The organism is Aminobacter sp. Y103A (genome assembly GCF_030294925.1).
GTDB lineage: Bacteria > Pseudomonadota > Alphaproteobacteria > Rhizobiales > Rhizobiaceae > Aminobacter > Aminobacter ciceronei.
Genome location: NZ_AP017986.1, coordinates 2,018,299 through 2,073,850 on the forward strand (window position 1 = coordinate 2,018,299; position 55,552 = coordinate 2,073,850).

The following is a 55,552-nucleotide window of genomic DNA, read 5'->3' on the forward strand; positions in this document are numbered from 1 at the left end:
GCACGCGAAGCCCACCGCGCGCATCGAAACTAGACGATGACGGCGCAACGTCAATGCGCATCGTCATCCCGCCACCCCCGCTGCCATCAGGCCCGCTGCCGTCGGGCCTTGGCACCAGGACAGGAAAAAGCCGGTCTTGCGACCGGCTTGAAGCAGAGGGACGGGTGGAGGGGATGGGGGGATGGGGCAACCCGTCCTGAGCCCAACAACGCGGTCGCTAACATTTGGTTCCACGTCAATCATGCTTTTTGTGATTCTTTTTCGATCGGGCCGGGCAGGGGGCAGTTCTCGCCGGCTGACGGTATCCTTCTGCGCAGCCGGAAGTGCGCTGCCGGCGAGCGGCGACGATGGGGCCTGATGTGTTCGAGCATCTGGTTTCGGGCGCAACCAGGACAAGCTGCTCACCTTTACCGGATCGCTTGCAGTATTCGGCATGACGTATTGACCGCGACCCTCGCCAAGGCGATGTTCATATTAGACCGTGCTCGTAAGTCCGTGTTTAGTCGCGCCGCTCCTGCCAACTTAGAAAGGCGACGGAGGCCCTGATGCCCAATACTCTAGACAGACAGTATGTTGAGGATCACCTAGGCGCTCACAATTACGAGTCCTTCGGGCGCAGCATTGTTGCGGCTGTTCTCGAAGAGGCGCTGGAGCAAAGAAGCCGGGACGGCGGAGGAGACCTGAAGTTCAAGGTCGAGACCAAGCTCGAAGCGACATCCTCCGGCTGCACCTGGCTCATCATGATCGTCAATGGCCGGCGGATCAGGATCCATCAGCCACCCATTACCAGCTTCTAGTCGTTCTGGCCCGGAAGCGGGCTGTATCAGGCGACGGCAGGCACCAAGCGGCGCGTCCTGTCGCGAACCGCCATATCGATGCGGTCGTCGCGCCGGTCCAGGCAGAGAAGCAGCCGAGAGACGGAGAACGTGCCCGTGCCGGAGGTCGCGACCGCCGAGGGTCGGGCAGGCGGCTGTGTTCGTGCGAGCAAACAGGGCTCTTTCTTCCACCCGCTCCGCATTCCTCCGCACGCCTCACATTCCTCACCTTCACGGCAGGATCTCGAATTGCCACTGGCTGTCTACCTCGTTTCACGGCGGAATTTTCCGCCAGTCTCGAACCGTTCAGCCAAGCGGGCGTCGCGCCAGGCGTGCCAGAACACCGCGCCAAGCACGACGGCGCCGCCGAAAAGGCTCGCAGTCGGCGGCAGCTCGGCCAGGAACAGCCAGGCGAAGAAGATGCCGAACGGTACCTCGGTCGTGCCGAGCAGGCCCGCCTCCGCTGCCGGAATGCGGCGCGCGCCTTCGGTCCACAGGATGACGGCAAGGGCGAAGGTGAAGCCGAAGAAAACGAGCGGCGCGATGCTCGACCGTGGCACGGTGAGCGGATCGCTCAGAAGCCATGCCGGGATCACGCCGAGAAAGGCGGAAACGGCCCCCGCCCAGACGACGGAGGCGTTGCGGAACCGCCTGACGAGGGCGGCGTAGAAGGCAAACAGGCAGGTCATCATCAGCGCCAGCGCATCGCCGAAGGCATGGCCGCCGCCGAGGCCGGACCAGAACATGATGGCGACGCCGGCGAGGCACACCGTCGCTGCCACTGCCGTCTGGCGCCGGAACACCTCGCCGGCGATCACCCAGGCGAAGAGGGCGACGACGAACGGAACGGTGGCGTAGATGACCACGACATTGGCGACATAGGTGTTCTTGAAGGCGGCGATGAAGGCGACGCTGGAGATCGTGCCCAGCACGGCCAGCAGCCAGCCCTGCCAGCCGAGATGCAGGCTTTCGCCCGTGCCGTTTCGCCGTCGCCACAGCACATAGGCCGATATCAGCATGCCGCCGATCAGCCCGCGCCAGGAGGTGATGGTCAGGGGATCGGCGTCGACCGACTTTGTCAGGATGCCGGCAAGGCCGAAAACGGCCGCCGATGCTGCCACAAGCAGCATGCCGAGCCGGTGCTGCGCGGCGGTTTCGCTTGCTGTCGTCATCCTCTTTTCCCGGTCAGGGGCCCAGTCTGTCGGGTCCAGCCTATCCCAGGGCACTGCCAGCCTGCTGTCAGCAGGCCGGCATGCTAGGGTGGCTGCCAGGATGGTACGCCACGTCGACCGGGAGGAAAATGATGGATGCTGCTGGGTTGAAGGCGCTGCAGGCGCCGATGAAGGACGCCTATCGCGCGGATGCCGGGCGCGCGCTGATCACGCTTCGGGCGCGCGGCGCCGTCGACGAGCAGTCGATTTCCTGCAAGGTCGACACCGGCAAGGCAATCGTCACCGCCGGGCTGCACCCGGCGACGGGCGGCAGCGGAATGGAGCTGTGCTCGGGCGACATGCTGCTCGAGGCACTGGTCGCCTGCGCCGGCGTGACCCTGAAGGCGGTGGCGACCGCACTCGAGTTCCGCCTCGGCCAGGCAGTGGTCTCGGCAGAGGGCGACCTCGATTTTCGCGGCACGCTGGGCGTCGCCAGGGATGCGCCGGTCGGCTTTCGCGCCATCCGGCTTGCCTTCAAGCTCGACACCGACGAGCCGCAGGAGCGCATCGATGCTCTGATCAGGCTGACCGAACGTTATTGCGTGGTGTTCCAGACATTGAACGTCCGGCCGGAACTGAGCGTTTCGGCCGAACGCTAAGGTTCGGGACGTACAGTTGCGCCGACCCCTTGCGGCGAACGTTGACGCCCGGCGCGCCTCAGATGTGCAAAGGCTCACCGGGTGGCGGTGAGCCTTCACAGATCAGCTGTTCCAGGCGCCGCGGCCTGACGCTTGCCATCAGTTGGCGGCGAAGCAGAAGAACATGCCGTCGCCGCCGGTTCCCTTCAGCGCCTCCTGGCTGCAGCCGCCGCGCGAGGCATGCGACGAGTTCCACGACTTGGCGGCGGCGGAATCGTCGAGGCCCATGCGGTCGTGATGGCCCATCATCGCAGCACCCTCGGTGCCGTCGAGGGTCCAGTCGCCGCAGGTCTGGTCGGCGATGCGGGTGCCGTCGGGTTTGGAACCGGTCAATATGTCGTGCTTGTTGGGCTGGTCGCCGCGGCCATTGATGGTGTTGCCCTTCTCGTCGAGGGCGGTTTCCTTGTTGATGTTGTTGGCGTCGCTGTGCAGCGACGCCACGTCGTCGGCGATCTTCTGGCCCTTGGCGTTGACCCATGGTCCCTGGCCGATGCGGTCCCTGGCGTCGACGTCCTTGGTCGAGAGATAGGCGTGCCAGGTCTTGCCGGTCGAGCCCGCGGCCTCGGCCAGGCTTTGGCAATGGGCGTCGGCGCCAGCGAGGCCGCCGAGATTGGCGCCCTTGCCGATGCCGCTGCTGGTGACGAAGAAGCTCATCGTGGCGTCCTGCGCGCTGGCCGCCGACAGGCCTGATAAAAGCAGCGCAGACATCAGAAGAATGCGTTTCATCGCGTGGTCCTCCCTCATTTTCTTGATTTGAGGGCCGCAAAACTAGGACTGGCCGAATTCACCGGCCAATCACGCTTGCGTGTCGCTACATCGGCCAGACCAGCATCAGCATCGGCACGGCGACGACGATGACCAGCAGCGACAGCGGCAGGCCGAGGCGCGGATAATCGGAGAATTTGTAGCCGCCGGGGCCCATGACAAGGGTGTTGCACTGGTGGCCGATGGGGGTGAGGAAATCACAGCCGGCGCCGATCGCCACCGCCATCAGGAAGGCTTCGGGGCGGAAGCCGAGCGTGGTGGCAAATCCGGCGGCAATCGGTGCCACGACGAGCACGGTGGCGGCATTGTTGAGGAACGGCGTGACCGCCATCGCCACGACCATGATCAATGTCAGCGCCCCGGCGGGCGGCAGCGTCGAGGCGAATTCGGCGAGCCAGGCCGAGATGATGTCGGTGGCGCCGGTCCGGCGCAGCGAGTCGCTGACCGGGATGAGGGCGGCGAGCATCACCAGGATCGGGCCATCGATGGCGCCATAGACTTCGCGCAGCGGGATGACGCGAAACAGCACCATGGCGACAGCGGCGGTGAAGAAGGCGAGCGGCACCGGCAAAAGGCCAAGGGCGGTGGCGCCCATCGCAGCAACCAGAATGGCGAGGGGCACGACGCCGCGCCTGACGCTGCCGAGCAGGATCGGGCGCTCGGCCAAGGGCAGGCAGCCGAGCTCGCGCAATATGTCGGGCATCGTCTGCGGGTTGCCCTGCAGCACGACGACGTCGCCGAGGCGCAGGATGACGGCGCCGAGCCGCTCCTGGATGCGTTCGCCCTTGCGGCTGACCGCCAGCAGGTTGACGTTGAAACGGTCGTAGAGCGCCAGGCGTTGTGCCGAGCCGCCGATCAGGGTCGAGTGTTCGCCGATGATCGCCTCGACGGCGGTGGCCGCATGCTTGCCGCCGGCGGAATCACGGCTGCCGGTGACGCTGAGCTTGGACTGGGTGACGATGCGGTCGAGCGCTTCAGGGGCGCCCTCGATCAACAGGATGTCGCCCTCGCGCAGCACGACGTCGGGGAACGGCGTCACATGCAGGGCGCGCGAGCGCAGGATAGAGGTTACCACCGCGCGGCTGCCGCCGAGCTTCAACAGGTCGGCCAGCGACTTGCCGACGACGGTGGAGTCGGCGACCAGGCGGGCCTCGGTGACGTAGTTGTTGACGTCGAGCGCCTCGTGGATCGAGGCCGAGGCGCGGGTGCGGATCGGCAGGAGCCAGTAGAACAGCACCAGGAAGACGAGGCCGGCGACGGCAAGTGCTGCGCCGACAGGGGTGAAGTCGAACATCGAGAAGGCGTCGCCGGTCATGTCCTGGCGCACGCGCGACACGACGATGTTGGGCGAGGTGCCGACCAGCGTCATCAGCCCGCCGAGCAGCGAACCGAAGGCCATCGGCATCAGGAAAACCGAGGGCGAGGTGTTGGAGCGGCGGGCGAACTGGAAGGCGATGGGGATCATGATCGCCAGCGCGCCGATGTTCTTCACAAAGGCGGACAGGATGGTGACGATGATCACCAAAAGCGCCAATTGCGCCCTGACGCTCGAGACGTCGGGGGCGAAGCGCTGGATGGCATATTCCATGATGCCCGAGCGCGCGACGCCGGCGCTGACCAGAAGTGCCGAGCCGACGATGATGACGATGTCGTCGCTGAAGCCGCTGAACGCGTCGGCCTGCGGCACGATGCCGATCGCAACCGCTGCGATAAGTGCGCCGCAGGCGACGAGATCGTAACGGAACCGGCCCCAGACGAATGCCGCCATCATCAGCGCTATGACGGCGAAGGACATCAACTGGTCGGTGGTCATGCGGCCGATGTCCCCCACATCAGTATAGAGCGCCCGGGCGCCTGGGCATAGAGCGCCCGGGCGGGCACTTGCAAGACTTTCGTTCCACGCATCGCTGCGATGCGCTCAAGCAGTGGTCAACGCGACGGCGGCAACATCGTTGCCGGCATCGCCGCTAGCCGCAGCGACGCGTCGCGCGGAAAGATCAGGCCGGCTTCTGGTGCGAAACCCAGCGCTGCTCGCGGATCTGGTAGATCTGGCCGGTGCGGGTCAGCGCTGGGTCGACCATGCCAAGGATGTGGCGCGCCGTCTCAGACGGATGGGTGACGGTCGCCGGATCCTCGCCGGGCACGGCCAACGCCCGCATCGCGGTGCGGCTGGTGCCGGGGTCGAAGATGTTGACGCGCAAGGCGGTGTTTTTGGTCTCGTCGGCCCAGGAGCGGGCGAGCGCCTCGACGGCGGCCTTGGAGGCGGCATAAGGCGCCCAGAAGGCGCGTGCCGAATGGGCGGAGCCGGAGCTGACGATGACGGCGCGGCCGGCATCCGACTTGCGCAGCAGCGGGTCGACAGAGCGGATCAGGCGCCAGGTGCCGGTGACGTTGACGGCCATGACCTTGTCGAAGACCTTGGCTTCGACATGGCCGATGGGGGCGATGACGCCGAGCACGGCGGCATTGGCGACCAGAATGTCGAGCTTGCCCCAGCGGTCGTTGATCGAGCTGCCGAGACGGTCAATGCCGGCCATGTCGGTGAGGTCGAGCGGCACCAGCGTCGCCTGGCCGCCTGATGCCTTGATCTCGTCGTCGAGCTCTTCCAGCCCGCCGACCGTACGCGCCACGGCAATCACATGCGCACCCGCCGCGGCAAGCTGCTTGGCCGTGTTGTAGCCGATGCCGCGCGATGCGCCGGTGACGAGCGCGATGCGGCCGGAGAGGTCGGGAGTGGTTGTCATCATGGCATCCAGTTCGATCTTGTCGGTCCGCAGCCTGATAGGACGATTTTGTCCCGAACAAAACCCCACGCGTCCGGAATGGATGCCGCAGGCGCCGGCGGCGGGCCTTATTTCTCGCCGCCGCCCTATTTCCTGCCGACGATGTCGGGAATGCCGGCCGGTATCCGTCCTAGGGATGAAACCCTAGAGGAGGACATGATGGGCAGAAGCGTTGCAATCCTCGTGGCCAGACTGATCTTCGCCGGCGCCTTCGGCATGGCGGCCTTGTTCAAATTCGCCGGAATGACTGAAACCGCCGCCTATATCTCGGCTGCCGGCTTTCCTTTTGCCTTGCCATTGGCATGGCTGGCGGCCTTTTTCGAACTCGGGCTTGTGCTGGCCTTCCTCACCGGCGCGTTCTTTTCGGAGGCGGCCCTGCTGGCCGGCGCCTATGTCGTTTTCCTGGCCTTCGCCTTCCACGGTCCGTCGCACTGGCAGGGAAACCCAGCCGAATTCGGCTTCTTCGTCGATCACTTCACCTTCCTGGCCGGACTGCTTTACGCAGCCGTCCACGGCCCGGGCGAGCGGCTGTCGCTGCGGCAAGGCTTGATCTGGAAGGACAAGGCTGCTTCCGCGCATTGACGCGGAAGCATGCTGAAGGTGCCGCTGCTACAGCCCGCCGGTGGCCAGAAGCGACAGCGAGCGCACATTGTCGGCGCCTTCGAGGTCGAGCAGGCGGGTCGGGTACTGGCCGGAGAAGCAGGCATCGCAATATTGCGGCTGCTCGTCATTGCGGCTCGCCTCGCCGACGGCGCGGTAGAGACCGTTCATCGACAGGAAGCCGAGCGAGTCGACGCGGATGAACTCGGCCATTTCCTCGATCGTCATGCGCGAGGCGAGAAGCTTGGACTTTTCCGGCGTGTCGACGCCGTAGAAGCAGGAGGCGCGGGTCGGCGGCGAGGCGATGCGCATATGCACCTCCTTGGCGCCGGCATCGCGGACCATCTGCACGATCTTCTGGCTGGTGGTGCCGCGGACGATGGAATCGTCGACCAGCACGATGCGCTTGCCTTCGATCATGCGGCGGTTGGCATTGTGCTTCAGCTTGACGCCCATGTGGCGGATGGAATCGCCCGGCGAGATGAAGGTGCGGCCGACATAGTGGTTGCGGATGATGCCGAGCTCGAAGGGGAGGCCGGCGGCTTGCGAGAAGCCGATGGCTGCCGGGGTGCCCGAATCCGGCACCGGCACGACGATGTCGGCGTCGACGGGGCTTTCGAGCGCCAGTTCGGCGCCGATGCGCTTGCGCACGTCATAGACGTTGCGGCCCTCGACCGAAGAATCGGGACGGGCGAAATAGACATATTCGAAGATGCAGAAGCGCGGCTTCTGCGGCTCGAACGGGAAGATGCTCTCGATGCCCTTGGAGGTGACGATGACCATCTCGCCGGGCTTGAGGTCGCGCACGAAGCGCGCGCCGATGATGTCGAGCGCGCAGGTCTCGGAGGCGAGGATCCAGGCGCCGTCGAGATCGCCGAGCACCAGCGGGCGGATGCCGAGCGGATCGCGGCAGCCGATCATCTTCTTCGACGACAGCGCGACCAGCGAAAACGCACCCTCGACCTGGCGCACCGCATCGATGAAGCGCGCATTGAGGTCGCGTTCCTTCGAGGTGGCGACGAGATGCAGGATGGTCTCGGTGTCGGAGGTCGACGAGAAGATCGAGCCCTGCTTCTGCAGCGCGCGCTGCACCGTCATCGCATTGGTCAGGTTGCCGTTATGCGCGACAGCGAAGCCGCCATCGGCGAGTTCGGCGAAGAAAGGCTGGATGTTGCGGACGCCGGCGCCGCCCGTCGTGGCGTAGCGGGTGTGGCCGATGGCGCGGTTGCCCTTGAGGCTGTCGATGACACGCTGCTTGGTGAAGGTGTCGCCGATCAGGCCGACATGGCGCTCGACGTGGAACTGGCTGCCGTCATAACTGACGATGCCGGCGGCCTCCTGGCCGCGATGCTGGAGCGCATGCAGCCCCAGCGTGACGATTGCCGCGGCGTCCTGTCGGCCAAAAATGCCGAACACACCGCATTCGTCGTGGAAATGATCATCGGCTTCCGCGGAAAGCACGTCAGCTGCGTCTGCCATCGGGGGCGGCCTCTTCTAGCAAAAACGCTATATAGTGCGATGAGGCGGCAAGGGCAACGCGCCATCCCGCCTCAGGCGCAATCAGTTGTTGGTCGGTGCCGGCTCGGCCGGCGCCTCGCCTTCGGCAGGCGCCTCGGCAGGCGGCGTGGTGGCGCCGGCTTCCGGTTCGCCGGTCTGCGAATTGAGCTTCTTGAGGATCGAATTCTCGGGATCCTCGGGCAGAAGGTTCTCGATCGAGGTGCCGATGCTCTCGAGCAGCGGCCGCGACTTCGCCTCCGCGACCCAGGCCGGAGCGTTGGGGCCGACCAGCCAGTTGAAGAACAAAAGGCCGACGGCAACGACCAGGATGCCGCGGGCGGCACCGTAGAGGAAGCCGAGCGTGCGATCGAGCGCGCCGATGCGGCTGTCGATGATGAAATCGGCGATCTTCATGGTGATGATGGTGACGACGATCAGCGCGATGATAAAGACGATGCCGGCGGCAGCCGCCATGGCGATCTTTTCGTTGTCGATATAGGGCTGAACGTAAGGCACGACAGGCTTGTAGAAGAAGAAGGCGGCAGCGGCGGCAGCGGCCCATGAGGCGACCGACAGCACCTCGCGGGAAAAACCGCGCACCATGGCGAGCATCGCCGAGACCAGGGTGAAGCCGACAAGAATTCCGTCAAGCAGCGTAATCGGCATCGTGTCCACTCACTCCATGGCGACGGTTTCAGTCCGTCTCTTCCGCGCGGCTTCGCCTTGAGCCGGCTATCCGCGCCACCAGATCCGCCAGTGCGGTCGGCTGGAACGAACCGGCTCCGATTCCACCTGCGAGCTCCCCACTGCCGGAGGGCAGCACGGCCCTTCCGAAGCCCAGCTTTTCGGCCTCTTTAAGGCGTTGCTGCGCATGCGCAACCGGCCTCACGGCGCCAGAAAGGCTGATTTCGCCGAAATAGACGCAATCAGCAGGCAGGGCAATACCGGTGAGCGATGAAACCAGTGCGGAAGCCACGGCCAGATCGGCCGCCGGCTCCGAGATGCGGTAGCCGCCGGCAACGTTGAGATAGACGTCGTGCTGACCGAAACGCACGCCGCAATGCGCCTCGAGCACGGCGAGGATCATCGACAGCCGCGACGAATCCCAGCCGACGACGGCACGGCGCGGCGTGCCCAGGCTGGAGGCGGCGACAAGCGCCTGGATCTCGACCAGCACCGGTCGCGTGCCTTCGATGGCGGCAAAGACCGCGGCTCCCGGCGCCTTGGAATGGCGTTCGCCGAGGAACAGCTCGGACGGGTTGGCGACCTCGCGCAGGCCCTTGTCGGACATTTCGAAGACGCCGATCTCGTCGGTCGGGCCGAAGCGGTTCTTGACCGTGCGCAGGATGCGGAAATGGTGGCCGCCTTCGCCCTCGAAATAGAGCACGCCGTCGACCATGTGCTCGACGACGCGGGGACCGGCGATCTGGCCTTCCTTGGTGACATGGCCGACGAGCACCACCGCCGCACCCGTCGACTTGGCGTAGCGGATCATCGCCTGGGACGCCGCCCGCACCTGGGTGACGGTACCAGGCGCCGAATCGGCGAGGTCGGTCCACAAGGTCTGGATCGAATCGATGATGACCAGGTCCGGCCGCTTGCCGTCGGCGATGGTGGCGAGGATGTCTTCGACATTGGTCTCGGCGGCGAGTTCGACCGGTGTCGAGGCGACGCCGAGGCGCTGGGCGCGCAGCCTGATCTGGGCAACCGCTTCTTCGCCCGAGACATAGACGACGCGGTGGCCGCGCGCGGCGAGCGCCGCCGCCGCCTGGGTCAACAGCGTCGACTTGCCGATGCCGGGATCGCCGCCGATCAAAAGCGCCGAGCCGCGCACGAAGCCGCCGCCGGTGGCGCGGTCGAGTTCGCCGATGCCCGAGACGATGCGCGGCGCATCCTCGATGTCGCCGTCGAGCGAGGTCAGCGTGACGGCGCGGCCTTTTCGCGCGCTCTTCAGCGAGCCCGGACCGCTGCCGATGCCGCCCGCCGTGCCTTCCTCGACCAGCGTGTTCCACTCGCCGCAGGAATCGCACTTGCCGGCCCAGCGCTGATGCGCGGCACCGCAGTTCTGGCAGATGAATTGAACGCGGGCTTTAGCCATGGGAATGCTGCAATGCTGATTGGGAGAGGTCGGGCTTCTTCTCACCCCCCTCTGATCAACATGGGGCCAGAGGGGGGTGCGAAGGGACGCGATGGCTGGCAAAGCCTACTCTTCCCCGAACCTGTCGGGCAGATGATGCTCGGGCGCGAGGTCGAAGAAGCGGGTGAATTCGCCCTGGAAGCCGAGGCTGACGGTGCCGGTGGGGCCGTGACGCTGCTTGGCGACGATGACTTCGGCCTTGCCGCGCACGTCGTTCATGTTGGCTTCCCACTGCAGGTATTCGTCGGTGCCGGGCTTCGGCTCCTTGTTCTTGAGGTAATATTCCTCGCGGTAGACGAAGATCACCACGTCGGCGTCCTGCTCGATCGAGCCCGATTCACGCAGGTCGGAGAGCTGTGGGCGCTTGTCGTCGCGGCTTTCGACCTGACGCGACAGCTGCGACAGCGCGATGATCGGAACGTTGAGCTCCTTGGCCAGCGCCTTGAGGCCGGTGGTGATCTCGGTGATTTCCTGGACGCGGTTCTGCGACGCCTTGGCCGACGAGCCCTGCATCAGCTGGATATAGTCGATGATGATCAGGTCGAGGCCGCGCTGGCGCTTGAGGCGGCGGGCGCGTGCCGCGAGCTGGGCGATGGAGATACCGCCGGTCGAGTCGATGAACAGCGGGATCTTCTGCAGCGTCTGGGTGCAGCTGACCAGCTTTTCGAAGTCGGCCTCGGTGAGATCGCCGCGGCGGATCTTGGAGGAGGGCACCTCGGCCTGCTCTGAAATAATACGGGTGGCGAGCTGCTCGGACGACATTTCGAGCGAGAAGAAGCCGACGACGCCGCCGTTTTCGGCCTTGAACGAGCCGTCCGCCTGCTGTGCCGGCACATAGGCATGGGCGACGTTGAAGGCGATGTTGGTGACCAGCGAGGTCTTGCCCATGCCCGGGCGGCCGGCGAGCACGATCAAGTCGGAGGATTGCAGGCCGCCCATGCGGGCGTCGAGGTCGTGCAGGCCCGAGGCGACGCCGGAAAGATGGCCGTCGCGCATATAGGCCGCACTGGCCATGTCGATGGCCGTCTTGACCGCATCGGAGAAGCTTTCGAAGCCGCCGTCATAGCGGCCGGTTTCGGCGAGCTCGAACAGGCGCCGTTCGGCGTCCTCGATCTGCTCGGCCGGCGACATGTCGACAGGCGCGTCATAGGCGATGTTGACCATGTCCTCGCCGACGGTGATCAGCGCCCGGCGGGTGGCCAGGTCATAGACGGCGCGGCCATAGTCGGAGGCGTTGATGACGGTCACCGCGTTGGCGGCAAGGGCGACGAGATACTGCATGACCGTCATGTCGCCGACCTTCTCGTCGGCCGGCAGGAAGGTCTTCAGCGTCACCGGGTTCGCCATCTTGCCCATGCGGATGAGCTCGGCGGACACCTCGAAGATCTTGCGGTGCAGCGGCTCGTAGAAATGGGTCGCCTTGAGGAAGTCGGAGACGCGGTAGAAGGCGTCGTTGTTGACCAGTATCGCGCCGAGCAAGGCCTGTTCAGCCTCGATGTTGTTGGGGGCTTCCCGATAGAGCGGGGTCGCCTCCGCCACTTCGAATTTGCGCGCTGCCTCTGCCAATGTCGTCCCCGTCGCTGAACCAGATACTCCCGTAGCAGAGTCCGATATCGAAGTGCTGGCTCAATCTGCTTTAGCTGGGTTTCAAGGCCAGTTTGCCCAAGAATTCACAGGCCGGGCGAAACCATCCACAGGACATGAATCCTACCGCCGGAATCAATTTGACTGTTGCCGAATCCCGGCTCGCGTATTTCTCCAAAACCATCGAATCCTTAGGGCCGAACTGCACGCGGCACGGCATTGAACCACGGGAAAGATGCCTCCTGCGAGTCAGACTCCCCACGGCACAGCCGCCGGCAGCGGAAACCGGTCCGCGAATCGGCGCAATCGTAGCCGGAAATCGGAAGGAACAAAACAGGAATATTCCTCAAGCAGTTTTGTTTACCAAGAAGCTGCTCAGCATAATTCCAGGGTCGTTCGTATACATCGGCTGTTGATTTTATTCAGACATGCGCTGATCCTTGCCATCCCGAGGGCTTGTTCATCGCGATGCGGCACATGGCGAAGCATATGTCCGAGGGCTGTCAGGGGCCAATTCTGCGCTGCTGCGGGCGCGGGCCTCGTCTGCTTGAGGAGGCAACATGCACGTTCTTCGCCCGGCACCGGCCCGACTGGTCTGGCTGGCTTCCACCGCCATGGTTGTGTTGGCCTCGACCGAGGCCGGTTTCGCCGCCTGCGACCTGACGCCGACGGCCGGCAACAGCGTCTATGTCTGCGACAGCGGCGCCAGCGCCGGGCTCACTGACACGGACGGCACCAATGCGCTGACGATGCCTGCTGGCGGCACCGGCACGATCAACGGCGACGTCGTCTTCGGCAATTTCCGCGATGTCGTCACCATCCATTCAGGGGTGATCAATGGCGCGGTCAACCAGAGCGGCGGTATCGACGACTTCGTCATGTCAGGCGGCGTGGTCGGATCGCTCAACCAGGGCAGTGCCCTCGATACGGCGACGATCAGCGGCGGCCACATCATCGGTGAATTCTTCGCCGGCGACTTCGTGACCATGACCGGCGGGCGCATCGGCAACGTCAATCTCGAGCAGGCCAACAACGAGATGCGGATGTCGGGCGGCAGCGTCGACACCTCGATTGTCGCGGTGCAAGGCAACGACCTGCTTGAGATCTCCGGAACCGCCGCTGTCGGCACGTTCATCAATCTCGGCAACGGCAACAACATTTTCCGCTGGCTCGGCGGCGGCAGCATCGGCGGCAATGTCACGATGGGCACCGGGCAGGACACGGCCTTGCTGCGCGGCCTGACGGAGGCCAGTTTTGCCGCCGGCCAGCTCATCGACGGCGGAACCAGCGCCAGTATCGACACGCTGACCTTCGAGGGCACCGGTTCGACCTCGGTCGCCCGCTACGTCAGCTGGGAAACCGTCAATCTGACGCAAGGCTCCCAATTCACGCTCGACGGCGATCTGGTGCTGGGCGATGGCCAGTCCAACACCGGCAGCCTGAGCATCGACGCGTCGAGCACGCTGCGCGCCGGGGCCGGCGTCAATGCCGCCGCTCGCGCCTTCACCGGAGGCAATGCGGTGATGCTGACCAATGCCGGCACCGTCGACCTGACCAATGGTGCGGCAAGTGCCACGGACAGCTTCACCGTCGTCGGCAACTACATCGGCGCCGGCGGTTACATCAGGCTCGACACGGTTGTTTCAGGTGACGGCGCGCCGTCCGACCGGCTGGTGATCGAGGGCGGCAACGCCAGCGGCTCGACCGGCATCATCATCGTCAATCTCGGCGGCACCGGCGAGCAGACCGATGCCGACGGCATCCTGGTCGTCGAAACGACCTCGGGCGGCACCACCGATGCCGGCGCCTTCACGCTGGCGAGCCCGGTGGCTTATGGCGCCTACGAATATCTGCTGTTCCGGGGCGATGCCGCGGGGCTGGGCGAGAACTGGTATCTGCGCTCCGAACTGGTCAACCCGGTCGACCCGAGCGAGCCCGGCATCCCGCTGATCCGGCCCGAGACGGCTGATTATTCCGTGATGCCGCCAATGGCCCGCGACGTCGCGCTGGCGACGCTCGGCACCTTCCACGAGCGCCGCGGCGAGCAGGGTTTCCTTGCCGGCGGCGATGATCTTTCGGTCGGATGGGGACGGGTGTTCGGCTCAAGCTCCAGCCAGGACTGGGCCGGCACGGTGTCGCCGTCGGCCGACAGCACGACGCTCGGCATCCAGGCCGGCCTCGATCTCTGGCGCGGCGAGACCGAAGCGGGCGCGCGTCACGCCGCCGGCCTGTTCCTCGGTTATGCCAGCCTCAACGCCGATATCCGCGGTGCGGTGCAGGGCCAGGCCGATCTGGCCGCCGGCAAGCTCGACCTCGATGCCTACAGCGTCGGCGGCTACTTTACCCATGTCGGTGCGGGCGGCTGGTATGTCGATGCCGTGCTGATGGGAAGCTGGCTCGGCGGCGATGCAGGCTCCGACCGCGCCATCGCCATCGATGCCGACGGCCGCGTGGTGACCGCCTCGCTGGAGGCGGGGGCGCCGATCGCTTTGACCGCAAGCTGGATGCTCGAGCCGCAGGCCCAGATCTTCTGGCAGGATGTGTCCCTGGATGACGCCGACGACACCTTGTCGGGCGTGCGCTTCGACGAGGGGCGCGGCGTCACCGGCCGCATCGGCGCGCGCCTCGAGGGCACGTTCGACACCGCCTCGGGCCAGCTCAAGCCCTATCTCAAGGCCAATCTCTGGCACGGCTTCGACGGCGAGGACGTCACCTATTTCGACAGCGACGCGATCCGGGTTGAAACCGGCGGCACCCGGCTCGAGCTCGGCGCCGGCATCAGCCATGCCTTCACCGACAAGGTCAGCGCCTTTGCGGTCGCCGATTACAGCTTCAATCTGGGCGGCGAGCGCAGCCGCAGCTTCGAAGGCAATATCGGCCTGCAGGTCAAATGGTGACGAGGCCGCGCGCGGTTTGGCCGGAGGTCAGCTAGGCCCCGCGCGGCGCAAGCAGGATGACCGAGGCGCCGAGGATGCAGATGGCGGCGCCGATCATGTCCCAGCGGTCGGGGCGGATGCCTTCGGCGAGCCAAAGCCAGGCCAGCGACGCTGCGATGTAGATGCCGCCATAAGCGGCGTAAGTGCGGCCGGCGGCGTCGGCATCGACCAGGGCCAGCAGCCAGCCGAAGGCGATGAGCGCGGCGACGCCGGGGATCAGCCACAGCGCCGACTTGTCGAGCCGCCACCAGGCCCAGAAGGAAAAGCAGGGGCTGCCAGGACGTAGATGGCATAGGTCATCGAGGAAACCCTGGGGGCATGAAAAAAGCCCGGCTCATGGCGAGACGGGCTTTTTCCTATGGCAGACGCATGAGGCGCAAGGGCCAGGCGTGGTTGCCATGCTATTCCTTGTCGGCAACCTTCCTGCGGCGGCCGATCTTTCCAGCTTCAGTCTTTCCAGCTTCGGCCTGGGCGGCTTCGGCCTTGGCGGCAGGTTGAGCCCTGGCTGCAGGCTGGGCGGCAGGTTTGTCCTCGGCGGCGAGCCTCGCCTGCCGGTGCCCCATCTCGTGCATGGCCAGCGCCTTTTCGCATTTGCCGATATAGTCGCGGGTCAGCGGCAGCGTGTCGTTGCGGTGGCTGAGCTGGATCTGGAACACCATCAGGTCCTGCCAGCGGAAGGCAGCCTCGGACGCCGCGAGATAGAACTCCCACATCCGGCAGAAGCGCTCGTCATAGATCGCCTTGGCCTTGTCTCGGTTGGCCTGGAAACGCAGGCTCCAGTGCCGCAGCGTCTCGGCATAATGCAGCCTGAGAATCTCGACGTCGGTGACCATCAGGCCGGCCTTTTCGATTGCCGGCAGCACTTCCGACAGCGCCGGAATGTAGCCGCCGGGGAAGATGTGCTTGCGGATGAAGGCGCTTGTCGAGGCCGGCGGGCCGGCGCGGCCGATCGAATGCAGCACCATGACGCCGTCTGGTTTCAGCCGCTTGGCGACATTGTCGAAGAAGGTGCGGTAGTGGTTGACGCCGACATGCTCGAACATGCCGACCGAGACGATGCGGTCGAAACGCTCGACGAGGTCGCGGTAGTCCCTGATTTCGAAATGGACCCGGCTTTCCAGCCCCTCGGCCTGGGCGCGCTCGGTGGCAACCGCATGCTGCTCGGTCGACAAGGTCACGCCGAGCACCTGGGCCTCGAAGGTGCGGGCGAGGTAGAGCCCGAGCCCGCCCCAGCCGGAACCGATGTCGAGCACGGACTGGCCCGGCCTCAGCCGCATCTTGGCTGCGATATGCGCCTTCTTGGCGATCTGGGCTTCTTCCAGCGTCATGTCGGGATCGGCGAAATAGGCGCAGGAATATTGCATGTCGGTGTCGAGGAAGAGCCGGTAGAGATCGCCCGACAGGTCGTAGTGGCGCTGGACGTTGCGCTTGGCGCGGGCTGTGGTGTTGACCTGCTGGAAGCGGCGGAAGGCGAGCCGGAGATTGTCCAGCGCCTTGGTCCAGGCAGTGTCGATGCTGCCATTGCCGAGGTTCTGGAATACCACCCGCATCAGCCCGAGCACGTCGCCGCCGACGATGTCGACATCGCCGTCCATATAGGCCTCGGGCAAAGCCAGCATCGGGTCGAGCGTGATGGCGTTTTCGGCACGCCGCGTCTTGATCAGGAGGTGGACAGGGTCGCCCGTATCATCGCCGAAACGGTGCGATCGTCCGTTGGGGCCGGTGACTGTCAGATTGCCGGTACGCACAAGCTTCCCGACGATGCGTTGCAACAGCATATTCATGGCGTGCTCGCGAAAAGGTCAGTCGTGTAGTCCTTTCCTCAAAATAGGAGCGACGCTGCCAAGTTCCACGCCTGGCACAAAAAAAGCCCGGATGTTGCCATCCGGGCTTGGTCCAGAAAACTGGCCGGAAGACCGGCCGGTAAACTTGGATCGGGACAGAAGGCTGGATCAGCCCTCGTCGCCTTCGCCGTCCTCGTTCGGATCAAAGAAGCTGTCCGGACGGGCGTTTTCGTTGATGTCGTCGCCATAGATGGCTTCGGCGGTGGTCAGCGTCTCGCCCTTCGACTGACGCTCGGCTTCATCGGCCGTGCGTGCGATGTTCAGCGTGATGGTGACTTCGACTTCGGCGTGCAGCGCGATGGCGACATTGGTCAGGCCGATGGTCTTGATCGGCTGGTTGAGCTCGACCTGGTTGCGGGCAACCGTGAAGCCTTCGGCGATCAGCAGATCGGCGATGTCGCGGGTCGAGACCGAACCGTAGAGCTGGCCGGTTTCACCAGCCGAACGCACGATGATGAACGACTTGCCGTCGAGCTTGTCGGCGACCTGCTGGGCTTCCGACTTGCGCTCGAGGTTGCGGGCTTCGAGCTGGGCGCGCTGGCCTTCGAACTTCTTCTTGTTGGCTTCGTTGGCACGGAGCGCCTTGCCCTTGGGCAGCAGGAAGTTACGGGCAAAGCCGTCCTTGACCTTGACGGTGTCGCCCATCTGGCCGAGGCGGGAAATGCGTTCGAGGAGAATGACGTCCATTGTCCTTGTCCTTTCGTTGGCTGCAAAGGCAGCGGAAAAATTCAACGGGCAAGGAAGCAATGAGGGCGTTGCCGCCGGTTTCGCTGTCCTGCCTGTCGCGGCAGTTAGGATTTCCCTTAGAAATCCAACCCGGGATTTGAAGGTTCACCCGACCGCGCCCGTCGCGGCAGGGAATGGTCCGGCCCGGGGCGAATGCCGCCGGGCCGGAACCGATATCACTTCACCACGTAGGGCAGCAGGCCGAGGAAGCGGGCGCGCTTGATCGCCTGGGCGAGTTCACGCTGCTTCTTCTGGCTGACGGCGGTGATGCGCGAAGGAACGATCTTGCCGCGCTCGGAAATGTAGCGCTGCAGCAGACGCACGTCCTTGTAGTCGATCTTCGGAGCGTTGGCGCCGGAGAACGGGCAAGTCTTGCGACGACGGTGGAAAGGACGACGGGTCGGGATCTGGTTGATGTCGACCATTATTCTGCACCCCCTTCAACACCTTCGCGCGGACGGCGCGGGCCACGATCACCACCGCCATCGCGGTCGCCGAAGCTGCGCGGACCACGGTCGCCGCGATCGCCGAAGCTGCGCTGCGGACGGTCGCCGAAGCCACCGCGTTCGCCACGCTCGGAGCGCTCTTCGCGCTTCTGCATCATGGCGGAGACGCCTTCTTCATGCGCCTCGACCTTGACGGTCATGAAGCGCAGGACGTCTTCGGACAGGCCCTGCTGACGCTCGACTTCCTTGACGGCAGCCGACGGCGCGGTGATGTCCATCAGCGTGTAATACGCCTTGCGGTTCTTGTTGATGCGGTAGGTGAGGGACTTCAGTCCCCAGTTCTCGACCCGGCCAACCGATCCGCCAGCTGCAGTGATGATGCCCTTGTAGTGTTCGACAAGTGCATCGACCTGCTGCTGCGAGAGGTCCTGGCGGGCAAGAAACACATGTTCATAAAGAGCCATAGTTTTTGCCTTTCTTCGTTTCCATCTTCCGGTCCCGGCGGCTAGAGCCTCTGCGACTTCCCTGATCCTTCGAGGGCCATTGGCCACCTCGGGAGAAGAAAGGTGCACGACGAGACGGTCGAGAGCGGAGACACGGGAGGCGGAAGCGTTTTCGCTTCACACGGCGGCTTTCAAGAAAGCCTCCGGCCCTCCGTTCAGCCCCCAGCTGGGACCGGCAGATGGCGGGCGTCTATATGCTCAGGCGATACAAGGCAAGGGGGGAGGCCGAGATTCCCTGAGAAATCGGGCTTTTTGCGCCCGATTTCGACGTTCAGCCGAAGGCTTCCGGGAAGAGATATCGGGCTTTTGCGCCCGATTTCGACGTTCAGCCGAAGGCTTCCGGGAAGAGAAATCGGGCTTTTTGCGCCCGATTTCGACGTTCAGCCGAAGGCTTCCGGGAAGAGATATCGGGCTTTTGCGCCCGATTTCGACGTTCAGCCGAAGGCTTCCGGGAAGAGAAATCGGGCTTTTTGCGCCCGATTTCGATGTTCAGCCGAAGGCTTTCGGGATGAGAAAGCGGGCTTTTTGCGCCCGATTTCGATGCTCAGCCGAAGGCTTCCGGGATGAGAAACCGGCCTTTTCAAGCCGGTTTTGGCTCAGCTGAATGCCTCGTCCCGGACGAACAGCGGCGAGCGCGTGCGGTTGGCGACGACCTTGTCGACGGTCTCGGGGAAGAAGCCCTTGGCGCCGCGGCGCTTGCCGAACATCATGTCATATTGCAGCCAGCGGAAATCGCGGATCGCCGGGTCGAGTTCCTTCTGGCGCGACCAGTCGAACACCGATTGGCCCTGTCGCGGCATCAGCATGTTGCGGTCGACGACGCGGTAGCGGTCATGCAGGTCGCCAAGGAAGCCGGTGTAGTAGGGGTGGCTGATGCCGGCGGTCTCGAGCACGTGCAGCGGCAGGAAGGCCGGGCTGATCGAGCCGATGTCGCGCGCAGCACCGGTGCGGTTCGACCACACCACCAAGGGCGTCTCGTGCTGCACCAGCATCTCGTCGAGCGGCGCCTTGCGCTTGGCGACCGGCTCTTTCATGAAACCGGTCTCGACATAGACGGGGCCGAGCGGCGGCAGGTGGTCGCCGAAGAAGGCAATGACCGTCGGGCGTTCACGCTTGCTGGCCCAGTCCATCAGCCGCTTCAGGCCGCGGTCGGCGTCGGAGGCACCCTCGGCATAGGTCAGGATCGAATCGCGCGTCCACTGCGAGGTCGGCGCATCGACCTTGTGGGTGGTGTCGCTGTAGCGGTTCGGTTCATAGGGGCCGTGGCTCTGCAGCGAGACGGCAAAGAAGAAGAAGGGGTGGTCGGTGGCGTCGGCCTGGCGGATGATCTCTTCGGTCAGCGCGGCGTCGGAGACCAGAGGCCCGCGCTTTTCCAGTGGCGGCAGGTTCTCTTCCGACAGAAATGTATCGAAGCCGAAGTCCTTGTAGACAAACGAGCGGTTCCAGAACCAGCTGCCGAAGGGATGGATGGCCTTGGTGTCGTAGCCTTCGCTCTTGAAGAAGGTGGCAAGCGAAGGCACCGGCGCGCGGACATATTGCTGGTAGGGGATCGAGCCGGCCGGCAGGAAGGCGTTGGAGAAGCCGGTCAGCGCCTCGAACTCGACATTGGCGGTCATGCCGCCGAACTCGGGCGAGAAGACGTGGCCGGACTGCGCGGCGCGCACGTTCTGGATCGGATCCGGCGTGATCGAAACACCGGGCAGCCGCGTCGGATCCCAGAAGGATTCGCTCATCACGATGATGACGTCGGGCTTTTCCTCGGGCAGCACGGCGGCTGCCTGCGACGGTGCCGCGATGGCGTCGATGGCCTTGTCGGAATAGCCCTGCGGCGCCTTGACCTTGGCCATCGGCACGTTGAGCGCAAAGGCGATGGCAAAGCCGTTGGAGGCGTAGTTTTCCTTCTGGTCCCACATCATCGGGATGATCTGCAGGCGGTCGCGCGTCCACGAGAAGGTGGCGTAGTCCATGATCGAGACGAAGAAGGCCAGCGCCGGAATGGCGATCGCCAGGCGCGACATGCGCGCCCAGAACGACAGCGCCGGCATGCGGCGGCGCCAGTAACGCCAGGCAAGCACCAGCAGCGAGATGCCGCCGATGAGGCCGGCCGCAATGCCGATGCCGGCGAGCGGCCGCTCGCGCACCAAAAGCGGCATCAGTTCGACGATCTGCCTGATATAGAGGAAATCGGTCGGGTAGAGCGGATCGCCGAGATAGAGCGACTTCTGGTGGCCGACAAAGGCCAGCGCCAGCGCCACGGGTGCCACGACCAGAAGGCCGTTATAGGGCCGGCCGAGCAGCGCGTCGAAACCGATGATCAGCAGTGCAAACAGCGCCACCGTGGTCCAGCTCGGCTTGAACGGCTGCTGGAAGAAATTGAGCGTGTCGACGAAGGAACCGCGGGCGACGAATTCGATGGCGAAGACCAGCACCGCCGAGACGGCGAGCGTGATCATCACCGAGCGCAGCACGCCGAGCGCATAGGCACGCCGGCTGAGTGCTTCAGCCTCGTTTTCCTCGTCGCGGGCGACCGTTTTGCCTGTCGCGAACAGCTTTGCCAACTCAACTTCCTCGAACGCTGGACAGCGGCGTCACGCAACCGTCACGAAACTGTCATCGAAAACCTAGCGCATATGGCAAAATTGAGAAGGATGGGGCAAACAAAACGTTTTTCGCATTAATTCTCTGTGATTATTTGCCCCGGAGGGGTGCCAAAGCCCTCAAGGCTTGACTTGACGGTATCCATTGCGCCAGAGGCACAACGATATGGCGCGCCGCCGGTTCCAACGACGTCCGGCGCAGCACCTCGTGATATGTCTGCCCGCCGAAGCCCGAAAAACCGATTCCGGTTCGGGTCGATGCGGCAAGTAGCCAGGAGACCAACATGGCCGTTGCATTCACTTTTCCGGGGCAGGGCAGCCAGGCCGTCGGCATGGGCAAGGAACTGGCCGATGCCTTTCCGGAAGCGCGCCGCGTCTTCGAGGAAGTCGACGACGCGCTCGGTGAAAAGCTGTCGAAGCTGATCTGGGAGGGACCAGAGGAGACGTTGACCTTGACCGCCAACGCCCAGCCGGCGCTGATGGCGGTGTCGATGGCGGCGTTCCGGGCGCTGGAAGCCCGCGGCCTGTCGCTCAGGGACAAGGTGTCCTACGTCGCCGGCCACTCGCTCGGCGAATATTCGGCCCTTGCCGCCGCCGGTTTCGTCTCGGTCGCCGACGCAGCCCGCCTGCTGCGCATCCGCGGCAACGCCATGCAGGCAGCGGTGCCGGCAGGGCAGGGCGCGATGGCTGCGATCATCGGCCTCGAGCAGGGCGACGTCGACGCCGCCTGTGCCGAGGCAGCACAGGGCTCGGTCTGCCAGATCGCCAATGACAATGGCGGCGGCCAGCTGGTCATTTCGGGCGAGAAGGCAGCGGTCGAGCGTGCCGCGGCCCTTTGCACCGCCAAGGGCGCCAAGCGCGCGCTGATGCTGCAGGTCTCCGCCCCCTTCCATTCGGCGCTGATGGCACCCGCTGCCGAGAAGATGCGCGAAGCGCTGGCCGGGGTGAAGAAGAACGTGCCGGTCGTGCCGGTCGTTGCCAATGTCACCGTCCAGCCGATCACCGATCCGGAAGAGATCGCCGCCCGCCTCGTCGAGCAGGTCACCGGTCGTGTCCGCTGGGCCGAGACCGTCGAGTGGTTCGGCAACAACGGCGTCACCACGCTTTATGAAGTGGGCGCCGGCAAGGTGCTGTCGGGCCTCGCCCGCCGCATCAACAAGGAGATCGCGACGTCAGCCGTCAACACGCCGGCCGATGTCGAGGCGGCGATTGCCGCGCTCGCCTGAACGATTCAAACGACCCCACCCGTGTGAAGGGTGCGCTCTTCAAGGAAGGTAGCAAAATGCTCGATCTGACCGGCCGCAAGGCACTCGTCACCGGTGCATCCGGCGGCATCGGCGAAGAAATCGCCCGCATCCTGCACAGCCAGGGCGCCATCGTCGGCCTGCACGGCACCCGCATCGACAAGCTCGAGGCGCTCGCCGGCGAACTCGGCGACCGGGTCAAGCTGTTCCCGGCCAATCTCGCCGACCGCGACGAGGTCAAGGCGCTGGGCCAGAAGGCCGAGGCCGAACTCGAAGGCGTCGACATCCTGGTCAACAATGCCGGCATCACCAAGGACGGCCTGTTCGTGCGCATGTCGGACGCCGACTGGGACCAGGTCATCGAGATCAACCTGACGGCGATGTTCCGCCTGACGCGCGAGCTGACGCATCCGATGATGCGCCGCCGCCATGGCCGCATCATCAACATCACCTCGGTCGTCGGCGTCACCGGCAATCCGGGCCAGACCAACTACTGCGCCTCCAAGGCCGGCATGATCGGCTTCTCCAAGTCGCTGGCCCAGGAGATCGCCACCCGCAACATCACCGTCAACTGCGTCGCCCCGGGCTTCATCGAATCGGCGATGACCGAGAAGCTCAACGACAAGCAGAAAGAGGCGATCATGGCGGCGATTCCGGCCAAGCGCATGGGCACCGGCAAGGAAGTTGCCTCGGCGGTCGCCTATCTCGCTTCCGACGAGGCGGCCTATGTCACCGGCCAGACGATCCACGTCAATGGCGGCATGGCAATGATTTGATTTGGGATCTGATTGGGATCTGATTGGCCGATTGGCCGGGATAACCGGCCCTTTTGCCTTGGACGCGGTGAATTTTTCGTGTATTGCCGCGCTCCATCAGGTGGCCAGGACGAAACCCGACCGCCGCCCGAGCGCTTGGGAAAGCGTAGATTACAGCTTGATTAGCGGCAATCCGCCCGCTAACGAAGACCTAACAACACCAGACTGAGGATGCCCACATGAGTGACACCGCAGAGCGCGTCAAGAAGATCGTCATCGAACATCTTGGCGTCGACGCCGACAAGGTGACGGAAGCTGCGAGCTTCATCGACGATCTGGGCGCGGACAGCCTCGACACGGTCGAGCTCGTCATGGCTTTCGAAGAAGAATTCGGCGTCGAGATCCCCGACGACGCGGCCGAGACCATCCTCACCGTTGGCGACGCCGTGAAGTACATCGACAAGGCTTCGGCCTGAGCGATCGCGAATTGTCAGGGATGCCTGCGATGAGGCGTGTGGTCGTCACAGGCCTTGGCCTGCTTTCACCGTTCGGCATGGGCTACGAGCACGGCTGGAAAGAGCTTCTTTCCGGCCGCAGCGCAGCCCGTCGGATCACGGAGTTCGAGGTCGACGACCTCGCCTGCAAGATCGCCAATGTCATCCCTCGCGGCGACGGCTCCAACAACAGCTTCAATCCCGAGGCGGTCCTTGAACCCAAGGAACTGCGCAAGATCGGCGACTTCATCCTCTACGGGATCGCGGCCGCCGACGAGGCATTGAAGGATTCGGGTTGGACGCCAAAGACGCCGGACGAACAGAATTCGACCGGCGTCATGATCGGCTCGGGCATCGGCGGCATTGACGGCATCGCCGAAAATGCCCTGATCCTCAAGGAGCGCGGCCCGCGCCGCATCAGCCCCTTCTTCATTCCGGGCCAGATCATCAATCTGGTCTCCGGCCAGGTGTCGATCCGGCACGGGCTCAAGGGCCCGAACCATGCCGTGGTCACCGCCTGCTCGACCGGCGCGCACGCCATCGGCGATGCCGCCCGCCTGATCATGTTCGGCGATGCCGACGTGATGGTGGCCGGTGGCGCCGAAGCGCCGGTGACACGGCTGTCGCTGGCCGGCTTTGCCGCCTGCAAGGCGCTCTCCACCGATCGCAACGACGATCCCGAAAAGGCTTCGCGCCCCTATGACCGCGACCGTGACGGCTTCGTCATGGGCGAGGGGGCCGGTGTCGTCGTGCTCGAAGAGCTCGAACATGCCAAGGCGCGCGGCGCGAAGATCTACGCCGAAGTGGTCGGCTACGGCCTGACCGGCGATGCCCATCACATCACGGCCCCCGCCGAGGATGGCGACGGCGCCTTCCGCTGCATGAGTGCCGCCCTCAAGCGCGCCAATCTGACGCCAGCCGACATCGACTACATCAACGCCCATGGCACCTCGACCATGGCCGATACGATCGAACTCGGCGCCGTCGAGCGTCTCGTCGGCAACGCCGCCTCCAAGGTGTCGATGTCGTCGACCAAATCGTCGATCGGCCACCTCTTGGGTGCTGCCGGTGCGGCCGAAGCGATCTTCTCGATCCTTGCCATCCGCGACAACATCGTGCCGGCGACGATCAATCTCGACAATCCGGAGCGCGAGACGGCCATCGATCTGGTGCCAAACACGCCGCGCAAGCGGCAGGTCGACGTCGCCCTGTCGAACTCCTTCGGCTTCGGCGGCACCAACGCCTCGCTGGTGTTCCAGCGCTTCAACGGCTGATAGGTTGTGGGAAGGGGCCCCTCGCGGGCCCTTTGCCGTGATTTTTGCCACATTCAAGCCTAGTCTCCCGGCGGGGATTCGACGCAAAGGCGAGGCAAGATGAGCATCAATACGCCAGGGCAGGGAGAGGGCGCACCACGCGCCGCGCCGGCCAATCCGGTTTCGGCCAATCCGATCGTTCCAAAGACCGCGCAGGAAGCGCTGCGGCCGGAAGCCGGCACGCCGCCGCCGTCCAAGCGGTCGCGCGCCTCGCGCAACCAGGTCGTCGTGTTCCTCAATTTCATGATGTCGACGGCGGTGCTGGTGATCCTCGCCAGCGGTGCCGCCCTCTATTTCGGCAAGCAGGAATTTGGCGGCGCGGGCCCCTCGACGGTGCCGGCGACCTTCCTGGTCAAGCCTGCCACCGGCGTGGCCGACATCGCCGACCAGCTCGAGCGGCGCGGCCTGATCAGCGACGCCCGCATCTTCCGCATGGGCGTGCGCGCCTATGGCAATGACGGCTCGCTCAAGGCAGGCGAATACGAGATCCAGGCCGGTGCGTCGATGCACGACATCATGGAGCTCCTGAAGAGCGGCAAGTCGGTGCAATATTCGCTGACCATTCCGGAAGGACTGACCGTCGAGCAGGCGTGGAAACGCATTGCCGAGCAGGAAGCGCTGAGCGGTGACATGCCGACCGAGATGCCGGCCGAAGGCACGCTTGCCGCCGACACCCAGCGCTTCACCCGCGGCCTGACCAGGCAGCAGATCGTCAACAAGATGCTGGCCGACCAGAAGGAACTGGTCGAGACCATCTGGGCCCGGCGCTCGCCTGACCTGCCGCTCGCCGACATCAACGAGTTCGTGACGCTGGCCTCGATCGTCGAGAAGGAAACGGCACGCGGCGACGAGCGTTCGCGCGTGGCGGCGGTGTTCATCAACCGCCTCAACAAGGGCATGCGGCTGCAGTCCGACCCGACGATCATCTACGGCATCTTCGGCGGCAAGGGGAAGCCGGCCGACCGGCCGATCTATCGCTCCGACATCGACAAGCCGACGCCCTACAACACCTACACCATCAAGGGTCTGCCGCCGACGCCGATCGCCAATCCGGGCAAGGCCTCGCTGGAGGCGGTAGCCAATCCCTCGAAGACCAAGGACCTCTATTTCGTCGCCGACGGGTCGGGTGGCCACGTCTTTGCCGAGACGCTGGACGAGCACAACGAAAACGTCGCCCGCTGGCGCGCCTTCCAGCGCAAGGTCGTCGAGGACGAGAAGGCGGCTGACGAGGCCGATCCGGCCAAGAAGGACGCCGCCACCACCAACGCCGTCAAGAAGTAGGAACAGGCCTGCATTGCCCCGCCTGGGGCGCGCGCAGGGCACGCTGCAGGAAGACATGACGCGCTGCCCGGATGAACCTCTTGAGATGAACCTGCCCAGATGACCCTACCCAAATGACCCTACAAAGCATGACAGGCTTCGCCCGCGTGGCCGCCGAGCACCAGGGAACGGCGATCGCCTGGGAGGTGAAGTCGGTCAACGGCAAGAGCGTCGACGTGCGCCTGCGCCTGCCGCAGGGCTTCGAGCGGCTCGAACCGGCGGTCAGGCAGGCGATCCAGAAGCGCTTTTCGCGCGGCAATGTGCAGGCGACCTTGACCGTCAGCCGCACGGCCGGCGCTATGGTGCAGCCGGTCATCAACGAAAATTTCCTGCGCGACGTGGCCGAGCTTGCCACCCGCCTGGTCCAGCAATATGGCGCGGCCCCTGCCAGCGCCGACGGATTGCTTGCCCTGCGCGGCGTGTTCGACATGCCCGAGGCGGTCGAGACGGAAGAGCAGCGGGCGGCGATCGACGCGGTGATCATGGACGGCCTGGAAAAGGGCCTCGCCGGTCTGGTCGAGGCGCGCAAGGCCGAGGGCGAGGCGCTGCGCGCGCTTTTGTCGGACCACATCGCAACCATCGAGACGCTGACCTTGCAGGCCGAAGCCGACCCGTCGCGCGAGCCGGCGCAGATCCGCCAGCGCCTGGCCGAACAGGTGCGGCTGCTGCTCGAGGCATCACCCGCGCTCGACGAGACGCGGCTCAACATGGAAGCGGCGTTCCTCGCCACCAAGGCCGACATCCGCGAGGAGATCGACCGGCTGAAGACCCATGTCGCCTCCGCACGCATCCTGCTTGCCGGCGGCGGCGCCATCGGCCGCAAGCTCGATTTTCTGGCGCAGGAATTCAACCGCGAATCGAATACGCTGTGTTCGAAGTCGAATGCCGCCGCAGTGACCGCCATCGGGCTGGAACTGAAGGCCGTGGTCGATCAGTTCCGCGAGCAAGTTCAGAATCTGGAGTAGCGCATGAGCGCCGAGACCCCATCCATCGTCATCAAGCGGCGCGGCTTGATGCTGGTCCTGTCGTCGCCGTCGGGCGCCGGCAAGTCGACAATCTCGCGCAACCTGATCGAAACCGATCCCGAACTGAAGCTGTCGGTCAGCGTCACCACCCGTCCGCGCCGCGGCAGCGAGATCGACGGTGCCCACTATCATTTCACCTCGAAGCGCGAGTTCGAGCTGCTGCGCGACAATGACGCGCTGCTCGAATGGGCCGAGGTCCACGGCAATTTCTACGCCACCCCGCGCGAGCCGGTCGAGCTTGCCATGTCGCAAGGGCGCGACATGCTGTTCGACATCGACTGGCAGGGCGCCAAGCAGCTCAAGGAAAAGATGCGCGGCGACATCGTCTCGATCTTCATCCTGCCGCCGTCCATGGGCGAGCTGAAGGCCCGCCTCAAGCGCCGCGCCGAGGACCAGGACGCGGTGATCGAGACGCGGCTGAAGAACGCCCGCGACGAGATCGAGCACTGGGGCGAATACGACTATGTCGTGATCAACGAAGACCTCAACCGCGCCTTCGCCGAAGTCCGCGCCATCGTTGCCGCCGAGCGCCTGCGCCGCGACCGCCGGCCCGGCCTGTTCGATTTCGTCTCGAAACTGCTCGACGAGAAGCTCTGAGGTTTTCTTACCCTCCTTCTTGTGGCGCCTACCCTCCTTCTTATGGCGAGGGTCGACGCGCAGCGTCGGGGTCGGGGTATTCAGCCACGCCCGCGCGTCGGCCTCGCCGACACCCTCCTCACAATGGGGAGGTAATTTGCGGGAAGGATAATCCGCGGGGAGGGTGGTCTCAGACCGCCTTTGCCAGTGCCACGAATTCCTCGACGCTGAGCGTTTCGGCGCGGCGGGTTGGGTCGATGCCGACAGCTTGCAGCAGCTTTTCGCCGCCCATGCTTTTCAGGCTCTGGCGCAGCATCTTGCGGCGCTGGCCGAAGGCTGCCTCGGTGACCCGGCCAAGCACCTTCACATCGGCCGCCAGCGGCTCCCGGCGCGGCTCCAGATGGATCACCGACGAGGTCACCTTGGGCGGCGGCGTAAAGGCCTGCGGCGGCACGTCGAAGGCGATGCGGGCATCGGTGCGCCAGCCCGCCAGCACGCCGAGCCGGCCAAAGGCGGAACTGGTTGGCTTTGCCACGATGCGCTCGGCGACCTCGCGCTGGAACATCAGCGTCAGCGACTGGTAGAAGGGCGGCCAGGTCTCGACGGTCAGCCAGCGCACCAGAAGCTCGGTGCCGATATTGTAGGGCAGGTTGGCGACGATCTTGACCGGCTCACCAGCGGCGAGGCTGGCGAAATCGGTCTTCAGTGCATCGCCCGACACCACCTCGAGCCGGCCGGGATAGTGGTCGGACACCTCGGCAAGGGCGGCCAGGCAGCGCTCGTCGCGCTCGATGGCGATGACCTTCTTCGCGCCATGCATCAACAGCGCGCGTGTCAGGCCGCCGGGGCCGGGGCCGACCTCGATAACGGTGACGCCGGTCAGGTCGCCGGCGGCGCGTGCCACCTTGCCGGTAAGGTTGAGGTCGAGCAGGAAATTCTGGCCGAGCGCCTTCTTGGCCTGCAGGCCATGGCGTTCGATGACGTCGCGGAGCGGCGGCAGGCCGTCGATGCTGGTGCTCATGATGCCTTTGCCTCGCCGTCGGCGAGCAGCCGCGCCAGCTTGAGCGCCGCGATCAGGCTGTCGGGCCGGGCGATGCCCTTGCCTGAAATGTCGAAGGCGGTGCCGTGGTCGGGCGAGGTCCTGACGAAGGGCAGGCCGAGCGTGACGTTGACGGTCTCGTCGAAGGCCAGCGCCTTGGCCGGGATCAGCGCCTGGTCGTGATACATGCAGATGGCTGCGTCGTAGCCGGCACGCGCCCGGGCGTGGAACATCGTATCTGCGGGCAGGGGACCGAAGGCGTCGATGCCTTCCGCCTTGAGCGCGGCGATCGCCGGGCGGATGATGCGCTCGTCCTCGTGGCCCATCGCGCCACCTTCGCCGGCATGCGGGTTGAGGCCGGAGACGGCGATGCGTGGCCTTGATATGCCGAAGCGGGCGCTGAGGTCGCGTGCGGTGATGCGCGCGGTCTCGACGATGGCCTCGGTGGTCAGCGCCTTCGGCACCTCTGCCAGCGCGATGTGGATGGTCACAGGCACCGCGCGCAGTTCCGGCCCGGCGAGCATCATCACAGGGGTGGTGTCGACGCCGGTCCGCTCGGTCGCGAGATGGGCGAGATATTCGGTGTGGCCGGGAAAGCGGAAGCCGGCGTCATAAAGCGGCTTCTTGGCGATCGGGCAGGTGACGACGGCAGCGGCCCGGCCTTCGAAGGTGTCGGCCACCGCACGGTCGATGGCCTCGATGATGCCGGCGGCATTGGCGGTGTCTGTCTGGCCCGGCGTGTCGATGAATGGCGCTGTGAGCGGCACCACGGGCAGGGCGTCCGCGAAGGCTTGCGCAGCACCTGCGGGGTCGGTCTCGACGATGGCGACGTCGACGCCAAGGGCGCGCGCCCGCGCCGCAATCAGCTTCGGACAGCCAAGCAGATAGAAGGGCGGCACGCCGGCCGCCACACGCTGCCGCCAGGCGGCGACAGCGATTTCGGGGCCAATGCCCGAGGGATCGCCCGACGTCAGCGCCAGTGGCAGGCTGCTGGAAGCCACGGCCTAGCGGGTGACGATGCGGGCCTTGGCCCGCAGCTCTTCAAGGTACTTCTTGTTGAGCTCTTCGGCCTTGGCGTCGCCGCCCTTGCCGGTGGCGCCTTCGGCCTGGAAGACCATCTGGGCGACCTTGTCGTCGGAGACTTCGCGCGCGCTGCAGACGCCGATGAACTCGACGCCGCGGTCGGTCTCACGCACCGGCGTGGCACCGCCAGCCTTGAGCTTCTTGATCTGATCGGCCCATTCGGGCGGCAACTGCGGGGCGATGACGCGGCCGAGGTCGCGCACGGTGACGTCGAGCAGGCCCTTGGCGAATTCGCGTGTCTGGTCGCAGCTGTTGAAACGGGCGCGCATCTGATCGGCCTCGCGCTTGCGCTTGCCGATCGTGCCGCGCTCGGAAGCGGGAACGACGAAGATCACCTGCTGCAGCATGTATTCGGTGGCGCTCGGCTTGGCGCCGCCCTGCTGCAGCATGCGGCGCACCGCGTCCTGCTCGGTCGACATGCCGCCGCCGTCAGCCGAGCGGAAGCGGGCGCCGAGCGCCTGGTTCCAGCCCATCTGGGCGCGGATATAGTCCTTGAAGTGGCTCGAGGTTACGCCGGCCTGGCCGAGGATCTGGTCCATCTGCGCCGGCTTGAGCTTGTTGGAGCCGGCGAAGCGGGCATAGGCGTCGTCGACCTGCTTGTCGGAGATGCGGATGTTGAGCCGCTTCATCTCGGCGATGCGCAGCGTCTGCTCGATCATCTCCTGGCCGGCGTCGCCCTTGCGCTTCTGCAGCTTGAGGAAAGCCGCACGGCGCTGGATGTCGTAGCTGGTGATCGGCACATCGTTGACGATGTACTTGATCTCGCTGGCATGAGCCGGAGGTGCGTAGGCGGTGATCGAAAGCGACGTCGCCGCCACGAGCAGGGCAAGGCCTGCCGAAAAGAGGTGCTTCCGCATAGAAATAAGTCCCGTTCAAACCCCAGATCCGGACATTGCCCGGATACGTGCCCCGTCATTGGCTGCGTTATGCGGCAAAACGATGTCAGGCCGCCCCCGCCGCCGTCCCGTCACTGCCTTAGAAGGCGCTCGTCGCGTTGCCGAAGTCGCCGATCGTGCGGAACGAGATGTTGAAGCCGACGGTGCGCGAGACCTCGTCCGGCTTGTTGTGATCGCGGCTCTCGGAATAGGACATCAGATAGGTGAAGCACTCGTCGTCATAAGCGAAGCCGACGCCGTTCTTGACGAGCAGGTCGCCCTGGATGTCGTAGGTGCCGGAGCCGAAGACGCGCCACTGGTCGTTGAAGCGGGCGGTGGCGCCCAGCGTCACTTCGTGGCGGTCGTTGGCAAAGCCGTAGAGCGGCTGCGCCTGGATGAAGGCATAACGCGCCGACACGGCGAGCGGACGGGCGTCGAGGCCGACCTTCATCTCGGCACGGCGGACATCGAACGTACGCTCGTCGAAGCGGCCGCTGACCGAAGCCGAGAAGCCGTTCGGGCTGGCGATGCCGGCGAGCGCGACATAGTCCGACGTGTCGGTCTCGAGGCCGGAATAGGCGCCGGCATTGACGAGATCGGGTGCGGCAAACGAGTTGTCGCCGGCAAGATGGTAGGACTGGCCGACAAGCGCATTGGTGGTCCAGCCATTGTTGAAGCTGCCGGAATAACGCAGGCCGAGATTGGCGCGGGTGCCGCCTTCCATGCGGTCGTAGCCGGAGAACTTGTCGCGCTCGAACAGCGACGCCGCGTCGAAGACGAAGCTCTGCGCATCCTCGTTGGGGATGCCGAGGCCGCCAATGGCGCTTTCGCTCGGGCGGGCAAAGATCTGCGCCATCGGCTCGAGCACATGGGTCGAGCTGGTCGACGAGAACAGCACCGGCCAGCGCAGTTCGAGGCCAAGCGTCGCCATGTAGCGGAACAGCGACGAGCGCACGTCCTCGGCGACGTTGATGCGGGGGTCGGCGGCCATGGTGTTGATGGCGGCGAGCGAAGCGGCCGACGCGTCGACATAGCTGCCGTCGGCGCGGAAGGCGAGCAGCGGTGTGACCAGCAGGCCGCCATCGGTGACGATGGTGCGCTTCCACTGGGCTTCGGCGGTGATGCGGCTCGACGTGCCTTCGATGCCGTGGACCGTCGGACCGTTCGGCGCCGTCAGGTTGGCATCGAGATCCGAGCGCTGGATGACGCGCGAATTGACGTTGAACGACAGCTCGCCGCCGGCCAGCGGCGCGTCGGGAATATAGGCATAGTCGAGCGACGGCAGCACCCAGGGCTGCTTGTCGGCGCGGGCATTCGGGTCGCTGTCGAGCGCTTCTTCCTGGACCTGGAAGCGCATGGCGCGCAGGTCGAAATAGTTGCGGTCGTTGAGGCCGGTCAGATAGACTTCCGAGCGGTGCGTGCTCTCGGAGAAGCCGTTGATGCTGTAGGTGCGCGAGAAATTCTTGTCCGTCTGGGCAAGGATGTTCCAGCCGAAGGCCCAGCGCGGGTTGAGGTCGAAATGGCCCTTGGTGCCGACCATGCCGCGCAGCTTGTTTTCGTCGCCGGTCGGGCCGCGATCGACCGTGTTGACGTCGAACTTGTCCGGATTCATCTGGTAGATGCCGGCCATCTTCAGGCTGTATTCGCCATTGTTGAAGCGCTGGCGCCACTCGGCTTCGCCGAGGAAGCCCTGCTTGGTGTAGCCGGTGCCCTTGACGGTGAGGTCGTAGGTCGGCGAAAGCGCGAAATAATAGGGAACGGACACGCCGATGCCGAGCTTGCTGTTGAAGCTGACACCGGGCATCAGGAAGCCGCTCTTGCGCTTGACCGTCGGGTCGGCGATCTCGAAGGCCGGCAGGAAGGCGATCGGGAAGCCGAAGAACTCGAAATTCGAGTTTTCGAAGCGCACAGTCTTCTTCTTGCCGTTCCAGATGATCTTCTGTGCCTTGACGCGCCAGATCGGCGCCTTGTCGGGCTTTGCCTCGCAAGGTTCGCAGGCGGTGTAGACGCCGTTGTTGAAGGTCGTCAGGAAGCCGCCTTCGCGCTTGGCGCTCTCGGCGGCGAAATAGGTCTTGTCGACGGTCTCGATGCGCAGCGTGTTGACGAAGCCGTCGGCAAAGTCGTCGGTGATGTCGATCTCCTGCGAGAAGATCTTGGTGCCGTCGGAATTGACGACCTCGACATTGCCGCTGGCGATCAGCCGCGACGTCTTGCGGTCATAGGTGACGCGCTGGGCGACCAGGCGGTTGCCGGCATAGTCGATCTGCACGCCGCCCACCGCAGTGACGGTGCTGGCGTCGTTGTCATAAACCAGCGTGTCCGCCTCGAGCAGCATCTGCGCGCCTTCCGGCACGCTGGGTGCGAGGTCGGCGACAGTCTGCGCGAAAGCAGGTGCGGACGGCAGCGCGACCGCAAACAGGCACGCGAGCGCGGTTGCGCCCAGAAGGCCTGCCATATGGGCCCTGCGGTTGGCCATTGCGCCCCTCAACTAACCGTCCTCTTTATAAAGCAGGAACGTCACCCCGAAAAACATTGCGACCACTACTGGAAACCACGCCGCAATATAAGTCGGCACGAATCCCGCATTGCCAAATGCTTTGACCAGAACCGAAACGACATAAAGCAGAAAGCCGGCGACGACGCCACCCAGAATCATCGTTGCCGACTGCCCCATACGTGCAAATCGCATCGACACTGTTGCAGCAATGAGCGTCATTGCAACCAAAAGGAAGGGCAGGGCGACAAGTGAATGAAATTGCATGGCGAATGCGTTGGCCCTGAGGCCGAAGGAACGCGCCACTTCGATCTTCGACGGCAGCTCGAAGAAGGGAATCGTTTCGGGCCGCGCCAGCCGTTCCTGGACGAATTCGGGCTTCAGGTTGGTGGGCACCTGATCGACCGGCTGGGAGGTGAAATTCTTGCCGCCCTTCATGCTGCGGACATTGACCAGTTCCCAGTGGCCGTCACGCAGATAGGCGCGCTCGGCGTCCTTGCGTTCGACCATGTCACCCTTGTCGTCGAAGATGAAGAACACCGCGTCCGACAGCTCGAGACCCTGGTTGAGCACGGCGCGGGCGCCGATGATGACTTCGGTGCCCTCGGCCTTCTGGCGCAGCCACGGCGCCGAGAACGCCGAGACCGAATTGGACTGGCGCGAGCGCAGCTCGGATTCGATGGTTTCGGAATGCGAGAAGCCGTAAGCGGCGATCGGGTTGAGGATGCCGACGGTGACCAGGCCGAACAGCAGCGCGCCGATGCAGCAGGGCAACAGGAACTGCCAGGCCGAGATGCCGGCGGCGCGCGCGATCACCAGCTCATAACGCCGGTTGAGCGAAACCAGCGTCGCCATGGCGCTGAACAGTGCCACGAACGGCACGGTCTGTTGCATGATCATCGGCACGCGCAGGGCCGAAACGGTCATCGCGATCGAGAACTTGAAGCCGGGCAGGCCGCCGACATTGCTCGAGAATTCGGTGACGTCGATGATGAAGATCAGCGCGTAGATGCCGATGAAGAACCACGTCGTGATGACGGCGTAGCGGATGAGGAAATAGCGGCCAAGCGTCCAGCCCATCATGCCGCTCCCTGGCCCGAAGCGCGGCCGGTGAGGCGCTGGCGGAAGGCGGTGAAGCCGTCGCGCAGCCGTGCGGCTGCCGCTGCCATGCGGTCGGCGACCGAAACCGGCAGCTCCATGCTGCGGTGGTTGCGGATGAACCACAGCGCAAACAGCGAGGCGCCGATGGGAATGGCGTAGACGACATAGCCGATCCAGGCGAAGGCTTCGGCCTTGCTGTTGGCGAAGAAGCCGAGCCAGCGGAAGAACAGGGCGATCGCCACCGTGGTGACAAGCGGATGGATTCGGGCCTCGCGGTGCGAGCGCGCGTCGCCGGCGACGGCAAGCGCGATGAAGGCGAAGGCGATCGAATAGAGCCAGTCGGAGAAGCGGCGGTTGAGCTCGGCGTCGAACAGGCGCGGGTTGCGCTGGTAGAATTTGTCGCCGTGCTGGGGCTGCATCAGATAGGACGTCGAGCGGTCCTTCGGCTGCATGGTGACTTCGTTGGCGGCAGCGGAAAACTCACTGAGATCAAAGGCATAGGAGTCGAAGCTGATGACCGAGACTTCGCCGCCCGGCGCCTTGCGGTGGATGACGCCCTCATTCATCACCAGCATCTGCTTCTTGTTGCGTTCGATGAACGAGCCGTCCTTGGCATAATAGACGAGGTCGACATTGGGCTCGCGCGAATCGGCGACGAAGATGCCGCCCAGCCCGCCATTGGGCAGGCGCTCGCCGACCTGCACGAACAGGCCATCGTCGACCTTGCGGAAGGTGCCTTCCTGGATGATCAGCGACAGAAGGTCGGCGCGCGAGGTCGCGATCAGCTCGCGGTTGCGCTGGCGCGCCATCGGGTTGGCGACGTTGTCGACGATGAAGGAAAACATCGCCGCGCAGACCGCGAGGATGATGATCGGCCGGATGACGGTGAGCCGCGAGGCGCCGGCGGCATTGAGGATCACCAGCTCGGAATCGCTGTTCATCGTGCTCAGCGTCAGCGCCACGGCGATGATGACGGCAAACGGCACGACGATGGGAATGACCGTCGGCAGGATCAGGGCCGCGACCTCGAAGAAGGTCAGCGCCGACTGGCCGCTGTCGGTGACGAGGTCGATGCGACCGAGCACCTGGGTGGTCCAGACGATCGCCAATGTCCACGTCAACGCCGCGATGAACACCGCGAACGCACGACGCAGAATGTAGCGCTCAACAACCTTCATCGATGATCAGGATTCCGTGTTTCCGACTTGGCCGGCCGACTGTCGTCGCGTGGCCGGTGGGTGTCCAAACTATAGTCCAAGGCATGCCGGCACAACTGCCGTCAGCACCGCCAACACTTTCTCCCGCCATTCGGACTCTCCTAGCCAATGGCTAAGAAACGCCGAACGGAAGTGGTTAACACGAGGTTTCCGAACAATTTTCAGCTTTAATCATATCGGGCCAACATGACGGGAGGCTTGCCAAACCGGCGAAAACGACGAAATGTCGCGCACCATCTGAACGGGATCCGAAAGCGGGATATCATGACTTCTAAGCCGTCGATCAGTTTTGCCAAGCCGGGCACGCCCAAGAAGGGCACCGTCATCGTCTTTTCCGCCGACGAAGGCGGGCTGAGCGATGCGGCGCGTGCCAACGATCCGGCCAAGGCGCTCGATCGTGCGTTCCCGGTCGCCGACTTCAACGGCAAATTCGGTGGTGTGGTCGAGGTGCTGGCGCCCGAAGGCACCGCCGTCGACCGGCTCGTGGCGATCGGTACGGGCAAGGCGGCGTCGCTCGACGATCATGCCTGGCTGAAGCTCGGCGGCGTGGTCGCAGCGCAGCTGCGCAAGGCAACCGAAGTGGCCGTGATCCTCGACATTCAAGGCGTCACGACAGATGGCGCGGCCGCGGCCGGCATCGCCTCCGGCATCCAGCTCCGCAGCTACAGCTTCGACAAATACAAGACCAAGAAGGACAATGGTGACAAAGGGGGCGACGGCAAGGCCGAGGACAGGAAGCCGGCCAAGATCACCATCCATTGCGCCGATCCGGCTGCCGCCAAGAAAGCCTTTGCCGACGCCGAGGCCGTCGTCGGCGGCGTGCTGCTTGCCCGCGACCTGGTCAACGAGCCGGCCAACATCCTCGGCCCGGTCGAGTTCGCGGCTGAAGCCAAGGAGCTCGAAAAGCTCGGCGTCAAGGTCGAGATCCTGACCGAGAAGGAAATGAAGAAGCTCGGCATGGGCTCGCTGCTCGGCGTTGCCCAGGGTTCGGTGCGTCCGCCGCGTCTGGCGGTCATGCAGTGGAACGGCGGCAAGGCCAAGGACAAGCCTGTCGCCTTCGTCGGCAAGGGCGTGACGTTCGATTCGGGCGGCGTGTCGATCAAGCCGGCCGCCGGCATGGAGGACATGAAGGGCGACATGGGGGGTGCTGCAGCCGTCACCGGCCTGATGCATGCGCTCGCCGCCCGCAAGGCCAAGGTCAATGTCGTCGGCATCATCGGCATCGTCGAGAACATGGTCGACGGCAACGCCCAGCGTCCGGGCGACATCGTCACCTCGATGTCGGGCCAGACCATCGAAGTGCTCAACACCGACGCCGAAGGCCGCCTCGTGCTGGCCGATGCGCTGTGGTACTGCAACCAGCGCTTCGAGCCGAAATTCATGGTCAATCTGGCGACGCTCACCGGGGCGATCATGGTGGCGCTTGGCCAGAGCCATGCCGGCCTGTTCTCCAACAATGACGAGCTCGCCGAGCGCCTGACCGTCGCGGGCACGGCGACGCAGGAGAAATTGTGGCGCATGCCGCTCGGCTCGGAATACGACAAGCTGATCGATTCCAAGAATGCCGACATGAAGAATATCGGCGGCCGTTATGGCGGCTCGATCACCGCGGCGCAGTTCCTGCAGCGCTTCGTCAAGGACACGCCCTGGGCGCATCTCGACATCGCCGGCACCGCCATGGGCGCGCCGAGCAACGAGATCAACCAGTCCTGGGGTTCGGGCTACGGCGTGCGGCTGCTCGATCGCCTCGTCCGCGATCACTACGAGGGCTAAGGCCCAAGTCCAGGCAACCGCGCGTCGTCAGTGCGGTTGCCTGGGAAGCTTCACCCGCGACTGGAATTGGGGCATAGCATTGCCTCATGGCTGAAGTCCTTTTCTACCACCTGACCGAATCGACGCTCGAGGATGCCTTGCCGGGCCTGCTCGAGCGCAGTCTGCAGCGCGGCTGGAAGGCGGTGGTGCAGTGTGGCAGCGAAGAGCGCCGCGACGCCCTCGACCAGCATCTGTGGACTTTCCGCGACGATTCGTTTCTCGCCCACAGCAGCGACCGCGAGGCGCACGCCGCCGACCAGCCAGTGGTGCTGACGGTGACGGAAGCCAATGCCAACGCCGCCGAGATCCGATTCCTCGTCGATGGTGCTGCGCCGCCCGACATCACGCCCTATCAGCGCGCGGTGTTCCTGTTCGACGGCCATGACGCCGCCCAGCTCGAAGGCGCGCGCGAGCACTGGAAGACGATGAAATCAGCCGGCCACACGGTGACCTACTGGCAGCAGGGCGCCGACAAGCGCTGGGAGCGCAAGGCCTGACAGCCAGGCGGGCGCGGCGCACAAAAAGCGCGGCGCACCTGACGGGCCGCCGCGCCGCTGCCGAAGCCGGTAGGTTACTTGGCAGCGCTTTTCTCGCCGCCGAGATCCTTCTTGAAGGTCTCGAAATCGACCTGCATGCCGTTGAAGATGGTGCTCCAGTGGCGCGTCAGCGCCGCCATGGCGACGGCTTCCTGGATTTCTTCGGGCGAAGCACCCGCCTGTTTGGCGCTCTCGGTGTCGGCCCAGATGCAGTGGCTGCACGGGATCTGTGCGGCGGCTCCCTGCCGAACCCATTCAGCGATGAGCGCCACGGCATGCCGCAGCATGGGATGGCTGCAATTATCTGGTAAACTGTTGAACGGCTGACACCTGCCTTGGCGGCTACTTCAGTAGCTCCTTTCTCGGACAGATACATTTCGATGATTTGCAACATGTTCGCCGGCCAGCAGGGCGTTTGATGTTTCTCGCTATACCAGTTCTGGTTCGTTGATGAGAACGGACAGATACACGCCAGCTGCTTTGTAGCCAGTTCCTGTTGTCTCTAGGACAATGATCCTAGTTTATCGGTGTTGGTGTTGCGAGGCAGCAATTTGCAGGTACAGTTCGCCCCCTAGAGCAGGGTCTAGTGGGGTGCGATGATGACTGTCGCCAATGACGACGTGGGGCTGCGCCTAGAATCTCTTCTTTGGTCGCGAGTGAAGGAGCAAAATAGGAGGATATTAAAGAATAAGAGCAAGATACTGGTGCACTATACGTCCTCAAGTACGCTTCTAAACATCCTTCAGAGGCAGGAGGTGTGGATGAGAAACGCCAGAGGGATGAACGATTTTAGTGAGATAAGATACGCAAGAAAATTGTTTTTATCTTACTTCCTAGATCAAAATAGACGGGCGGTTTTCGCAAAAGCGTGTAACGACTGTCACAAGAACTCTTTTGTGTCTCTTTCAAATTTTTTTGATGGGAATATTTCATACGTTGAGAATCAAACCTATATCACCTGCCTGTCGATACACGATAAGAAGAAGGATGCAGGCGGACGTCTTTCAATGTGGAGAGGGTATGGTGGCGGTGCTGTCGCTGCTGCTGTTGTCATCAAGAAGCATTCGGTGATGAATCTGCCCTTCGGGATAATTGGAGTAAAGGTAGAATATCCTGATGAGAAGGGATTTTTCGAATCGATTGATGAGATCAAAGACTATTTAATAATGCACAAGAATGCATTCTCGTCGGTTCCTGCTGATATATTTATAAAATTTATTGTAGCAAAATTGCAGATTATACTGTCTACGACAAAGCATCCCGGATTCAGAGAAGAAGAGGAATGGCGCTTACTTTACATGCCAAACATGTTCAAATCAGATCCACTGGAGGCTCTCAAAGCACAGGCCGCACCGAAGGGAATACCTGAAACAATTTACAAGATACCAATTGGGAAAGCACTTGGGCCTCAGGCAGTGGCCACCGTTGATGAATTGGTTGAGCAGGTAATTATCGGTCCGTGTGCAGAAGTCGACCTAGCTATCTTGGCTATCAAGGATGCGCTCAATGAAGCAAAGCACCGAAGGTGGGACAAGGTGGTTAGATCGTGTGGAATACCTTATCGGGAGCGCATTTAGAGGGCCATGACGCGGCCCAGCTCGAAGGCGCGCGCGAACACTGGAAGACGATGAAAACAGCCGGCCACACGGTGACCTACTGGCAGCAGGGTGCCGACAAGCGCTGGGAGCGCAAGGCCTGACAGCCAGGCGGGCGCGGCGCACAAGAAAGCGCGGCGCACCTGACGGGCCGCCGCGCCGCTGCCGAAGCCGGTAGGTTACTTGGCAGCGCTTTTCTCGCCGCCAAGATCCTTCTTGAAGGTCTCGAAATCGACCTGCATGCCGTTGAAGATGGTGCTCCAGTGGCGTGTCAGCGCCGCCATGGCGACGGCTTCCTGGATCTCTTCCGGCGAAGCACCCGCCTGTTTGGCGCTCTCGGTGTCGGCCCAGATGCAGTAGCTGCACGGAATCTGGGCGGCGACGGCAAGCGAGATCAGCGCCTTGGTCTTCGGCGGCAGGGCGGTCTTGTCGCTGAGCTCGATCGCCTTCAGCTCCGCCCAGGCGCCGGGCAGGCCCGCCCTCGGGAACTGGCTGATGAATGCGGGCACTGTGCCCATCGTCTTCTGGATGTCCTTGACTGTCGCGTCATAGTCGTCGGCAACAGCGGGCAGGGGCATTGCGGCAAGCGAGATGGCAAGGCTAGCTGTACCGGCCAGGACCGTCATCGAGCGGCGGAACGAGGCGAAGATGGATGCATATGCGGGCATGACTTCCTCCTCTGGATCATTTTTCCCTTACGGTGTAAGGTACGCGAATTGATGATCCTTACAGTGTAAGTTGTCAAGGCGAGCGGATGGACAGGGCGATCAACAAAAAGCGAGCGAAGCTGTCGCGCGACATGATCGAGCGGGCCGCCTTCGAGGTCATCGAGCGCGAGGGCCTGGGCGGCTTTTCGATGCGCAAGCTGGCGCAGGCGCTCGGTTGCGAGGCGATGAGCATCTACCATCACTATGCCTCGCAGGCGCATCTGTTCGAGGCGCTGGTCGAAAGGCTGGTCGGCGAGTTGCAGATCCCGCCGCGTGAACTGCCCTGGCGGCAGCGGGCACGGGCTGTCGTGGGCGATTTCCGCGCCATCGGGCGCGCCCATCCGGCCTTCGCGCCGTTCCTCGTCACCTACCGCATGAATTCGCCCAAATGCCTGGCCTGGCTCGACGGCGTGCTCGGCGTGTTCGAGGATGGCGGCTTCGGCAAGGAGCGCGCCGCCCGGCTGTTCCGCGCGGTCGGTTATTATCTGATGGGGGCGATCCTCGACGAGACGGCAGGCTACGCCAGGGGCGCCTCGGCGGTGACTGTTGTCGACGACGCGCAATTGCGGCGCGACTATCCCAATGTCGCTGCGGCCGGCCCGTTCTTCACCGTGGCCGCGTTCGACAAGACCTTCGACCTCGGGCTCGACATGCTGCTCGACGAGATGGAGCGGGAAGTTGCCTCGCATGGCCGGGCGACCCTTTCCGCCACGCCGCAAAAGCCGTAGTACGAAAAAATCGCCCGGTCGGGGCGATTGCTGTTTCGGTCCAGAGTAACGAGCGACATGCGGTTCCTGTTTCTGATCATCCTGCTTGCCGGCACCGGTCTCGGCATCCTGTATCCCTGGGCGGCGACCAATTTTGCCGGCCGCGAGATCGGCACCTACCGCGCCTATGACCGGTCAGGCGGCTATCGTCCGGTCGAGGTCGCGCTGGCGTCGAGCGATGCGCCGGTGCGTGTGCTGGTGGATCTGACCACGCTGGCGCCGCCGCAGGTCAATCCGGCAAGTGCCGTCTTGACCATCACCGCCTCGACGCGCGGCCAGACCGTGCTGGCCGAGGCGCTGAATTTTTACGACACCACGCCGCGCGAGCGCAGCCCGCAGCTGCCCGATCCGGTGTTCCGCGACGATGCCGGGCTGATCCGCGAGGTCCAGCCGGGCAGCTACCGCTTCGTCATCGAGCAGGGCGACGCCGACAACATCCAGATCCAGCGCGTCGATCTCATCTTGCGGTCGGGCGGCCTCGAGGTCGACCAGCGGGCGCAACCGATCGGGCTGTCGCTGATGGCCATAGGCTTTGTCGGCCTGGTGCTGTCCTTGCGCCGCAAGAAGGACAGCCGGCCCGACAATCCCAACTCCCGGCCGCCCAATTCGCCACCTCCTGCGCCGCGCTGGGGCAGGGACGCCGACAGGTCATGAACTATCGCCACGCCTATCATGCCGGAAACTTTGCCGACGTGGTCAAGCACGCCGTGCTCGCCCGGCTGGTCGACTATCTCAAGCGCAAGGACAAGGCGTTTCGCGTCATCGACACCCATGCCGGCATCGGGCTCTACGACCTCGGATCGGAAGAGGCCGAAAAGACGGGCGAGTGGCATGACGGCATCGGCCGCCTGATCGAGGCCCGATTGCCCGCTGACGCCGCAGCTCTGCTGGCGCCCTATCTCGACGCAGTCAGGGCCGTCAACGCAGAGGGCGGCATCTCGCGCTATCCCGGCTCGCCTGTCATTGCGCGGCATCTCATGCGCAAGCAGGACCGCCTGTCGGCGATCGAACTGCACCCCGAGGACGCAAGGACGCTTGCCCAGCACTTCGAAGGCGACTTCCAGACCCGCGTCACCGAGCTCGACGGCTGGCTGGCGCTCGGCGCGCATCTGCCGCCCAAGGAAAAGCGCGGCCTGGTGCTCGTCGATCCGCCCTTCGAGATCGGCGGCGAGTTCGACCGGCTGGTCGAGGGCCTGAAGAAGGCGCACCGGCGCTGGCCGGGCGGCATCTTCGCCTTGTGGTATCCGGTCAAGGACCGCAAGGCGGTAGCGGCGTTCCGTGAGGCGCTTGGCGATGCCGGCATCCCCAAGATCATGGACATCGAGTTCTACATCAGGCCGCCCTCGGCCGAGCCGCGCCTCGACGGCACCGGCATGGTGGTGGTCAACCCGCCTTACCAGCTCGAAGCCGAGCTCAACACCATGCTGCCGGCGCTCGGCAAGCTGCTGGCCGAAGGCCCCGGCGCGCGCTGGTCGGTCGAGTGGCTGGCGGGCGAAGACGCCGCTTCTTGACCGCGAAGCGGCGACACCGCAAACTGCGCGCCACAAGCCTTGGAGTGGGAACCATGAGTCGCGTCGCCAGCACCATCTTTGCCGTTATGATCGGCCTCGGAACGGCCCTGTCGGGCGCGGGCTCCGCGCAGGCAGCCGACCTCTCCGTCGGCGCCGACTATTCCGATCCGGGCATCTGCGGCAACGCTGCCGTGCTCAACCGCATCACCAGCCGTTTCAGCTACCAGGTCCGCCACGTGCCGAACCTGCCTGAGGTTGCCATCACCGATTTCCAGCGCATCCACGAACACCGCTACGAGCCGGCCGACGAGAACCATCCGATCGGCCGCCGTTATTGCGGCGCGACAGTGGTCCTGTCCGATGGTGCTGACCGCGACATCTGGTACCTGATCGAGGAGGGCATGGGCTTTGCCTCGATCGGCGACAATGTCGAGTTCTGCGTCTCCGGCTTCGACCGCTGGTATGTCTATAACGGCCGCTGCCGCGTCCTGCGCTGAGGCGAGCCGGGCTGACATGATCCGCAATCTCGCAAAGGCCGCGCTGACAGCTGCGGCCTTTGCCTTGCTGGCGGCCTGTGCGCCGGCCGAGCAGTCGCAACCCGCCGACAAATCTGCCACCGGGGCTGCCGACAAGGCTACCACTGGGGCTGCCAACAAGCCCGTCACCGGGCCTGCCGGCAAGCCTGCCACCGGGCCTGCCACCGGGACCAGCGACGCGGCTGTCCCGCGTGGACAAGGGTTCGACTTCTATGTGCTGGCTCTGTCCTGGTCGCCGAGCTATTGCGAGGCCGAGGGTGAACAGGCCAACGGCCAGCAATGCCGCGCAGGCCGCCCCTATGGCTTCGTCGTGCATGGCCTGTGGCCGCAATATGAGCGCGGTTATCCCGAGAACTGCCCGACAAACGTCAGCGACGTGTCAAGCGACAGGCTGCACGGCCTCTACGACCTGATCCCCTCGGCCGGCCTGATCCGTCACCAGTGGCGCAAGCATGGCACCTGCAGCGGGCTTGGCCAGGACGACTATTTCAAGGTCTTGCGGGCGGCCCGCGACAGAATCGAAATTCCAAAGGAATTCAAGAGCCTGGCCAGCTATCGCACGCTGGCGCCCGGCCAGGCCGAGCGTGCCTTCCTGCAATCCAATCCCGATATGCCGGCCGATGCGGTCGCGGTGACCTGCGACCGCCGCTATCTGCGCGAGCTGCGCATCTGCATGGGCAAGGATCTCGCCTTCCGCGCCTGTCCCGAGATCGACCGCCGCGCCTGCCGGCTCGACAAGGTGGTGATGCCGCCGGTGCGCGGCCGCTGATTTTTGCCCCTGATTCTGGCGGACTCCGATTTTGGCGCCCTGATTCCGGCAGCCGGATGTTGCCGGAACAGCACGTGCTGATATGGTCGCCGGCGCAAAAGGGGACCTCCATGCCGAAACTTTTCTATTCTCCCGCTTCGCCCTACAGCGGCAAGGTCCGCATGGCGGCCGCTTATGCCGGCATTCCAGTTGTAACAGTCACCGTCGAGACCGGCCCGCAGCCGGCGCTTTTGACCGACGCCAATCCGCTCGGCAAGATCCCGGTCTGGATCACAGATGACGGGCAGAGCATCTATGACAGCCGCGTCATCACCCAGTACCTGAACCGGCTGTCCGGCAACAAGCTGTTCCCGCGCAACGCCGACAAGCGCCTCGATGCCGAACGCCTGGAGGCGCTGGCCGACGGCATCTGCGATTGCCTGCTCGCGATCGTCTACGAACGCCGCGGGCGTCCGGAAGAGATCATTCACCAGCCCTGGATCGACAAGCAGTGGTCGAAGGTGACGCGCGCGCTCGACCTGCTCAACGCCAATCCGCCGAAACTGCCCAAGGCGATCACCACGGGCCAGATCGCGCTCCGGGCGGCGATCGGCTATCTCGACCTGCGCTTCCCCGGCAAGTGGGAGAAGGGCCGCCCACGCCTCAAGCGCTGGGCCGCCCGCTTCGACGAGAAATTTCCCGAGCTGAAGGCGATCGTCCCGCAAGGCTGAGAGCCTGCGGCCGGAGGCGGTTGCTCAGCCCTTGTGCTCAGGCCTGGCGCTCAGCCTTGATTGGACAAGGGCAGCCAGCCATCGGGCAGGATGTCGGGATTGCTGGCCTTGGGATCGGCAAACCACGACGCCGGCCCGATGACGATCTTGTCGGGCGACGGGTTGAGCCAGGCGCCCCACCAGGAAAAGCTTGAGTTGGCGATGATGTGATGGCGGCAGGCGCTCATCAGGCGCATGTCCTCATAGTCGGCGTCGCGGCCATTATGGCCCATCACGCGTTTCTCGACAGGGAAGGCGAGGTTGTCGCGGGCCCAGTCGGGATCGTCGGAGAAGACATAGATGACCGGCTCTTGCGGCATCTTCGAGATCATCTGGTCCACGGCCTTGGCGTAATACTGCTTGGAGCAGGCGGCAAACAGCGCCTGGTTCTCCGGCAGAAGATAGTCGCCGCGCCGGACATGCAGCGAGATCGCCGGACAGGCGGCGATTGCCGCGAGGTGTTTGGCGTTCTCCGGGCTGGGCGGCGTGACGATGCGGAAATCGTTGGCGATCACCTCGATGCAATCGGCGAAATAGCACTCCGACTGCCAGTAGCCGTCGAGCCAGAGATTGCTGCGCGGGGAAAGCATCGCCGGATCGAAGCCGAGGCCGTTCTCCCTGACCCGGGTCGGGAAGCGTCCTGTCGCGTGCCAGAGATAATAACGCAGCCGCTCTTGCCTCCGCCGTGGCGGCAGCGTGCCTGAGGTGACGGCCGGGCCGATGTTGAAATGGCCGAGCCGGAAGCTCACCGAGGGCGAGCTGTCGAACCACCTGGTGTCGAGCACAAGCGCGCTCCGGCTGCGCAGCGCCATGGCGCGGCCCATGGCGAACTGGAACATCTGGTTGCCAAGGCCGCCATAGATGGTGCTGACGATGCTCTTTTTCATCGGTGTCGGTCGCTGCAAATCATGCCGCTTAGTGCCAGCGGCGGAAACGGAAATCAAATTTGAAGCGGCGGATGTTGTGGCAGATGGAAAACGGCAGGGTGGTCGTCTTGGTGATGATTGCCGAGCGCGGCCTCCTCGCTTCGTCATCCCAGAGGCTTGACCCGAGGATCCATGCCGTGAGGGTGACGAAGGCTAAATAGGGTGTAGAAGAGCACACGTCCTACACCGCCTGCGCGCCGCTGCAACGTCACGGCATGGATCCCAGGGTCTCCGCGACGGAGCTGCGCTCCTGCTTCGCCCTGGGATGACGAAGGACGGGGGCGTCGCCGAGGGTCGCAAGCACGGGCCGCCGACCAAGCTTATGCACAGCCGTCTCGCCGCCGCTGTATCCAACCGGCAATGTCTCGTCTAATGGGCGATCGAGGCAGGCGTTGTCGCCAGCCAGCACAGGGTCAACAATGTTCCGACAGTTACTCGGCCAGTTTGGTGTTCTCGAAAGGCCACGCGAGCCGCTCGTGCTGCTGCGCGAAGGTTTGTGCGCGCGCCTCGGGCTGAAGAGGGCGATCCACGTCGGCGCCCATTATGGCGAGGAGCGTGATGCTTACGAGGCGCTCGGACTGACCGATGTGTTGTGGGTCGAGGCCTCGACAGGCGTCTACCAGGAACTGGTCGAGCGCCTGGCAAAGCCGAGCGGGCACGGCACGCGCCATGTCGCGGTCAATGCCTTCGCTTCCGACAAGGCAGGCGACGAGGTCGTGCTGCGCCAGTTTAGCAATGAGGGGGCTTCGAGCTCGATCTTCGCGGCGACGGATCTGTTCCGTCAGACCTGGCCTCAGGTCAGCGAAACCGGCGGTTCCGAAGAGGTCGGCACCGACACGCTCGATCACATCGCGCTGGTCAACCGCTTTGAGAACGCCGACCTTGTGGCTGCCGACGTGCAGGGGGCGGAACTGCTGGTGCTGAAGGGCGCGACCGGCCTGCTGGCGCAAGCCAAGGCGGTGATCGTCGAAGTGTCGTTGCAGCGCTTCTATGACGGCGGCGTGCTGCAGCCGGAGCTGCGCCGGTTCCTCAGGCAGCACGGCTTCATCGAAGTCAGGCGCCCGCCGAACCATGGCGACCAGCTGTTCCTGCGCAAGAGCCTGTTCGGCCCCATCCGCCGCCTCAGCGACAGCCTCCGAGAGCGTCGCGGCTAGCGCAATTTCAGGAAAAGGGTACAGCGGTTTTCCCAGGGAATTGTGCAAAAACAAGAGGATGGAGAGATCCCACGCTTCGAAGAAAAGCGGAAACGCTCTGGCTCCCGTAGCGACGCCCCGCCGGGAAAAAAAGACAACAAAAAAGCCGGGCGTGAGCCCGGCTTCAGACTGCTGACAAACCCCTGGGAAGCCGGGCGTGAGCCCGGCTTTTTCGTGTGTGCTGATCTCTGGAGATCAGAACTTCATACCGACGCCGAACTGGATGCGGTGATCCTTGTTCGAGATCTCGGTGTTGCCTGCGCCCAGCGCGAAGGTGTCGGTGCCGAGGTCGGTGTAGCGGTACTCGACGCGGCCGAAGACCTGCTCGGTGAGCTTGACGTCGGTGCCGACGCCGGCGGTCCAGCCGAGCATGGTGTTCTTGTCTTCGATGCCGCCCTGCGTTGCCTTGACCTGTGCGCCAGCACCACCGGCGGTGGCATAGAGCAGGATGTCAGGGGTCACGACATAGCCGAGACGGGCGCGCAGCGAGCCTTCGAAGCCGTTCTTGACCGAGGTGCCGGCATTGTCGCCTTCGACGCCGCTGTAGCCGAGGTCGCCTTCGGCGCCGAGGACGAAGTTGTCCATCTGGTAGTTGTAACCGGCGAACGCACCGCCGAGGAAGCCGCTGGTGCTGATCTTGTTGCCGGCAGCGTCGGCTTCACCGCTGAAGCCGTAGCCGAGCGTCACACCGGCATAGGGGCCGGACCAGGTGTTGAGCGGGGGCTGTTCCATCGGCGCGGCAGGTGCCGGCGGCTCTTCCATGACGACGTCGGCAGCGAACGAAGGCATCGAAGCCAGCGCGACCAGGCCGAACGCCGCAGCGAGCGGACGAGCGTGCTTGAGAATGGCAGTCATTGTTTTACTCCTTAAGCCAACGATACACTGGCTCTTTTTCAACTGGCGCCCCTAGCCCGTCCGGGGGGGAGAAACGGGCTGGGCGCCGAACGGTTCCGAATGTCGGGTCGAAATGCGGCTGAACCGAACCTGAAGTTGGGTGATTGCCCGGCGCAAATGAGGCTGAAGCGTGACGTTGCATCGCTGCAACAGCCGTGTCAGGAGCTTTGCCAGTCCTCTGCCTGAAGCCGCTTGGTACAAGGCGTTGGCCGTTCTATATCTCGCATGCAAGCCTGCTTCGCGGGCATGATTTGAGGCGGTATCCCGGGCATTCGCCACATTGCCGCCGGATCGATGAACGGCTTTTTACAGAGGTTACCAAGGGGTAGCCGAAAGCTGCCCGCGCGGAAGCTGGCAGACAGCATGAGAGGACTGGGATGGCTGAGATGGCGGGCAATGTGCTGGTGACGGGTGGGGCCAAGCGCATCGGCCGCGCCATCGTCGAAGACCTTGCCGCGCATGGCTTCGGCGTCGCCATCCATTGCAATCACGCGCGTAAGGCCGCCGACGATCTCGCCGCCACTATCAATGCTGGCGGCGGCCGCGCCGCCGTCGTGCAATGCGACCTCGCCGACATGGCCGATGTCGACGGGCTTGTCGCCGATGCCGCGGCAGCGCTCGGCCCGATCTCGCTTCTGGTCAACAATGCCTCGGTGTTCGAGGTCGATTCGGTGACCGATTTCGACTGGGAGGTGTGGGACAGGCATTTCGCCCTGCATGTGAAGACGCCGGCGCTGCTGGCCAAGAACTTCGCCGCCGCTTTGCCCGAGGGGACGGACGGCCTGATCGTCAACATGATCGACCAGCGCGTGCTCAAGCCGACACCGCATTATTTCTCCTATTCGCTGTCGAAGGCGGCGATGTGGGCGGCGACCAGGACGATGGCGCAGGCGCTGGCGCCCAGGATTCGCGTCAATGCCATCGGCCCCGGCCCGACGCTGCCGAGCGCGCGCCAGGATGCGGCAGCCTTCGCCGCCCAGCTCGACGGGCTGATCCTCAAGCACGGTCCCGCCCTCGGCGAGTTCGGCGCCACCATCCGCTATCTCTGGCAGTCGCGCTCGATAACCGGCCAGATGATCGCGCTGGACGGCGGCCAGCATCTTGCCTGGCAGACGCCTGACGTGACAGGCATGGTGGAATGAGTCCACGTCATTCCGATACCGGCACAAGCCTCCGCAAGGGCGGCAAGGCTGCCGAAGACATGCCCGAAGCCGAGCTCGATGACGACGAGGCGGCGGAAGAGATCGTCGCAGCCTCCGGTCCGGACCTGCCTTTCACCGCCATAGACTGGACCGCGCATGCCGGCGATGCCGACGGCATGGTCGGCGCCGAGGTAATCCAGACGCTGGTCAAGCGGCTGCCCAATGCGCCCGGCGTCTACCGCATGATGAATGCCGCGGGCGACGTGCTCTATGTCGGCAAGGCGCGCAGCCTGAAGAAGCGCGTAACCAACTACGCGCAGGGGCGCTTCCACACCAACCGCATCGGCAAGATGGTGCGCGAGACGGCGACGATGGAGTTCGTCGTCACCCGCACCGAGATCGAGGCGCTGCTGCTCGAAGCAAACCTGATCAAGCGCCTGAGGCCACGCTTCAACGTCCTGATGCGCGACGACAAGTCGTTTCCCTACATCATGCTGACCAGCGACCACACGGCGCCCGGCATCTACAAGCATCGCGGCGCGCGCTCGCGCAAGGGCGGCGACTATTTCGGCCCGTTCGCCTCGGCCCAGGCGGTCGGCCGCACCATCAACTCGCTGCAGCGCGCCTTCCTGTTGCGCAGCTGCACCGACAGCTTCTTCGACAACCGCACGCGGCCGTGCCTGCTGTTCCAGATCAAGCGCTGCGCCGGACCCTGCACCGGCGAGATTTCGCGCGAGGGCTATGACGAGCTGGTGCAGGAGGCCAAGGACTTCCTCTCCGGCCGCAGCCAGAAGGTGAAGACGGAGATTTCCGGCCAGATGCAGCAGGCGGCCGAAGATCTCGATTTCGAGCGCGCCGCCATCTATCGCGACCGCCTGGCAGCACTTTCGCATGTCCAGAGCCACCAGGGCATCAACCCGCAGACCATCGACGAGGCCGACGTCTTTGCCATCCACCAGGAAGGCGGCCAGACCGGCATCCAGGTGTTCTTCTTCCGCACCGGCCAGAACTGGGGCAACCGCGCCTATTTCCCCAAGGCCGACCCGTCGCTGGAGGCGGCCGAGGTGCTCGGCTCGTTCCTGGCCCAGTTCTATGACGACAAGCCGTCGCCGCGGGCGATCCTTCTGTCGCATGCCGTCGAGGAGCAGGAACTGCTGGCCGAGGCGCTGTCGACCCGCGCCGGCCACAAGGTGGCGATCTCGGTGCCGCAGCGCGGCGAAAAGAAGGACATTGTCGACCATGCCGTGCAGAACGCCCGCGAGGCGCTCGGCCGCCGGCTGGCGGAAACCTCGACCCAGGCACGGCTGCTCGAAGGTTTTGCCCAGACCTTCGGGCTGGACAAGCCGCCGGTGCGCATCGAGGTCTACGACAACTCGCACATCATGGGCACCAATGCCGTCGGCGGCATGGTGGTCGCCGGCCCCGAAGGCTTCGTCAAGAACCAGTACCGCAAGTTCAACATCCGCTCGACCGACATCACCCCCGGCGACGATTTCGGCATGATGCGCGAGGTGATGACGCGGCGCTTTTCGCGGCTGCTCAAGGAGCATGGCGGCGACCAGCCAGGGGCGGACGAGGCCGCCATGGATCAGGATGCGGGTATCGAGGATACGGGCGCGTTTCCGGCCTGGCCCGACGTCATCCTGATCGACGGCGGCCAGGGCCAGATGACGGCGGTGCGTGCCATGCTGGCCGAGCTCGGCATCGAGGACCGCGTGGTGGCGATCGGCGTCGCCAAGGGCCAGGACCGCGAGGCCGGACGTGAGCGTTTCTTCGTCAGGGGCAAGGAGTCGTTCTCGCTGCCGGTGCGCGACCCCGTGCTCTATTTCGTCCAGCGCCTGCGCGACGAGGCGCACCGCTTCGCCATCGGTTCGCACCGGGCGCGGCGCAAGAAGGAAATGGTCAAGAACCCGCTCGACGAGATCGGCGGCATCGGCCCGAGCCGCAAGCGCGCGCTGCTGTTGGCCTTCGGCACCGCCAAGGCGGTCAGCCGGGCGGCCGTCGACGACCTGATGGCCGTCGAAGGCATCTCGGAATCCATCGCGCGCCTTGTTTACAACCATTTTCACGATAATGGGTGATCAACGGGAATTGTCGTCCGGCGCCTGCCCGGGCTATCTCTAGACAGTTGACCCCCAAGCCCGCCTTCTGATTTCACTACGGCAGACGAAAGAGCATAAGAAACCATGGCCCAGCGCGCATTCAATCTGCCCAACATGCTGACCTATGCCCGCATTCTTGCCGTGCCGATGGTCGTGCTCTGCTTCTTCCTCGAAGGCCGGCTGCAATCGTCCGACTTCGCCCGCTGGAGCGCGCTGGCGATCTTCGTCATCGCCAGCATCACCGACTATCTCGACGGCTATCTGGCCCGCGCCTGGAAGCAGACCTCCAACATCGGCCGCATGCTCGACCCGATCGCCGACAAGCTGCTTGTCGCCACCTGCCTGCTTTTGCTCGCCGCCGACACCGACAATCGCGGCGGCATCGCCGGCTGGTCGCTGTGGGCGGCGATCATCATCCTGTGCCGCGAAATCCTGGTCTCGGGCCTGCGCGAATACCTTGCCGCACTCAAGGTCAGCGTGCCGGTGACCCAGCTGGCCAAGTGGAAGACGGCGATCCAGATGGTGGCCATCGCCTTCCTGCTGGCCGGCCCGGCCGGCGACAAGATCTTTCCGCTGACCACCCAGATCGGTCTGGTGCTGCTGTGGATCGCCGCCCTCGTCACACTCTATACCGGCTATGACTATTTCCGTGCCGGCCTGAAGCACATCATGGACGAGTGAGATCATGACCAAGCTCATCTATTTCGCCTGGGTGCGCGAGCGGATCGGCAAGGCCGAGGAAGAGGTCGAGCTGCCGACCGAGGTCAAGACGGTCCGCGACCTGTTGTTGTGGCTCAAGTCGCGCGGCGAAGAGTTCGAAAGTGCTTTGCAGCATCCCGAAGTGATCCGCGTCGCGATCAACCAAGAACATGTCGATCACCGCGAAGAGATCGGCCGCGCGCGCGAGATCGCGCTGTTTCCGCCGATGACGGGCGGCTGACCCAATGAGCGTCGTGCCTGTGGTGCGCATCCAGGCCGGCGACTTCGACGTCGCCGCCGAGATCGCGCGGATATCGGCGGGCAGGGCGGATGTCGGTGCCGTCGTCACCTTCAGCGGCCTCTGCCGCGACGAAGCCGGCACGCTGGCAGCACTCGAGCTCGAACATTATCCCGGCATGGCCGAGGCCGAGATCACCCGCATCGCCCAAGAGGCTCTGGCGCGCTGGCCGCTGGCCGGCATCACCGCCATCCACCGCTTCGGCAAGATCAGGCCGGGCGAAAACATCGTGCTGGTCGTCACCGCCTCCAGGCACCGGCAGGCGGCCTTCGACGCCGCGAATTTCCTGATGGACTATCTCAAGTCGCGCGCCCCATTCTGGAAGAAGGAACACCGTGTCGACGGCAGCGAGGGCAACTGGGTCGACGCCAAGGACAGCGACGAGGCGGCTGCCGCCCGCTGGGCGAAGTCCTGAGCGATGCCGGCCGCGATGTCACGTCGCGGCCATGGAACGACCTCATTCCCTGTTATTCACTGTCGAAACGCCAGGTTGATGCCGGGCGCGCGGTCACATTCTTTGTCTCGGCAAGATTGATCGTTTTGGCAACACGAACCAGGAGGCTGCCTTGCTTGGTAAGCTCGCGGAATTCCTCATTTTCGGCATGACGCCGCTGCTGGTCGGCATGATGGCCGTCCCCACTCTGGCAACGGCTGACGAAACGCTTGTCACCGGCGAGGTGCTGTATCGCGAACGCATCGCCTTGCCTGCGAATGCGGTGCTCGAGGTGCAGCTTGCCGACGTCTCGCTCGCCGACGCGCCGGCGAAGATCCTCGGCGCGCAGAAGATCGATCCGGCGGGCCAGGTGCCGATCAGGTTCGCCATCCCCTTCGATCCCACCGCAATCAAGACCAACATGACCTACGCGCTGCAGGCGCGCATCAGCGTCGATGACCAGCTCTGGTTCATCAACGATGTGCGCCATGCGCTCGATCCGCTGACGGCGGGGCCGCAGACCATTGTGGTCAAGATGGTCCGCCAGTCCGGTGCGGCCGAAGAGCTCACGATCTTCGAACGTGACTGGGTCGCCGAGGCGATCGACGGCGCGGCCGCCCACGACAAGGCCAGGCCGACATTGCGCATCGGCAAGGACGGCAAGGTCTCCGGTCGCGGCGGCTGCAACGGCTTCTTCGGCAGCGCCAAGGTCGACGGCGACAAGGTGGCCTTCGGCCAGATCGGCTCGACCGAGATGGCCTGCGAGCAGGCGGTGATGGACCAGGAGCACAAATTCCATCAGGCGCTGGAGCGCACTGCCAGCTTCAGGATCGTCGAGGGCAAGCTTGTGCTGGCCGACAAGGACGGCAAGGACATCGTGCGTTTTACTGCCGCAAGCTGATTGAATCAGTTTGGCAACGGATTGAATCTGTTTCGCCTGATATGCGGCCAAGTCATTGAAATCCTTGGCCGGCAGGCGAGGGGCGGAGACCCAAGGAAAAAGCCGGGGCGCGCTCGCATCCCGACTTTTCGATTCCGGATCAGTGGCCCAAACAGAAAGGCCGGAGCGTGCGCCCCGGCCTTTTTCGATTCTGGATCAGCGGCTTGACGCCTGCTGTTGATCGGCTGGATCAGCCGACGATTTCGGTGCCCGAGAACCAGTAGGCGATCTCTTCAGCGGCGGTCTCGGGGGCGTCCGAGCCGTGCACCGAGTTTTCGCCGATCGACAGCGCGTGGACCTTGCGGATGGTGCCTTCGGCAGCGTTAGTCGGGTTGGTGGCGCCCATCACTTCGCGGTTCTTGGCAATGGCGTTCTCGCCTTCGAGAACCTGCACGATCGTCGGCGCCGACGACATGAACTCGACCAGCTCGCCGAAGAAGGGGCGTTCCTTGTGCACGGCGTAGAAGCCCTCGGCTTCGCGGCGGCTCATCCAGACGCGCTTCGAAGCGACGACGCGCAGGCCGGCGTCTTCGAGCATCTTGGTGATGGCGCCGGTCAGGTTGCGGCGGGTTGCGTCCGGCTTGATCATCGAAAATGTGCGTTCGATCGCCATGTCTGGTCCTTGTGATCTCTGGGATTTGCAGTGTGGCGGGCTCTATACAGGCCGCCCGCCGCATTGCCAAGGGGCTAGGCCGCCGCAGCCACGCGGCCGGCAAGGCCGTCATGGAGCTCAAGGCAACGGCCGAACCAGGCAGCGATCGGGTCGGCCGCGTCGAGCAACTGGTAGGGCGTGGCGATGCGGGCCCATTGCAGCGCGCCGAAGACGATGTAGTCGGCAAACAGCGGACCGTCGCCGCCGATCCACGGCTGATAGCTAAGCATGCTGCGCAGCGGTTCGAGCGACGCCCTGAAGCTCTGCAGCCCGGCATCGCGTGCCGCGCTGACCTCTTCCAGCGTCTTGCCGAAACGCGCCTCGCGGCTCTCCCGGAAATAGGCGGCGTTGGCCGCGTCCTGCATGCCGTGAAGGGCGGTCAGCGCGGCAGCACCGACATAAGGATGGATGGTCAGCTGCGACCAGCGCTCGATGAAGCGGGCATGGGCCTCGCCGCCGGCGCCTGCAAACAGCGACGGCCGCCCGGGATAGGCCTGTTCGAGATAAAGCGCGATGGCGAAGGAATCCGATGTCACATGATCGCCGTCGCGGATGACCGGCACGGTTTTCGACGCGCCGCCCTCGACCGAGGGCACCTCGAGGAAACGTGTCGGCATGCTGCGGAAGTCCAGCCCCTTATGGGCAAGAGCCATCGCCGCTTTCCAGCAATGCGGGCTGAAGGGGCGCGTCATGTCGCTGCCGACGAGGTCGTAGAGGAGAATGGTCATTGGCGGCTGTTCCTGAAGGGCTGTAGTAAGAGGACGATTTTCGAAGCACCAAGGGATCTCGGATGAAACGGCATTTCATGATGTTGGCCTGTTATAATCAATGGGCCAACGAGCGCATCTATGAGGCAGCAGCCGAGCTCGACACGGAGGACTATGAGCGCGACACCGGCGCTTTCTTCAAGTCGATGAAGGGCACGCTCAACCATCTCCTGGTCGCCGACCGTATCTGGCTGAAGCGTTTCACCGGCGAGGGCGATGCGCCGTCTCAGCTCGACGCCGTCATCCATGCCGATTTCGACAGGTTGCGCGCCGCGCGCCAGGCTGAGGACAGGCGCATCGTCGAGTGGATCGGCTCGCTCGGCGACAAGGCATTCACCGGGCGCTTCACCTACATGACCATCACCGACATGCGCACCATCTCGCAGCGGCTGGCGCCGGCCCTGATGCACCTTTTCAACCACCAGACGCATCATCGCGGCCAGGCGCACATGATCCTGACAGTTCTCGGGCGCCCGTCCGTAGCTCTCGATCTCATTTACTTCCAGCGCACCGAGGACGGTAGAGCATTCGCCTAAATTGCATAAAATTTTATGCTTTTAACGAACATAATCAAAAGGATTCGATCGTCTACTGCTTCATGTAACGCAATTCATGGTGAGCAGTAAAAAAGTTGATGATGTCTAGGGGGTAGGTGAAACTTATTGCCACGTGGGTTCGTTACTATGCCGGCAGCCAGTCTCAAGGCTGGGTGCTGGGATCGGCAACCACAGGGAGACTTCCATGACTGGTATATCGAAGGCAATTGCCAAGACACTGGCGGGTGGTATCGTTTTTGTGGCGCTCTGCGCGCCAGCCAGCGCCCTGGACATCGGCGACCGCAGCAAGGGGCTCGGCGTCTCTGTCGACATCGGTAACAGCAACTCCAGAGGACTTGGCGTCGACATC

Annotated in this window: 53 protein-coding genes and 3 pseudogenes (1 of these 56 cut by a window edge); 30 read left to right on the forward strand and 26 right to left on the reverse strand. The window is 64.3% G+C overall.

What is annotated here, in order from left to right:
- Positions 1–545 precede the first annotated feature (545 nt).
- A complete protein-coding gene (locus tag Amn_RS09745; RefSeq protein ID WP_067964104.1) occupies positions 546–797 on the forward strand; it encodes a hypothetical protein in 252 nt (83 codons plus the stop codon).
- A gap of 281 nt (positions 798–1,078) precedes the next feature.
- Here Amn_RS09745 and Amn_RS09750 read toward each other — a convergent pair whose 3' ends face one another.
- Positions 1,079–1,987, reverse strand: a complete 909-nt coding sequence (locus Amn_RS09750; RefSeq protein WP_286296590.1) for a DMT family transporter — start codon at positions 1,985–1,987, stop codon at positions 1,079–1,081.
- Between the two features lie 131 nt (positions 1,988–2,118).
- Between Amn_RS09750 and Amn_RS09755 the strand changes: the two genes are divergently transcribed.
- The gene (locus Amn_RS09755; RefSeq protein ID WP_286296591.1) at positions 2,119–2,625 is read left to right on the forward strand and encodes an OsmC family protein; all 507 of its coding nucleotides are present in this window, start codon (positions 2,119–2,121) and stop codon (positions 2,623–2,625) included.
- A gap of 138 nt (positions 2,626–2,763) precedes the next feature.
- On the opposite strand, the gene Amn_RS09760 is transcribed toward Amn_RS09755, so the two are convergent.
- The 3 genes from Amn_RS09760 to Amn_RS09770 all read right to left on the reverse strand — a co-directional run bounded on the left by Amn_RS09760 (position 2,764) and on the right by Amn_RS09770 (position 6,173).
- Positions 2,764–3,390, reverse strand: a complete 627-nt coding sequence (locus Amn_RS09760) for a hypothetical protein (protein WP_286296593.1) — start codon at positions 3,388–3,390, stop codon at positions 2,764–2,766.
- A gap of 85 nt (positions 3,391–3,475) precedes the next feature.
- Positions 3,476–5,242, reverse strand: coding sequence for an SLC13 family permease (locus tag Amn_RS09765; RefSeq protein ID WP_286296595.1), 1,767 nt, complete (start codon positions 5,240–5,242; stop codon positions 3,476–3,478).
- Between the two features lie 184 nt (positions 5,243–5,426).
- A complete protein-coding gene (locus tag Amn_RS09770) occupies positions 5,427–6,173 on the reverse strand; it encodes an SDR family NAD(P)-dependent oxidoreductase (RefSeq protein WP_067966857.1) in 747 nt (248 codons plus the stop codon).
- 198 nt (positions 6,174–6,371) lie between these two features.
- Between Amn_RS09770 and Amn_RS09775 the strand changes: the two genes are divergently transcribed.
- Positions 6,372–6,794, forward strand: coding sequence for a DoxX family protein (locus tag Amn_RS09775; RefSeq protein WP_286296599.1), 423 nt, complete (start codon positions 6,372–6,374; stop codon positions 6,792–6,794).
- A gap of 27 nt (positions 6,795–6,821) precedes the next feature.
- On the opposite strand, the gene purF is transcribed toward Amn_RS09775, so the two are convergent.
- From purF to Amn_RS09795, 4 genes are all read right to left on the reverse strand, one after another.
- Positions 6,822–8,291, reverse strand: a complete 1,470-nt coding sequence (purF, locus tag Amn_RS09780) for an amidophosphoribosyltransferase (protein WP_067964093.1) — start codon at positions 8,289–8,291, stop codon at positions 6,822–6,824.
- 81 nt (positions 8,292–8,372) lie between these two features.
- Positions 8,373–8,975, reverse strand: coding sequence for a CvpA family protein (locus tag Amn_RS09785; RefSeq protein ID WP_067964091.1), 603 nt, complete (start codon positions 8,973–8,975; stop codon positions 8,373–8,375).
- Positions 8,976–9,003: 28 nt separating this feature from the next.
- Positions 9,004–10,407, reverse strand: coding sequence for a DNA repair protein RadA (gene radA, locus Amn_RS09790; RefSeq protein WP_067964089.1), 1,404 nt, complete (start codon positions 10,405–10,407; stop codon positions 9,004–9,006).
- 105 nt (positions 10,408–10,512) lie between these two features.
- Positions 10,513–12,012: a replicative DNA helicase gene (locus Amn_RS09795; RefSeq protein WP_067964088.1), complete on the reverse strand. Its 1,500-nt coding sequence runs from the start codon at positions 12,010–12,012 to the stop codon at positions 10,513–10,515.
- A 578-nt stretch (positions 12,013–12,590) separates the two neighbouring features.
- Here Amn_RS09795 and Amn_RS09800 point away from each other — a divergent pair.
- Positions 12,591–14,927 (forward strand): autotransporter family protein, encoded by a 2,337-nt coding sequence (locus tag Amn_RS09800; protein ID WP_286296603.1) that lies wholly within the window; start codon positions 12,591–12,593, stop codon positions 14,925–14,927.
- A gap of 31 nt (positions 14,928–14,958) precedes the next feature.
- Here the strand turns inward: Amn_RS09800 and Amn_RS09805 are convergent.
- From Amn_RS09805 to Amn_RS09830, 6 genes and pseudogenes are all read right to left on the reverse strand, one after another.
- Positions 14,959–15,234: pseudogene (locus Amn_RS09805) on the reverse strand (YnfA family protein); the annotation flags it as partial.
- Between the two features lie 307 nt (positions 15,235–15,541).
- Positions 15,542–16,750, reverse strand: a pseudogene (locus Amn_RS09810) (cyclopropane fatty acid synthase); the annotation flags it as partial.
- 168 nt (positions 16,751–16,918) lie between these two features.
- A complete protein-coding gene (gene rplI / locus Amn_RS09815; RefSeq protein WP_067964082.1) occupies positions 16,919–17,497 on the reverse strand; it encodes a 50S ribosomal protein L9 in 579 nt (192 codons plus the stop codon).
- Between the two features lie 215 nt (positions 17,498–17,712).
- Positions 17,713–17,961, reverse strand: a complete 249-nt coding sequence (gene rpsR / locus Amn_RS09820) for a 30S ribosomal protein S18 (RefSeq protein ID WP_018427106.1) — start codon at positions 17,959–17,961, stop codon at positions 17,713–17,715.
- Positions 17,961–18,446: a 30S ribosomal protein S6 gene (gene rpsF / locus Amn_RS09825; RefSeq protein WP_067964080.1), complete on the reverse strand. Its 486-nt coding sequence runs from the start codon at positions 18,444–18,446 to the stop codon at positions 17,961–17,963. The genes rpsR and rpsF overlap by 1 nt, the downstream gene beginning before the upstream one ends.
- 635 nt (positions 18,447–19,081) lie before the next feature.
- Positions 19,082–20,938 (reverse strand): LTA synthase family protein, encoded by a 1,857-nt coding sequence (locus Amn_RS09830; RefSeq protein ID WP_083948781.1) that lies wholly within the window; start codon positions 20,936–20,938, stop codon positions 19,082–19,084.
- 428 nt (positions 20,939–21,366) lie between these two features.
- Between Amn_RS09830 and fabD the strand changes: the two genes are divergently transcribed.
- From fabD to gmk, 7 genes are all read left to right on the forward strand, one after another.
- Positions 21,367–22,308 (forward strand): ACP S-malonyltransferase, encoded by a 942-nt coding sequence (gene fabD / locus Amn_RS09835; protein ID WP_286296620.1) that lies wholly within the window; start codon positions 21,367–21,369, stop codon positions 22,306–22,308.
- 56 nt (positions 22,309–22,364) lie between these two features.
- Positions 22,365–23,102, forward strand: a complete 738-nt coding sequence (gene fabG, locus Amn_RS09840; protein WP_286296623.1) for a 3-oxoacyl-[acyl-carrier-protein] reductase — start codon at positions 22,365–22,367, stop codon at positions 23,100–23,102.
- A 218-nt stretch (positions 23,103–23,320) separates the two neighbouring features.
- The gene (locus Amn_RS09845) at positions 23,321–23,557 is read left to right on the forward strand and encodes an acyl carrier protein (protein WP_055978681.1); all 237 of its coding nucleotides are present in this window, start codon (positions 23,321–23,323) and stop codon (positions 23,555–23,557) included.
- A 29-nt stretch (positions 23,558–23,586) separates the two neighbouring features.
- Positions 23,587–24,849, forward strand: coding sequence for a beta-ketoacyl-ACP synthase II (gene fabF / locus Amn_RS09850; protein ID WP_192317676.1), 1,263 nt, complete (start codon positions 23,587–23,589; stop codon positions 24,847–24,849).
- 99 nt (positions 24,850–24,948) lie between these two features.
- Positions 24,949–26,169, forward strand: coding sequence for an endolytic transglycosylase MltG (gene mltG, locus Amn_RS09855; RefSeq protein ID WP_067964073.1), 1,221 nt, complete (start codon positions 24,949–24,951; stop codon positions 26,167–26,169).
- A 113-nt stretch (positions 26,170–26,282) separates the two neighbouring features.
- On the forward strand, positions 26,283–27,173 hold the full coding sequence (locus Amn_RS09860) for a YicC/YloC family endoribonuclease (RefSeq protein WP_182574419.1): 891 nt from the start codon (positions 26,283–26,285) through the stop codon (positions 27,171–27,173).
- Positions 27,174–27,176: 3 nt separating this feature from the next.
- The gene (gmk, locus tag Amn_RS09865; RefSeq protein ID WP_067964069.1) at positions 27,177–27,830 is read left to right on the forward strand and encodes a guanylate kinase; all 654 of its coding nucleotides are present in this window, start codon (positions 27,177–27,179) and stop codon (positions 27,828–27,830) included.
- 169 nt (positions 27,831–27,999) lie between these two features.
- On the opposite strand, the gene rsmA is transcribed toward gmk, so the two are convergent.
- The 6 genes from rsmA to lptF form a co-directional block, all read right to left on the reverse strand.
- The gene (gene rsmA / locus Amn_RS09870; protein ID WP_067964066.1) at positions 28,000–28,830 is read right to left on the reverse strand and encodes a 16S rRNA (adenine(1518)-N(6)/adenine(1519)-N(6))-dimethyltransferase RsmA; all 831 of its coding nucleotides are present in this window, start codon (positions 28,828–28,830) and stop codon (positions 28,000–28,002) included.
- On the reverse strand, positions 28,827–29,849 hold the full coding sequence (gene pdxA / locus Amn_RS09875; protein WP_286296633.1) for a 4-hydroxythreonine-4-phosphate dehydrogenase PdxA: 1,023 nt from the start codon (positions 29,847–29,849) through the stop codon (positions 28,827–28,829). The genes rsmA and pdxA overlap by 4 nt, the downstream gene beginning before the upstream one ends.
- A 3-nt stretch (positions 29,850–29,852) precedes the next feature.
- A complete protein-coding gene (locus Amn_RS09880) occupies positions 29,853–30,788 on the reverse strand; it encodes a peptidylprolyl isomerase (protein WP_286296635.1) in 936 nt (311 codons plus the stop codon).
- Positions 30,789–30,906: 118 nt separating this feature from the next.
- Entirely contained in the window at positions 30,907–33,282 is a 2,376-nt protein-coding gene (locus Amn_RS09885) for an LPS-assembly protein LptD (RefSeq protein WP_286296636.1), read from the reverse strand.
- Between the two features lie 12 nt (positions 33,283–33,294).
- Positions 33,295–34,383, reverse strand: a complete 1,089-nt coding sequence (lptG, locus tag Amn_RS09890; protein WP_067964059.1) for an LPS export ABC transporter permease LptG — start codon at positions 34,381–34,383, stop codon at positions 33,295–33,297.
- Positions 34,380–35,579 carry an LPS export ABC transporter permease LptF gene (gene lptF / locus Amn_RS09895; RefSeq protein WP_067964057.1) on the reverse strand — a complete coding sequence of 400 codons (1,200 nt, stop codon included), beginning with the start codon at positions 35,577–35,579 and terminating at the stop codon, positions 34,380–34,382. The genes lptG and lptF overlap by 4 nt, the downstream gene beginning before the upstream one ends.
- A 303-nt stretch (positions 35,580–35,882) precedes the next feature.
- On the opposite strand from lptF, the gene Amn_RS09900 reads away from it, so the two are divergent.
- Complete coding sequence (locus Amn_RS09900; RefSeq protein ID WP_286296639.1) at positions 35,883–37,391, forward strand: leucyl aminopeptidase; 1,509 nt, start codon at positions 35,883–35,885, stop codon at positions 37,389–37,391.
- An 86-nt stretch (positions 37,392–37,477) separates the two neighbouring features.
- Entirely contained in the window at positions 37,478–37,927 is a 450-nt protein-coding gene (locus tag Amn_RS09905) for a DNA polymerase III subunit chi (protein WP_286296643.1), read from the forward strand.
- Positions 37,928–38,001: 74 nt separating this feature from the next.
- Here Amn_RS09905 and Amn_RS09910 read toward each other — a convergent pair whose 3' ends face one another.
- Positions 38,002–38,253: a carboxymuconolactone decarboxylase family protein gene (locus tag Amn_RS09910; protein ID WP_083948638.1), complete on the reverse strand. Its 252-nt coding sequence runs from the start codon at positions 38,251–38,253 to the stop codon at positions 38,002–38,004.
- 312 nt (positions 38,254–38,565) lie between these two features.
- Between Amn_RS09910 and Amn_RS09915 the strand changes: the two genes are divergently transcribed.
- Together Amn_RS09915 and Amn_RS09920 are read left to right on the forward strand one after the other, a co-directional pair.
- A complete protein-coding gene (locus Amn_RS09915; RefSeq protein WP_157097137.1) occupies positions 38,566–39,543 on the forward strand; it encodes a DUF2971 domain-containing protein in 978 nt (325 codons plus the stop codon).
- Positions 39,543–39,665 (forward strand): annotated as a pseudogene (locus Amn_RS09920) (DNA polymerase III subunit chi); the annotation flags it as partial. The gene Amn_RS09915 and the pseudogene Amn_RS09920, both read left to right, overlap by 1 nt.
- Positions 39,666–39,740: 75 nt before the next feature.
- Here the strand turns inward: Amn_RS09920 and Amn_RS09925 are convergent.
- Positions 39,741–40,229, reverse strand: coding sequence for a carboxymuconolactone decarboxylase family protein (locus tag Amn_RS09925; protein WP_286296646.1), 489 nt, complete (start codon positions 40,227–40,229; stop codon positions 39,741–39,743).
- A gap of 86 nt (positions 40,230–40,315) precedes the next feature.
- On the opposite strand from Amn_RS09925, the gene Amn_RS09930 reads away from it, so the two are divergent.
- The 6 genes from Amn_RS09930 (at position 40,316) to Amn_RS09955 (ending at position 44,561) form a co-directional block, all read left to right on the forward strand.
- A complete protein-coding gene (locus Amn_RS09930) occupies positions 40,316–40,996 on the forward strand; it encodes a TetR/AcrR family transcriptional regulator (RefSeq protein ID WP_286296648.1) in 681 nt (226 codons plus the stop codon).
- Positions 40,997–41,053: 57 nt separating this feature from the next.
- A complete protein-coding gene (locus Amn_RS09935) occupies positions 41,054–41,689 on the forward strand; it encodes a hypothetical protein (RefSeq protein WP_286296650.1) in 636 nt (211 codons plus the stop codon).
- Complete coding sequence (locus Amn_RS09940) at positions 41,686–42,546, forward strand: 23S rRNA (adenine(2030)-N(6))-methyltransferase RlmJ (protein WP_286296652.1); 861 nt, start codon at positions 41,686–41,688, stop codon at positions 42,544–42,546. Before Amn_RS09935 ends, Amn_RS09940 begins: the two co-directional genes overlap by 4 nt.
- Positions 42,547–42,599: 53 nt before the next feature.
- A complete protein-coding gene (locus Amn_RS09945; RefSeq protein ID WP_286296654.1) occupies positions 42,600–43,043 on the forward strand; it encodes a hypothetical protein in 444 nt (147 codons plus the stop codon).
- A 16-nt stretch (positions 43,044–43,059) separates the two neighbouring features.
- Entirely contained in the window at positions 43,060–43,851 is a 792-nt protein-coding gene (locus tag Amn_RS09950) for a ribonuclease T2 family protein (protein WP_286296656.1), read from the forward strand.
- A 110-nt stretch (positions 43,852–43,961) separates the two neighbouring features.
- A complete protein-coding gene (locus Amn_RS09955; RefSeq protein WP_067966846.1) occupies positions 43,962–44,561 on the forward strand; it encodes a glutathione S-transferase family protein in 600 nt (199 codons plus the stop codon).
- 50 nt (positions 44,562–44,611) lie between these two features.
- On the opposite strand, the gene Amn_RS09960 is transcribed toward Amn_RS09955, so the two are convergent.
- Positions 44,612–45,487, reverse strand: coding sequence for an alpha-1,2-fucosyltransferase (locus tag Amn_RS09960; protein ID WP_286296659.1), 876 nt, complete (start codon positions 45,485–45,487; stop codon positions 44,612–44,614).
- Positions 45,488–45,945: 458 nt separating this feature from the next.
- Here Amn_RS09960 and Amn_RS09965 point away from each other — a divergent pair, with 458 nt between their 5' ends.
- Entirely contained in the window at positions 45,946–46,680 is a 735-nt protein-coding gene (locus Amn_RS09965; protein ID WP_286296663.1) for an FkbM family methyltransferase, read from the forward strand.
- Between the two features lie 234 nt (positions 46,681–46,914).
- Here Amn_RS09965 and Amn_RS09970 read toward each other — a convergent pair whose 3' ends face one another.
- Positions 46,915–47,574 carry an outer membrane protein gene (locus Amn_RS09970; RefSeq protein WP_067964021.1) on the reverse strand — a complete coding sequence of 220 codons (660 nt, stop codon included), beginning with the start codon at positions 47,572–47,574 and terminating at the stop codon, positions 46,915–46,917.
- A gap of 416 nt (positions 47,575–47,990) precedes the next feature.
- Between Amn_RS09970 and Amn_RS09975 the strand changes: the two genes are divergently transcribed.
- The 6 genes from Amn_RS09975 to Amn_RS10000 all read left to right on the forward strand — a co-directional run bounded on the left by Amn_RS09975 (position 47,991) and on the right by Amn_RS10000 (position 53,188).
- Positions 47,991–48,755 (forward strand): SDR family oxidoreductase, encoded by a 765-nt coding sequence (locus Amn_RS09975; protein ID WP_154385102.1) that lies wholly within the window; start codon positions 47,991–47,993, stop codon positions 48,753–48,755.
- Complete coding sequence (gene uvrC, locus Amn_RS09980) at positions 48,752–50,836, forward strand: excinuclease ABC subunit UvrC (protein ID WP_154385103.1); 2,085 nt, start codon at positions 48,752–48,754, stop codon at positions 50,834–50,836. Before Amn_RS09975 ends, uvrC begins: the two co-directional genes overlap by 4 nt.
- Before the next feature lie 105 nt (positions 50,837–50,941).
- Positions 50,942–51,538, forward strand: a complete 597-nt coding sequence (pgsA, locus tag Amn_RS09985) for a CDP-diacylglycerol--glycerol-3-phosphate 3-phosphatidyltransferase (protein WP_154385104.1) — start codon at positions 50,942–50,944, stop codon at positions 51,536–51,538.
- Between the two features lie 4 nt (positions 51,539–51,542).
- Complete coding sequence (gene moaD, locus Amn_RS09990; protein WP_154385105.1) at positions 51,543–51,797, forward strand: molybdopterin converting factor subunit 1; 255 nt, start codon at positions 51,543–51,545, stop codon at positions 51,795–51,797.
- A 4-nt stretch (positions 51,798–51,801) separates the two neighbouring features.
- On the forward strand, positions 51,802–52,269 hold the full coding sequence (locus Amn_RS09995; protein ID WP_154385106.1) for a molybdenum cofactor biosynthesis protein MoaE: 468 nt from the start codon (positions 51,802–51,804) through the stop codon (positions 52,267–52,269).
- Between the two features lie 151 nt (positions 52,270–52,420).
- On the forward strand, positions 52,421–53,188 hold the full coding sequence (locus Amn_RS10000; RefSeq protein ID WP_286296670.1) for a YbaY family lipoprotein: 768 nt from the start codon (positions 52,421–52,423) through the stop codon (positions 53,186–53,188).
- Positions 53,189–53,417: 229 nt separating this feature from the next.
- Here Amn_RS10000 and ndk read toward each other — a convergent pair whose 3' ends face one another.
- Together ndk and Amn_RS10010 are read right to left on the reverse strand one after the other, a co-directional pair.
- The gene (gene ndk / locus Amn_RS10005) at positions 53,418–53,840 is read right to left on the reverse strand and encodes a nucleoside-diphosphate kinase (protein ID WP_286296672.1); all 423 of its coding nucleotides are present in this window, start codon (positions 53,838–53,840) and stop codon (positions 53,418–53,420) included.
- A 74-nt stretch (positions 53,841–53,914) separates the two neighbouring features.
- Complete coding sequence (locus tag Amn_RS10010; protein WP_286296674.1) at positions 53,915–54,607, reverse strand: glutathione S-transferase family protein; 693 nt, start codon at positions 54,605–54,607, stop codon at positions 53,915–53,917.
- A 62-nt stretch (positions 54,608–54,669) separates the two neighbouring features.
- On the opposite strand from Amn_RS10010, the gene Amn_RS10015 reads away from it, so the two are divergent.
- Together Amn_RS10015 and Amn_RS10020 are read left to right on the forward strand one after the other, a co-directional pair.
- Entirely contained in the window at positions 54,670–55,182 is a 513-nt protein-coding gene (locus Amn_RS10015) for a DinB family protein (RefSeq protein WP_286296675.1), read from the forward strand.
- A gap of 205 nt (positions 55,183–55,387) precedes the next feature.
- Positions 55,388–55,552, forward strand: the start of a protein-coding gene (locus Amn_RS10020; RefSeq protein ID WP_286296677.1) for a hypothetical protein. Its footprint extends 447 nt past the window's final position; 165 of the gene's 612 nt are visible here — the first part of the coding sequence; its start codon is at positions 55,388–55,390; the stop codon falls past the right edge of the window.

What these genes read in the sequence shown, in the direction of transcription:
- Amn_RS10015 (WP_286296675.1), top strand. Translation starts at nt 54,670, where the DNA reads ATGAAACGGCATTTCATGATGTTGGCCTGTTATAATCAATGGGCCAAC.
- Amn_RS09975 (WP_154385102.1), top strand. Translation starts at nt 47,991, where the DNA reads ATGGCTGAGATGGCGGGCAATGTGCTGGTGACGGGTGGGGCCAAGCGC.
- Amn_RS10010 (WP_286296674.1), bottom strand. Translation starts at nt 54,607, where the DNA reads ATGACCATTCTCCTCTACGACCTCGTCGGCAGCGACATGACGCGCCCC.
- Amn_RS09945 (WP_286296654.1), top strand. Translation starts at nt 42,600, where the DNA reads ATGAGTCGCGTCGCCAGCACCATCTTTGCCGTTATGATCGGCCTCGGA.
- mltG (WP_067964073.1), top strand. Translation starts at nt 24,949, where the DNA reads ATGAGCATCAATACGCCAGGGCAGGGAGAGGGCGCACCACGCGCCGCG.
- Amn_RS09965 (WP_286296663.1), top strand. Translation starts at nt 45,946, where the DNA reads ATGTTCCGACAGTTACTCGGCCAGTTTGGTGTTCTCGAAAGGCCACGC.
- Amn_RS09845 (WP_055978681.1), top strand. Translation starts at nt 23,321, where the DNA reads ATGAGTGACACCGCAGAGCGCGTCAAGAAGATCGTCATCGAACATCTT.
- rsmA (WP_067964066.1), bottom strand. Translation starts at nt 28,830, where the DNA reads ATGAGCACCAGCATCGACGGCCTGCCGCCGCTCCGCGACGTCATCGAA.
- gmk (WP_067964069.1), top strand. Translation starts at nt 27,177, where the DNA reads ATGAGCGCCGAGACCCCATCCATCGTCATCAAGCGGCGCGGCTTGATG.
- Amn_RS09905 (WP_286296643.1), top strand. Translation starts at nt 37,478, where the DNA reads ATGGCTGAAGTCCTTTTCTACCACCTGACCGAATCGACGCTCGAGGAT.
- pgsA (WP_154385104.1), top strand. Translation starts at nt 50,942, where the DNA reads ATGGCCCAGCGCGCATTCAATCTGCCCAACATGCTGACCTATGCCCGC.
- Amn_RS09750 (WP_286296590.1), bottom strand. Translation starts at nt 1,987, where the DNA reads ATGACGACAGCAAGCGAAACCGCCGCGCAGCACCGGCTCGGCATGCTG.
- Amn_RS09915 (WP_157097137.1), top strand. Translation starts at nt 38,566, where the DNA reads ATGACTGTCGCCAATGACGACGTGGGGCTGCGCCTAGAATCTCTTCTT.
- lptF (WP_067964057.1), bottom strand. Translation starts at nt 35,579, where the DNA reads ATGAAGGTTGTTGAGCGCTACATTCTGCGTCGTGCGTTCGCGGTGTTC.
- Amn_RS09770 (WP_067966857.1), bottom strand. Translation starts at nt 6,173, where the DNA reads ATGACAACCACTCCCGACCTCTCCGGCCGCATCGCGCTCGTCACCGGC.
- Amn_RS09765 (WP_286296595.1), bottom strand. Translation starts at nt 5,242, where the DNA reads ATGACCACCGACCAGTTGATGTCCTTCGCCGTCATAGCGCTGATGATG.
- Amn_RS09950 (WP_286296656.1), top strand. Translation starts at nt 43,060, where the DNA reads ATGATCCGCAATCTCGCAAAGGCCGCGCTGACAGCTGCGGCCTTTGCC.
- fabD (WP_286296620.1), top strand. Translation starts at nt 21,367, where the DNA reads ATGGCCGTTGCATTCACTTTTCCGGGGCAGGGCAGCCAGGCCGTCGGC.
- lptG (WP_067964059.1), bottom strand. Translation starts at nt 34,383, where the DNA reads ATGATGGGCTGGACGCTTGGCCGCTATTTCCTCATCCGCTACGCCGTC.
- moaD (WP_154385105.1), top strand. Translation starts at nt 51,543, where the DNA reads ATGACCAAGCTCATCTATTTCGCCTGGGTGCGCGAGCGGATCGGCAAG.
- Amn_RS09785 (WP_067964091.1), bottom strand. Translation starts at nt 8,975, where the DNA reads ATGCCGATTACGCTGCTTGACGGAATTCTTGTCGGCTTCACCCTGGTC.
- Amn_RS09910 (WP_083948638.1), bottom strand. Translation starts at nt 38,253, where the DNA reads ATGCTGCGGCATGCCGTGGCGCTCATCGCTGAATGGGTTCGGCAGGGA.
- Amn_RS09800 (WP_286296603.1), top strand. Translation starts at nt 12,591, where the DNA reads ATGCACGTTCTTCGCCCGGCACCGGCCCGACTGGTCTGGCTGGCTTCC.
- purF (WP_067964093.1), bottom strand. Translation starts at nt 8,291, where the DNA reads ATGGCAGACGCAGCTGACGTGCTTTCCGCGGAAGCCGATGATCATTTC.
- rpsR (WP_018427106.1), bottom strand. Translation starts at nt 17,961, where the DNA reads ATGGTCGACATCAACCAGATCCCGACCCGTCGTCCTTTCCACCGTCGT.
- Amn_RS09955 (WP_067966846.1), top strand. Translation starts at nt 43,962, where the DNA reads ATGCCGAAACTTTTCTATTCTCCCGCTTCGCCCTACAGCGGCAAGGTC.
- Amn_RS09930 (WP_286296648.1), top strand. Translation starts at nt 40,316, where the DNA reads ATGGACAGGGCGATCAACAAAAAGCGAGCGAAGCTGTCGCGCGACATG.
- Amn_RS09960 (WP_286296659.1), bottom strand. Translation starts at nt 45,487, where the DNA reads ATGAAAAAGAGCATCGTCAGCACCATCTATGGCGGCCTTGGCAACCAG.
- Amn_RS09885 (WP_286296636.1), bottom strand. Translation starts at nt 33,282, where the DNA reads ATGGCCAACCGCAGGGCCCATATGGCAGGCCTTCTGGGCGCAACCGCG.
- fabF (WP_192317676.1), top strand. Translation starts at nt 23,587, where the DNA reads ATGAGGCGTGTGGTCGTCACAGGCCTTGGCCTGCTTTCACCGTTCGGC.
- fabG (WP_286296623.1), top strand. Translation starts at nt 22,365, where the DNA reads ATGCTCGATCTGACCGGCCGCAAGGCACTCGTCACCGGTGCATCCGGC.
- Amn_RS09940 (WP_286296652.1), top strand. Translation starts at nt 41,686, where the DNA reads ATGAACTATCGCCACGCCTATCATGCCGGAAACTTTGCCGACGTGGTC.
- Amn_RS09760 (WP_286296593.1), bottom strand. Translation starts at nt 3,390, where the DNA reads ATGAAACGCATTCTTCTGATGTCTGCGCTGCTTTTATCAGGCCTGTCG.
- Amn_RS09935 (WP_286296650.1), top strand. Translation starts at nt 41,054, where the DNA reads ATGCGGTTCCTGTTTCTGATCATCCTGCTTGCCGGCACCGGTCTCGGC.
- Amn_RS09755 (WP_286296591.1), top strand. Translation starts at nt 2,119, where the DNA reads ATGGATGCTGCTGGGTTGAAGGCGCTGCAGGCGCCGATGAAGGACGCC.
- Amn_RS09900 (WP_286296639.1), top strand. Translation starts at nt 35,883, where the DNA reads ATGACTTCTAAGCCGTCGATCAGTTTTGCCAAGCCGGGCACGCCCAAG.
- Amn_RS09925 (WP_286296646.1), bottom strand. Translation starts at nt 40,229, where the DNA reads ATGCCCGCATATGCATCCATCTTCGCCTCGTTCCGCCGCTCGATGACG.
- rplI (WP_067964082.1), bottom strand. Translation starts at nt 17,497, where the DNA reads ATGGACGTCATTCTCCTCGAACGCATTTCCCGCCTCGGCCAGATGGGC.
- radA (WP_067964089.1), bottom strand. Translation starts at nt 10,407, where the DNA reads ATGGCTAAAGCCCGCGTTCAATTCATCTGCCAGAACTGCGGTGCCGCG.
- Amn_RS09970 (WP_067964021.1), bottom strand. Translation starts at nt 47,574, where the DNA reads ATGACTGCCATTCTCAAGCACGCTCGTCCGCTCGCTGCGGCGTTCGGC.
- ndk (WP_286296672.1), bottom strand. Translation starts at nt 53,840, where the DNA reads ATGGCGATCGAACGCACATTTTCGATGATCAAGCCGGACGCAACCCGC.
- uvrC (WP_154385103.1), top strand. Translation starts at nt 48,752, where the DNA reads ATGAGTCCACGTCATTCCGATACCGGCACAAGCCTCCGCAAGGGCGGC.
- Amn_RS09830 (WP_083948781.1), bottom strand. Translation starts at nt 20,938, where the DNA reads ATGATCACGCTCGCCGTCTCGGCGGTGCTGGTCTTCGCCATCGAATTC.
- Amn_RS09775 (WP_286296599.1), top strand. Translation starts at nt 6,372, where the DNA reads ATGGGCAGAAGCGTTGCAATCCTCGTGGCCAGACTGATCTTCGCCGGC.
- Amn_RS09880 (WP_286296635.1), bottom strand. Translation starts at nt 30,788, where the DNA reads ATGCGGAAGCACCTCTTTTCGGCAGGCCTTGCCCTGCTCGTGGCGGCG.
- Amn_RS09745 (WP_067964104.1), top strand. Translation starts at nt 546, where the DNA reads ATGCCCAATACTCTAGACAGACAGTATGTTGAGGATCACCTAGGCGCT.
- Amn_RS09860 (WP_182574419.1), top strand. Translation starts at nt 26,283, where the DNA reads ATGACCCTACAAAGCATGACAGGCTTCGCCCGCGTGGCCGCCGAGCAC.
- Amn_RS09995 (WP_154385106.1), top strand. Translation starts at nt 51,802, where the DNA reads ATGAGCGTCGTGCCTGTGGTGCGCATCCAGGCCGGCGACTTCGACGTC.
- rpsF (WP_067964080.1), bottom strand. Translation starts at nt 18,446, where the DNA reads ATGGCTCTTTATGAACATGTGTTTCTTGCCCGCCAGGACCTCTCGCAG.